The following is a 57,293-nucleotide window of genomic DNA, read 5'->3' as shown; positions in this document are numbered from 1 at the left end:
CGGTCCTGACGACCGCGTCTCGGGGCGGGGCGAGTGGGGTGGGCGCGGCCGGTGCGAACATCACCCGCTGCCCGTTCCGCCGACGATGTTCTCCCCACCCGCGGTCCACGTCGCTGGAATGCCGCGCGGGCGGAATGTTCGTAACGTTCGCTTCCCGGGTGAACTGCACTCCCTCGAGTGGTGCCGAGACATGTTTTCCGAAATTGGTGAGGGCACGGCGAACCGGTTCCACTTGGTTTCTCCGATCCAATCCCTGCGTTTGGTTGGTACCGGAACCGACGGACGAGGCGGTGTGGGAAAGATCCCGTACGGGGCCGGAACCACCTGGGGCGGTCGGGATTGCCGAGTGGGCTGGTCCTCGGTGGACTTCCGGGTGGGTCCACGATGGCCGCGGCGTGGCGCTTCCGCGGACGATTCCCGGGACGGGGTGGAAATTGGCTGCTCACGAAAGGGACGGCTCGCTGGACAGCCGGAAGGAACAGTTGTTGTCCGGGCTCGCTGGGGCGGGAACGTGGTAGCCGGCGGTCTCCGCCCCGGGCACCCGAAATCGGGAAAGGAGTTGCTGGACGGTCACCCCCTCGCCTTTGACAATAGTCCGTCCGGTGCGGCTCGCGGCTTCAGTTGTGACATTGGAAAGAGTAGTTCGGGAAATAGGGTGCCACAAGGTAGATGACAGAATGAGGACAGCCGATGAACGATCTTGGTTGCATTCGTCGGCAGATCCGCCAGCAGGGGTTTTCCGGGGGAACACGTGGCTGGCCGCGCGGAAACGTGTAACCGGAAGGTTGTAACGTAACGGCGGCGCGGTAGCTCCATTGTATGTTGATTCCTGTCCAGAATCTTTCGGGCGTGGAGTGGGGTGGCGACCGCGACGAGTGAGTGCAATGCCGCGTGCGGTGACGGCCCAAGGGGTTTCGTACTCTCGTCGGTAGAACTCACCAGGGCGTCACGGAGATCGTCCGGCGCGGGTCCTCCTCGATCACGCCGTCCAGGACCTCGTCGACCGCCGCCATCAGGTCCGCCTCCAACCGGACACCGGTGGCCTTGACGTTCTCCGCCACCTGCTCGGGCCGGGAGGCACCGATGATCGCCGACGCCACGTTCGGGTTCTGCAGCACCCACGCGATCGCGAGCTGCGCCAGGGTCAGGCCGGCCTGTTCGGCGAGCGGACGCAGCCGCTGGACCCTGGCCAGCACCTCGTCACGGAACAGTGCGTCGATGAACGGGTTGCGGGCCTCGTAGGTGAGCCGGGAGCCGGCGGGAGGCTGCTGGCCCGGCTGGTACTTGCCGGTCAGCACGCCCTGCGCAAGCGGCGACCACACGATCTGGCCGATGCCCTCGCGCTCGCAGGCCGGAATCACCTGCGGCTCGATCGGTCGCCACAGCATCGAGTACTGCGGCTGGTTGGAGATCAGCGGGACGTGCAGCTCGCGGGCCAGCGCCGCACCGCGGGTGATCTCCTCGGCCGTCCACTCCGAGACGCCGACGTAGAGGACCTTGCCCTGCCGCACCAGGTCGGCGAAGGCCAGCATGGTCTCCTCCAGCGGCACCGTCCGGTCGAACCGGTGCGCCTGGTAGAGATCCATGTAGTCGGTCTGCAGTCGGCGCAGCGAGGCGTGGCAGGACTCCATGATGTGCTTGCGCCCCAGGCCCCGGTCGTTCTCGCCGGGCCCGGTGGGCCAGAACACCTTGGTGAAGATCTCCAGGCCCTCGCGCCGCTGGCCCGCCAACGTGCGGCCGAGCACGGACTCGGCCTCGGTCTCGGCATACATGTCCGCGGTGTCGAAGCTGGTGATCCCGGCATCCAGCGCGGCGAGCACGCAGGCCCTGGCCTGCTCTTCCTCGAGCTGGAAACCGTGGGTGAACCAGTTGCCGTAGGAGATGGTGCTGACGGACAGGCCGCTGCGACCGAGGCGACGGAACTCCATGCCGCGATCGTAGGGACGGATCGACCGGGTCAGGAGGAGTTGCGCAAACCCGGGTCAGCCGACCCGGCCGAGCCTGCTCAGCGGACCTGACCGTAGCCGACCCGCGGCTTGGGCACCCGGAGTCGCCGGATCTGGGTTGCCCGGGTGAACGCGTACCAGCCGAGCGTGAAGCCACGCTCCCTGGCGTCGGGGAACTTCGCCCGTACCCGCTTGGTCACGTAGATGCCCAGGACGACCGCCTCGACGATCATCGCCAGCAGCATGAACATCACGATCAGGCTCGCGTACTGCTGGATCAGCGGCGACGGCGTGAACAACGCCAGGAACACCACGATGGCCAGCGGCATGAACATGCCCATCAGGTTGCGGCGCGAGTCCACCAGGTCCCGCACGTACGCCTTCACCGGCCCGCGGTCCCGCGGCAGCAGGTAGCGCTCGTCGCCGGCCATCATCCGCTCACGGCGCTCGGCCGCGGCCCTGCGGCGCTCCTCCTTGTTGCCGCGCATCCGGCGGTACGCCTCGCGCTGGCTCCGCGGCGGCGGAGGAACCGGACCGCGGCGCCGCCCCTCGGCGTCCCGGCGCTTCGGGGTGGGGCGCCCCTTGCCCTGCGACTTGGTGGTGGGCTTCTTGTTGTTGGTGTGGTTGTCCTTCGCCGCCTCCTCGAGCGACGGTGCCACCTCGGCGGTCGAGGGCTCGGAGGCGTCGGTCTTGCTGCGGCGAAGGAACCTCACGGCAACAGGGTATGACAGGGGCTTTACCCGGTCGGACGTGCCTTACCTCCGCCGGCCGCCCGCCCCGGCACCACCGCGATCCAACCCGGGGGTGACGCCGCCGGCCGCCGAGCTGTGGCCCGCGTCACCGGGTGATCGGGGGATCTGCCGTTGTCGCTGGCCGCGAGGCTACGGGCCCGGTCGGCGGCCCTCCTCGCGGCCGGGCCGGATGTGCCACCATGGGGGACGGGACAGCCCGGTGAGCCCGGGAATAAGCCCGACCGCCGGCGGTGTTGCCGCGAGGAGAACGGGCGCACACTGCAGGGAGAGCTGATGACCGCCGAGAACACCGTCACCCACGGCGAGGCAACCGCGACCGACGCCCCGACCCACGGCGTCGAGCTGAGCGAGGCCGCCGCGTCGAAGGCGAAGGCCCTGCTGGAGCAGGAGGGCCGCGACGACATGTTCCTGCGCATCGCCGTCCAGCCGGGCGGCTGCGCCGGCCTGCGCTACCAGCTGTTCTTCGACGAGCGGACCCTCGACGGCGACGTCTTCCGCGACTTCGGCGGGCTCAGGGTGGTCGTGGACCGGATGAGCGCGCCCTACCTGCAGGGTGCCGTGATCGACTTCGTCGACAGCATCGAGAAGCAGGGCTTCACGATCGACAACCCGAACGCGACCGGCTCCTGCGCCTGCGGCGACTCGTTCAACTGAGCGTCCGGCCCGGGCGTCGCCCGGTCACCGGGCCTGCCTGACATCCTCGTGCCCGCGTGTCATCCGCACGCGGGCACGGAGTTGTTTGGGCTCCAGTCAGTCACCGGCGCGGGCCTTCGGTGCGCAGAATCGATTCAGCCGAGCCGGCCTTCGCCGCCGACCTGCTGGTACAGCACAGGTGACCAGCGCGGCAGAAGGCGAGACCACTGGGATGGTCGTCAGCTGCCGTACTCCTCGAGATCGGCGACCTGGGCCGCGCAGCGGTCGTCCACCCGCCAGGGAGCGGCCGACCGCGGCTCGGGGACCGCCGGCGCGGTGGGCCGCAGGCCGTCCGGCAGCTCGGCACAGTCAGCGATGAGCTCGGCGAGCGAGCTCGGCTCGGGGGTTCCCATGACCCGACGCTAGGAACTCCGCAGCCTTGTGACCAGCTCTACTGGCGGGTAGTGCCCGCTCGGCGCACCCCGCCCGGCCCAGCCCGCGCCTTGCCGCCCAGCAAGCCGGGGGAGCTGCGGCAGAGGCGTGCGTGCTCTGGGGCTGCCCCGCACGTAGCCGTCGCTGCCTGCCCTGGCCGACGCGGCGCGAAGGCGCCCGAAAAGCCGGAGGAGTGCGGCGAACAACTCGTAGCCGGTACCACTACCGCGAACCCTCGCGGGGCCTCCTCGGCCAGGTACCGCCAGCAGGGGCACATTATTGCTCCGAATGGGTGGCCATCACTGTCATACCATCACCCATTCGTAGTCATGGAATTCCTTTCTTCCGTCTTGTTCCGGCACCTGCTCGCTGTTAGCGTCGCTCCGAGGAACGAGGCTGGACGTGACCGTGAGGAAACGATCTCACCTGGCCCGTTCCGCATCATTGGTGTTGCTTTTTCTGGGGGTTATTCGGGTGCGTTTCGCCCTCGTTGGGACGGGATTCGGTCAGGTGCATTTGCAGTGGCTTTCCGAATGCGCCGGAGCCACGGTGGAGGTGCTCTGCTTCCAGCACGACGCCGAGCGCGCCCGCCGGCTGGCCGCCGAGCACGGCATCGCCGGGGTGAGCTCGGACCCCCACCAGGTCCTGTCCGGCGGAGGGCTGGACGGCGCAATCGTGGTCAGCCCGCCCAACACCCACGGCGATCTGCTGAGCGCGGCGTTGTCGGCCGGGCTGGCAGTGGTGACCGACAAGCCACTGGCGGCTGATGCCCGCACCGCGCGGGCACTCGCCGCCCGGGCCGGGGGTGCCCGGGCCGCGGTGACCTTCCAGTGGCGGGAGAACCCGGCGCTGCGTCGGCTCCGCGACCTGGTCAGCCAGGGCGACCTCGGCACGGTGCTCCGCGCCGACCTCGAGTTCCACCACGACTTCCTGGCCGGGCCCGGCACCGAGTGGCCATGGCGGCACCGGCGCGCCGAGGCCGGTGCCGGGGCCCTGGGCGACCAGGGCGTGCACCTGTTCGACCTGCTGCGCTGGCTGGTGCCGGGGGAGTGGGCGGTGCACGCCGCAACGAGCACGATCGCCTTCGGCGAGCGGGCGAGTGCGGCCGGGCCGATTTCGGCCGAGACCGAGGACATCGCCGAGGTTCTGCTCGGCGAGGCCACGACCGGCTGCCCGGCGCGCGTCCTGGTCTCCCGGGTCTCGGCGGGCCTGCACGCGATCCGCGTGCTGGTACAGGGCGAGCGGGCGACCGCCGTGGTCACCGCGAGCCCGGACGACGGCCGGGCCACCCTCACCGAGTACGGCTCGGACGCGCCGCGGGGCACCGAGTTCCCGGCGCACCCGATGAATCCCTACCCCCGAATCCTCGACGCGTGGCAGACCGGCGTCCGCTCACCGGAGGTCGCGACCTTCGGCGACGGCCTCGCCGCGCAGCTTCTCGTCGAGCGGGCGCTGGCCATCGCCGCGCCCCGGACCCCCAAAGCACGCGTGCACTGAGTCCTGGCGGCGGTTCACGGTTCGCCCGTTGTTCCGTCGCGACACTGGGGAATGGAGTCAGCAGTGGCGGAAAAGATCCGGCTCGCGGTAGCTGGTGTCGGAAACAACATCTCCGCTCTCTACCAAGGTGCCCTGCTCTACGAACGAATGATCGCCGAGGGCGCCTCGGAAAAGGAGCTACCGGGGATCAAGCGCCCCCGCATCGGGGGCATCACAGTGTCCGACCTGGCTTTCGTGGCCGCATTCGACGTGCATCCGAACAAGGTCGGCAAGCAACTGCAGGACGCGATTCTGGCCGAGCCCAACAACTACCCCCGCCTGGACGTCGGCCTGCCCACGTCGGGATGCCGGGTCGCCCCCGGCCTGACCGAGGCGGAGGCCGCCGACAGGAGCGGGCCGGGGTTCCGGCGGTTGGTGGACCAGCTGCGGCGCAGCAACGCCGAGGTCCTGCTGTACTCGCTGCCCACCGGGCTGCAGTGGGCCGCCGAGGCGTACGCGTGGGCCGCGCTGGAGGCCGGCGTGGCCGTGGTCAACTGCACCCCGGAGGTGGTGGCGCGCTCCCCGGAGATCATGGCGGCCTTCCGCCGTGGCGGTGTCCCGCTGGTCGGTGACGACCTGGCCAGCCACCTCGGCACCTCGGTGGTGCACCGCGCGTTGCTCGGCCTGCTCAGTGAGCGCGGGTTGACCCTCTCCAGCTCCTACCAGCTCAACTTCGGCGGCAACGAGGACTTCCGCAACCTGCGCGACCGCGGTGACAGCAAGCGGCAGTCCAAGCTCAACGCGCTCGCCCAGGAGGGGCTGGACACCAGCAACGTCGAGATCATCCCCTCCGCCGGCTACGTGCCGCACCTGATGGACCACAAGGTCGCGATGCTCAACATCGAGGGCATGGGCTGGGCGGGCACACCGGTGTCGATCGACCTGAAGCTGAAGGTGCAGGACTCCAGCAACGCCGCCGGCGTGATCATCGACCTGGTGCGGATCGCCGCCGCGAGCCGGCGCCGCGGCCTGTCCGGCTTCCCCGCCGCGGCCACCCGCGTGCTCAAGTCCCCGCCCGAGGGCCACCCCGCGTACAGCGAGGCGGCCGTGCAGGAGAGCTTCCGCCAGCTCGACGGCACCGCCTTCAACGGCGACGGGTCACGGGCGTTGGCCGACACCGCCAGCCACGGCTGAACGGGGAGGCACGACGTCGGCACGGATGGCCTTCGACATGGGAACGAGGACGTGATGACCGCGCGGGTCGTGGTGCTGGCCTACCCCGGCGTCGACGAGCTGGACCTGTTCGGGGCCTTCGCCGTGCTGGCGAAGGCCGCGACGGTCGGCGCGGCCGGCGCCGGGGACGACGGCCCCGCGCTGGCGGTCCGGCTCGCCGCCGCCACGTCGCCGGTGACCGCCTCCGCCGGTACCACCTTCGACGTCGGCATGGGTCTGGACGCGCTCGCGGGTGCCGCGGCGGTCGTGGTGCCGGGCGGGCGGGGCGCGAGCGACGCCTCCGCCGACTCTCGCCTTCTCGCCGCGTTGCGCATGGCGGCCGCCGGCGGAACCCATGTGTACTCGGTCTGCTCCGGTGCCTTCGTCGTGGCCGCGGCCGGACTGGCCGAAGGTCGCCACATCGCGGTGCACCATGCCAAACGGGCGCAGCTGACCGGTGTTGGCGAGGTGGTCGCCGGCCTGGTCCGGGACGGTGACCTCTGCTCGGTGGGAGGCGACCCGGCACCGTCGGTCAAGTCGGTGGACCTGGCCTTCCAGGTCCTGGCCGATCTGGCCCCGGACCTGGTCGAGCCGGTGTCGGCGCGCACCGAGATCCAGCCCGGGCGGACGCCCGCGGAGGTGCCGCGATGACCGGACCGGTCCTGGTCACCGGGGCGAGCCGGGGGATCGGCCGCGCCGTTGCGCAGGCACTGGCCGCCGCCGGCCACGACCTGGTGCTGTGGTCGCGCTCGGCCGGCGAGTTGGCCGGCCTCGCCGAGCAGGTGGCCGCCCACGGTGTCGCGGCGCGGGTGGCCAGCGTGGATGTGGGCGACGCGGACCAGGTTGCCGCGGCCGCCCACGCGACCCTCGATCCCACGGCGGGGTTGGGGGGAGTGGTGCTCAACGCCGGCGGCGGCCGGTGGTCTCCGCTGCCCGAGATCGAACTGGCCGACTGGCGGAACACCATCGCCACCAACCTCGATGGCGCGTTCCACACGCTACGCGCGGCACTGCCCCTGCTGACCGCGCGCCCCGGCGGGCTTCTCGTCGGGTTGCTCTCCGACTCGGTGCTGCACCCGTTCCCCGGGCGTGCCGCCTATTCGGCGGCGAAGTCGGGCATGCGCGCCCTGCTCGAGGTCGCTCGTCGGGAGTTACGGCCGCACGGCGTTCGCGTGAGCCTGTTGCTGCCCAGCCGCGTTGACACCTACTTCCAGGGCGCGCATGACGAGGCCCGCCCGGGCACCCGGGCCGACGCGCTCTCCGCCGAGCAGGTCGCCGATGTCGTCACGTACCTGTTCGGCCTGCCGGTCGCCGTCGAGCTGCGCGAGGTGCAGCTGGCGGCGATGACCACCACGTTCGGACCGTTTCCGGAAAGGGTTTGCCCATGACGGAACAGCAGTCGCAGCAGCCGGTCGCGCTCGTGCCGGCCGGCCACTCCAAACCCATTGGCCGGTACTCCCCGGGAGTCGCGCTTTCCCTGCCGCTGGCCGGAAAGCTCGTCTTCGTCAGCGGGCAAGTGGCCACGGACCAGCATGGCAACGTGCTCTCCCCGGGCGATGCCGGGGGACAGACCAGGGTTGTCTTCGAGCGGATCCGCGGTGTGCTGCGGGCGGCCGGTGGCGACCTCCCGGACATCGTCAACCTCGTGGTCTATGTCGCCGACGTGAAGCGCGACTTCACCGAGATCTCCACCGTACGCAACGAGATGCTCGGCGAGCCCGCCCCCGCGAGCACCCTGGTCGAGGTGTCCCGGCTGGCCGAAGAGGGTTGCCTGGTGGAGATCAGCGCGATCGCCGTGGTGGGCGGCTGAACGTGGTGACGGCGGGGACCAGCGGCCCGAACGTGGCCGAACCGGAGTGGGCACAGGCACTGCGGGACACCGCAGCCGCGGCGCGCGTGCTCGTGGTCGGCTCCCTCAACGTCGACCTGCTGTTGCAGGCCGAGTCTCCGCCGGGCGACGAGGGCGCGGTTGTCGTGCATGAGGTCAGTACCGCGGTGGGTGGGCATGCCGGTAACTGCGCCTCCGCACTGGCCGCGCTGGGCATTGCGGTCCACCTCCTCGGTGCGGTGGGCCGCGACGCCGACGGCGACCTGATACTCAGCGACCTCACCGAACGCGGAATCGACGCCTCGGCGGTGCGACGCCATCCCACCGAGCCGACCGGGCGCGTCATCATCCCGATATTCGGTGCCGAGCACTACATGCTGCTTTGCCGTGGTGCCAACGAAACCCTCACCGCGCGGGACACCACGGCGCTCGAACTGTCCGGTTTCGACGCGGTCGTGCTCTTCGACCCGAGCCTAGAGGCGTTGCGCGGCGTCGTGGAGGCCGTTTCCGCAGCACCGCAACGTCCGCTGCTCTGCTGGAACCCGGGCGGCGTCTACGTGCGGAACCCCGTGGCGACCGAGGTGGTACCGCACTGCGACGTGCTGTTCCTCAACCGGAACGAGTACGAGCACCTCCGGGCAAGAACCCATTTGGAGCAAGGTGGAAATGGCCCCGAGGTCGTGGTGACGCTCGGTGCTGCCGGCTCCCGCCTGTTGGGACGGGCGGACCCCATCACCGTTCCGGGCCATCCCACAACAATGGTCGACCCCGTCGGTGCTGGTGACGCCTTCGCGGCCAGTTATTTGCTTGCGAAATTAGCAAGACTTGAGCCGGAAAACCGACTGTCGATCGGTAACGTAGCCGGCGCGCTGGCCGTCAGCGCGACGGGTGCGCGTGCTCGGTTGGCACGGATCGCCGACCTGGTCGCCGCCCAGGCCCGGAGCATCCGGCACGACCAGGACCCGTCCGGCCCGTCTCGACCGCGTACCGCTGACGATCGAAGTGAGGACAACACATGAGCATGGTGAGGGACCTCTCGCTAGCCGACGAGGGGGCTCTGAAGATCGAGTTCGCCGGGCGGCGGATGCCGGTGCTGCAGGCGCTCACCGAACGGTTCGCCGAGACCAAACCGTTCGTGGGCCACCGGATCGCGGGGTGCCTGCACGTCACCACCGAGACGGCGAACATGTGCAAGGCGCTCGTCGCGGGCGGTGCGGAGATGGCGCTGTGCGCGTCGAACCCGTTGTCCACCAAGGACGACGTCGCCGCCTCCATCCAGCGGGACATCGGGGCGGAGGTGTTCGCCATCTACGGCTGCGATCGCGACACCTTCTACAAGCAGGTTCAGGGAACGTTGGCGGTCAAGCCGACGATCGTCATCGACGACGGTGCCGACCTCACCTCCACCATCCACAACGACTACACCGAGCTGCTCGGCGACATCGTCGGTGGAACCGAGGTCACCTCCACCGGTGTGCTGCGCATCCGCAACATGTCCAACGCCGGCGTGCTCCGGTACCCGGTGTTCCCCACCAACGACGCCGCCACCAAGCACCTGTTCGACAACCGGTACGGCACCGGGCAGAACACCATCGACGGGATCCTGCGCGCCACCAACATGCTGCTGGCCGGCTCGACCTTCGTGGTGGTCGGCTACGGCTGGTGCGGGCGGGGCGTCGCCATGCGGGCGCGCGGCATGGGCGCCCGCGTCATCGTCACCGAGGTCGACCCGGTGCGCGCGCTGGAGGCGGTACTGGACGGCCTGCAGGTGATGCCGATCGCCGAAGCCGCCGAGCTGGGCGACTTCTTCGTGACGGTCACCGGGAACCGGGACGCCGTCACGCTGGAGCACATGCAGCGGATGAAGGACGGCGCGGTCATCGCCAACTCCGGCCACTTCGACGTGGAGATCGCCGTGGAGGCGCTCCGCGGGGCGGCGGTTGGCCGGCGCGAGCTGCGCCCGAACTGCGTGGAGTACAGGCTGCCGAACGGCCGCGCGGTGGTGTTGCTGGCCGAGGGCCGGCTGGTGGGCCAGTCCGCCGCCGAGGCACACCCGGCCGAGGTCATGGACATGACCTTCGCGACGCAGTCCATGGCCGTGCAGTACCTGGTGAGCAACGGCAAGAAGATGGAGCCGGGCGTGCACCCGATCCCGCGGGAGATCGAGAACGAGGTGGCCACGGCCAAGCTCGACGCCTACGGGGTGCGCATCGACGAGCTGAGCGAGGGCCAGCACCAGTACCTCAACGACTGGCGCGTGGGGACCTGAGCCGATGGGTGGCCGTGACCGGGACACCGCGGTTCGGCTCCGGGCCGGCGCGGACGGATGGCGCGGGGTGATCGGTGCGAGCTTCACCCCGCGTTCTGCCGCCATGCTCGCCGGAAGCGTGCTGGCGTCCGTCCAGGCGTCGACCGGAAGGCCACCGACCGTGCTGGTGACGCACGATGGTCGCCGGGACGGTGCGGCGGCTGCCGAAGCCGTGGTGCGCGCGGCCATGGCCGCCGGGGCGAGGCAGGTGCGGTGGTGCCCGCACCTGCCCACCCCCACCGCGACCCACGCCGTCCGTTCCGGTGCCGTGGACCTGGCATTGCTGGTCACCGCCAGCCACAACCCACCGGAGTGGAACGGACTGAAGGTCAAGGCCCCTCCGGGCGCACCGTTGCCCAGCGCCGTGGAGGAACACGCGGACGCGCGCTACCGCGGCGATTCCGGACCTGTCGACGGAGTCGATCTGTCTCCGGCACCGGAGCCCGCCGCGGACCTGGCGACCGACATCCTGGCCGAGCATCTCGACCACGTCTGTGCCGCTGCATCGGCTGGTGGAAGCCGGCTCCGAGTCGTCGTCGACGGGCTGGGCGGGATCGCCGGTGGCCCCGTGGCCGAGTTGTGCACCCGGCTGGGTTGGGACGTCCACCGGGTGGGCTGCACACCGGATCCGGAGTTCGAGGGGCAGCGACCCGACCCGGCGCTGCCGACCTCCCGGCACCGCGCGGCGAACGAGGTCCGGCGCACCGGAGCGGACCTGGGCCTGGTCCTCGACGGCGACGGTGATCGGCTGTTCGTGCTGGATGCGACCGGCGAGGTGGTCGGACCGCACGAGTTGCTGGCCCTGCTACTGGACCACCGGGCACATCGTGGCACCGGCCGGGGCCGCGGGCTGGCGGTCACGGCGTCCACCGGCGTGCTCGCGCGGCGCACGGCCGAGGAACACGGACTCCCGGTCGTCGAGCGGCCGATCGGGTTCAAGCACCTCGCCCCGTTGCTCGTCGAGGAACGGGTGGACGCGGCCGGTGGCAGCGTCGGCGACCTGGCCTTCGCCGAGCACAGCGTGGACCGCGACCCGTTCGCGGCCGTGGTGTTGCTGGCCGATCTCCTCGAGCAGACGGGAGGTCCGATGGCCGGGCTCGTGGCAGACCTGCGCAGGCGACGGGGCCACTACCAATGGTTCGAGTCGCGCGTCGCGCGCGCAGCCGCCGACCTGCCGTTGCGCGAGATCGGCCCACGAGTACTCGACACCGTGGGACTGGCGGTCACCGACGTCACCGCCGTCGACGGCCCGAAGTTCCGCCTCGACAACGACCAGTGGCTGCTGCTCCGGCCGTCGTCGACCGAGTCCGGGGTCCGGGTCTACGGCGAGGTGCTCGCCGCAGCGGGCGCGGCCGAGCTGGCCGCCCGGATCGTCGACACCGCCCACCGGCAGCTGGACCCGAACCGACGAGGGAGGACCGCATGACCGAGGCAGGGCTCGCCATCATTGGCGGCACCGGGTTCTACAAGTTCTTGGACGATGCGAGGCAGGTCCAGGTCGATACGCCGCACGGCACGCCGAGCGCGCCGATCAGCATCGCCGAGGTGTCCGGCCGCAAGGTCGCGTTCCTGCCCAGGCACGGGCTCAACCACGACTACCTACCGTCCGAGGTGCCCTACCGCGCCAACCTGTGGGCACTCAAGGAAATCGGTGTCCGGCAGATCATCGCGTTCAACACCGTCGGCAGCCTGCAACCCGAGTACCGCAAGGGCGACTTCGTACTGGTGGACCAGTTCGTCGACCGCACCTGGGGACGCCCGGACACCTTCTTCTCCGGTAACGCCGCCGCACACATCAGCTCGGCACAGCCCTACTGCGGTCGGATGCGCGAGCTGGCCGCGAAGGCGCTGGCCAACGCCGACGCGACCGTGCACCCCGCCGGCACCGTGGTCGTCATCCAGGGCCCGCGGTTCTCCACCACCGCCGAGAGCCGCTGGTTCCACTCCCAGGGCTGGCATCTGGTGAACATGACCCAGTACCCCGAGGTGGTCCTCGCCCGGGAGCTGGAACTCTGCTACTGCAACCTCTCCTACATCACCGACTACGACGTCGCGGCCAAGGAAGTCGTCGGTGACGAGGAGGCGGAGGCCGTCTCGCACCACGGCGTCCTGCGCGCGTTCAGCGCCGACGCCGGGCGCGTGCTGGACATGGTCCGCCGGCTCGTCGAGGCGATACCGGCCGGCTTCGACTGCCCCTGCCGGCACGCGCTCGAGCAGGCCCGGACGTGAGCTTCCGGGTGACGCGGCCACCGGCCGAGCTGGTCGAGCTCGGCCGGGCGGCACTCGACGTGGCACGGGACCAGATGCCGGTGCTGGCCGGCATCCGGTCCGAGGTGGCCGGAACCCGGCCGCTGCAGGCACAGCGCGTCGCCGGTTGCGTCCACCTCACCAAGGAGACCGGTGTCCTGGTCGAGCTGCTGGTCGCAGCCGGCGCGGAGGTCGCCTGGACGGGCGGGGACGAGGTGTCGACGCAGGACGAGGTGGCGGCGGCACTGGCCGCGGAGGGTGTCGAGGTGTTCGGCCGCCGCGGCATGACCACCGCCGAGGTCGAGCAGGCCGTCACCGAGACATTGGGCGCCTTCCAGGACGGTCCGACCTTGTTGGTGGACAACGGAACACGACTGATCGAGGCGGCGTTGTCCGCGCCCGGCACGGTGCCCCGGCTCGTGGCGGCCACCGAGAAGACGACCGAAGGCTGCCGCCGGGTCCGGGAGTGGGCCGAGCAGGGCCGGCTGCGCTTCCCGGTGGTCAACGTCAACGACCTGGTCACCAAGTGGGAGGTCGACAACACCTACGGCACCGGACAGTCCACAGTGGACGGGATTGTGCGGGCGACCGGGGTGTTGCTGGCCGGCAAGCGGTTCGTCGTCGTCGGTTTCGGGCAAGTGGGGCGCGGGGTCGCACTGCGCGCCCGGGGCATGGGCGCCAGGGTTGTGGTGTGCTGTCGCAGCGCGCGGACCGCGGTGCGGGCCCGGCTCGCCGGTTTCCCGGTGCTCCCACCGCACGAGGCGCTGGTCGGCGCCGACATCGTCTGTACCGCCACCGGCTACCCCGACGTCCTCACCGGTGAGCACCTCGACGCGTTGCCCGGCGGCGCGGTGCTGTGCAACACCGGCCACTCGGTCACCGAGATCAACCTCGCCGACCTGGCGGAACGAACTCGGGAAACCAAGCGGATCCGGCCCCACGTACAACGCCACATCCTGCACGACGGTCGACATGTCGACCTGCTCTCCGGCGGCGGCTTGATCAATCTCGACGCCGCGGAGGGCAACCCGAGCGAGGTCATGGACATCACCTTCGCCAACCAGGCCCTGGCCGTGCTCGATCTTGCAGCCGGCGCCGACCGGCTTGCCCCGGGCGTGCACGAGGTTCCCGCCGAGCGGGACGAGGACGTCGCGCGCCGCAAGCTGGCCGCGATGGCCGTGCGCATCGACGCCCCCACCCCCGAGCAACTCGAGGTGCTGACCTCCGGCGGCCACCCCGGCTCGCTCGGGGAGAGGAGCGGGCCGTGACGGAGCTGATCAACCGCACCCGGCGGGCCGAACCCCGGCTCGAGGTCGCCATGGCGCAGATGCCGGTGCTCGGCGCGATTCGCGAGAAGTTCGCCGCGGACGCCCCGTTGTCCGGTCATCGGCTCGCCCTGTGCGGGCACGTCACCGTGGAGACCGCCGTCCAGGTGCTCACCCTCGTCGCGCTGGGCGCGGAGGTCGCCTGGTGCGCCTCGTCCGCGAGCACCACCGACTCCGACGTCGCCGAGCTGATCCGCGACCGCGGCGTCGGTGTCCACGGCTGGCGCGGGATGAGCGAGGACGACCTGCTCCGGGGTGCCCGCGACGTGCTCGCCACCTGGCCCGAGGGCCCCACGCTCGTCCTCGACGAGGGAGCCGTGCTCATCACCGCCCTGCACCAGGGGCCAGAAGACGCGCCGCGTCCGGTGTTGGCGACCGAGAAGACCCCGGACGGCCTGGCCGCGCTCGACCGGCTGGCCGCCCGGACCCCGCTGCGTTTCCCGATCATCAAGAGCGACGAGTCGTTCGGCAAGGAAGCGGTGGACAACCCGCACGGCACCGCCCAGTCGCTGCTGGAGACGATCCTCGCGGTCAGCGGTCGGCTGCTGGCCGGCAAGGTGTTCGTCATCGCCGGCTACGGCCGCGTCGGGGCCGGACTCGCCGAGCGTGCCCGCGGTCTCGGCGCCCGGGTGATCGTCACCGAGGTGCGGCCCACGCGAGCCCTGCTGGCGGCCCTGGACGGTTACGACGTCGTGCCCATGGCCGAGGCCGCCCCGCTGGGCGACTTCTTCTGCACCGTGACGGGCGCACCGCGGGTCCTGCGCGGTGCGCACCTCGCCCGGATGCGCTCCGGCGCCGTGCTCGCCAACGGAGGCCATCGCCCCTGGGAGATCGACCTCGACGAGCTGGACGCGCTCACGGTGCGGCGCCGGCCGTCGGGCCCCGGAAGCGAATGGCACGTACTCGCCGACGGCCGCCAGCTTCAGCTGATCGGGGGTGGCTCCATCGCGAACCTCTCGGCCGGCCGCGGCAACGCCAGTGAGGTGATGGACGTGACGTTCGCCAGCCAGGTGCTCGCACTGCAACTCGTGCTGCCCCGGGTGGCGGGACTGGTCCCCGGCCTGCACCCGCTGCCGCCCGAGTGCGACGACTTCGTCGCCGCCGCTTTCGCCCGGGCGCTGGGGATCACCCTGCCCGCGGAGACCCCCGACCTGGACGCGTTCACCGCGGTCCCGGTGGGAGGTGCGCGGTGAGCGACCCGCGGGAGGCCGCGTCGGGCCGGCTCGGGCTGTGGTGCGAGCTGGTCCTGGTGCGGCACGGCCAGACCCCCTGCTCGGTGACGGGGCGGTTCTGCGGGACGCACGACACCGGCCTGACCGAGATCGGGCACCGGATGGCCGAGCACCTCGGCCACGGCCCGGCCCTGGACGGCGTCGGCAGGGTCGTCACCAGCCCATCACTGCGGGCACGGCAGACCGCCGAGGCCATCGCGGCGCAACGCGGCCTGCCGTCCGCCGTCGACGACCGGCTACGCGAGCTGTCCTTCGGCGAGTGGGAGGACGTGCTGCCCGCCGACGTCGCGCACAGCGACGAGCACCGGCAGTGGACCGCCGATCCGGCGCTCTTCGCACCGCCCGGTGGCGAAACCGGGCTCGACGTCATGGCTCGGGCGGTTGCCGCCGTGCGGGACGCCGCCGCGGGTGGCGGTGGCATTGCGGTCGTGACCCACAAGGCCGTGATCCGGCTGGTGATGTCTTTCTTCCTGCGCCGGCCGCCGTCCCGCTACCGGGAACTGACCCCGGTGACCGTGGGCTCGGTGACCCGGATCGAGGTGCGGGGTGACCGTGCGGTGCTGCGGTCGATCGGCGACGTCTCGCACCTGCCGCGGCCGTGGCGAGCGGATCCGGACAAGATCACCGGAGACCCCCGCGAACGATCACCGGTTGTGTGAGGGCGCGGGAGTTCGTGGGGGTCGACCGGGTGCGGGTGTCCGCAACAACACTGCGTCGGCCGCCTCGGAGCCGACCGTCGAGGTGCAGGGCATCAGGGAGGACCGGTTGAGCAACGATCGCGCGTCGCGGACCGCGCTGGTCTTGGCGCTGGGGCTGGGGCTGGTGCACATGCCCGGTGTGTTACCGGCGCCGCTCTATCCCGTCTACCAGCAGACGGTCGGTATCAGCGACGCGATGGTGGGAGTGCTGTTCGGCACCTATGTCGGTGGGGTGATGATCGGCCTGCTGGTCATGCCGTGGATCGCCCGCCACCGCTACGTGCTGGTCGCCTCCTGCGTGTTGTCGATCTTCGGCAACGTGCTGTTCCTGGTCGCCGACAGCGGTGACGACCTGCTGGCGGCGCACTTCGTGCACGGGCTTGTCCTCGGCGTGTTTACCGGCGTGGTGCCGGTGGTGCTGGCCGACTTCGACGTGTCCCGGATGAGCAAGCTGGTCGGCCGGGCCACCACCTCGGGCAACGCGATCGGGCTCGCGGTCGGTCCGGTGTGGAGCGGGCTGCTGCTGCAGTACGCGCCGCTACCCGGGCGCCTGGTCTGGATCATCCAGATCGTGCTCACCGCGGCGATCCTGCCGCTCGTCCGCCTACCAGCGGGAACCCGGTCACGTGCGGAGCTGGCCGGGAGCGCGGTACCGCTGCGCACCACGCTGCGATCCCTGCTGCTCGGTGCCGCGGCCTACGCCTCGTTCCTGGCCGGGTTCTGCACCTTCGCCACGGGTGGCCTGCTCGGCTCGGTCGGTTCGGTGGCGATCCACTCCCTCATCGGGGTGGAGAACGGCTTCGTGACCGGGATCATCGTGTCCCTGTGTTTCGGTGCCTCGGCGGTCACGGGCGCCATCCGGGCCCGGGGGAGCGACATGGCGGTGGTGCGCAAGGGCGCGCTGTGGATGGCCGTCGGGTCGCTGTTGATGTTCGGGGCGATCGTGTGGGCCAGCGTGATCCTGATGGTGGTGGCGACCCTCGTGATCGGCTGCGGTCAGGGGCTCGCCATGCAGGGCGCCACCCAGGCCGTCGCGTTGCGGCACGGGCCGGCGAGCACCGGCGCGGCCATCTCGGTCTTCTTCATCCTGTGCTACCTCGGCACGACGCTGGCGAGCCTCGGTGTCGGCTCCGTCATCGCGGTGACCAGCCTCGCGGTGACCTTCAACGGCTTCGCCATCCTCATGGTGCTGCTGTGCGGGCTGGCGATGGTGTTGTCCCGGACGGCCGTGCGACCCACCACGAGGTCAGCCGTGGCGGGTGGGTGAGTTCGGCCGTCGGGTCGCCGCGGCACCGGTTGCCGCTCCCCGGGAGCAAGGAAAGCCCGTAGCACCGACAAAAGTGCCGGTACGTCCCGACAATTCGGTGCGTACCGGCACTTCGTGTTCGAGCCCGTCGGTCAGATCTTGACCGGGTAGTGGGGTTCGGGAATGGTCGGCTGGATCCGCTTCTCGACGAAGATGCCGTGCCAGAGCATGAAGGCCAGCAACGCCCAGATACGGCGGCTGTGGTCCGACACCCCGGAGCGGTGCTCCTCCAGCACCTGCAGCACGGCGTTCTTGTCGATCAGATGGTCGGTCTGGGACTGGATGACGATGTCGCGTGCCCAGTCGTACATCTCGCTCTTGAGCCAGTGCCGGATCGGCACCGGGAAGCCCAACTTCCTCCGGTTGAGCACGTGCGGCGGGATGATCTCGCGCAGGGCACGGCGCAGCGCGTACTTGGTGGTCTCCTTGGTGAGCTTGAGCTGGTAGGGGACCTGCGCGGCGATCCTGAACACCTCGGGGTCCAGGAACGGCACCCGCAGCTCCAGCGAGTTGGCCATCGTCATCTTGTCGGCCTTGACCAGGATGTCCCCGCGCAGCCAGGTGAACAGGTCCACGTGCTGCATCCGGGCCACCGGGTCCCAGCCGCGGGACTCCCGGTAGGGGCGGGCCGTGACGTCCTGATGACCCACCCGCGGGTCGTAGGTGCGCAGCACGCGACGCAACTGGTCGTCCAGGAAGATCCGGGCGTTGCCGTAGTAGCGCTCCTCCAGCGTCAACGCACCCCGGCGCAGCAGATCCTTGCCCCGCACACCCTCCGGAATACGGGTGGAGACCTTGCCCATCACGGTGCGTAGCGCGCCCGGCACCTTCTCGAACGGCGCCAGCGACAGCGGCTCCCGGTAGATGGTGTAGCCGCCGAACAACTCGTCGGCACCCTCACCGGACAGCACCACCTTGACGTGCTGGCGGGCCTCGCGGGCGATGTAGTACAGCGGTACCAGCGACGGGTCGGCGACCGGGTCGTCCAGGTACCAGATGATCAGCGGGAACGCCTCCATCATCTCCCGGGGCGACACCGTGCGGACCACATGCTTCACCCCCAGGGCGGCCGCGGTCTCCGCGGCCACGTCCACCTCCGAGTAACCCGGGCGCTCGAAACCCGTGGTGAACGTGATCAGGTCCGGATTGTGCTCCTTGGCCAGGCACGCCGTCGCACTGGAGTCGATGCCACCGGAGAGGAAGGCACCCACGGTCACGTCGGCGCGCATGTGCTTGGCCACCGAGTCGCGCAACGCCTCAGCGATCTCGTGGTAGAGCCGGGAGGCGTCGGCCTCACCGTGCACCGGGCGCGGCCGGAAGGTCGGCGCGAAGTACCGCTCGGTCACCACCTGCCCGCCCGGCGACACCGTGAACGACGTACCCGACTCGATCCGCCGGATCCCGGTGTGCAGCGTCTCCGGCTCCGGCACGTACTGCAGCGTCAGGTAGTGCTGCAGCGCGGTGCGGTCCAGCTCCGGGGACAGCACCAACGCCTCGGACAGCTCCAGCAGGCTCTTCTTCTCACTGGAGAAGGCCACCCCGCCCGGTCCGGCCGCATAGAACAGCGGCTTGATGCCGAAGGGATCGCGCGCGCCGAAGATCACGTGCTCCTGGGCGTCCCAGATCAGGAACGCGAACATGCCCCGCAGCCGGCCCACCGCCGACGGGCCCCAGTGGTGGTAGGCAGCGACGATCGTCTCGGTGTCACCGTCGGTGGCGAACTCCGCGCCGTACTGCTCGGTCAGCTCCGCCCGCAACTCCAGGTAGTTGTAGATCTCCCCGTTGAAGATGATCGTGTAACGGCCGTCGGCGTAGCGCAGCGGCTGGTGCGAGCGCTCCAGGTCGATGATCGAGAGCCGGTTGAACCCGAACACCACCTCGTCCTGGTGCCACGTGTCGCTCTCGTCCGGGCCGCGGTGCCGTTGGCAACGCAACGCCCCGGCCACCGCGGACCGAGCCATCGCGGCATCGCTCGTCGAGGGGCTAACCAGTCCTAGTAGGCCGCACACGCGTCTCGCGCACCTTCCCTGTCTCGGCGTCGGCGGAGGGTGGGTCACTCCCGGCCGCCCAGTATGCCGGGTACGCGGGGCGGCGGAGGGTGCATGGCATGGCGTGCCGCCCGAGCGATGTCACCACCGCAACGGGTGACGTACACGGCACGACTTGTGAATCACCCCCGGGCGGTAGCGCCGCCACTCCTGGGCTAGGCTTCCCCGCGACTCCGGCGGTGTGCCGTCACCGCTCGTCCGAAGCGCGTCGCGACCGCGGGCGGCCGTGTCGCCCCGGACGGCGATCGAGCCAGGACGACCGCCGCGAGGAGCGCGGATCAGTCAGCGAGGAGGCGTCGAGCAGTGGGCCTGAAGGTGGGCACCCGGGCAGCACGGCTGGCCAAGGTCTTGGGCCTCGCCGGCCTGGTTGGTGTAGCGGCGACGGGCTGCTCCACGGACGAGGTCCTGCGCTTCGGTTGGCCGGTGGGCGTGACCCCGCAGGCGGACCGGATGCGCGAGCTGTGGACCTGGTCGGTCGTCGCCGCCCTCGTGGTCGGCGTCATCGTGTGGGCGTTGATTCTCTGGCCGGTGGTGTTCCACCGCAAGAAGTCGGACGAGCTGCCGCGGCAGACGCAGTACAACGTGCCGCTGGAGATCATCTACACGGTCGTCCCGATCGTGATCATCGTCGTGTTGTTCTACTTCACGGTGATCACGCAGAACTACGTCAACGCCAAGGACGAGAAGCCCGCCCTCACCGTCGACGTGGTTTCCTTCCAGTGGAACTGGGAGTTCTCCTACCCGGAGTACGAGACCCCGGACAAGCAGCCGGTGACCACCGTCGGCACCAGCCAGGAGATCCCGCTGCTGGTCGTGCCGGCCAACCAGGTGGTGCGCTACAAGATCAGGTCCAAGGACGTCATCCACTCGTTCTTCGTGCCGGAGTGGCACTTCAAGCGGGACACGCTGCCGAACCCGGAAAAGAACAGCCAGGACAACGTGTTCCAGAACACGATCGACCGGGAGGGCTCGTTCGTCGGGCGTTGCGCCGAGTTGTGCGGCACCTACCACGCGGTGATGAACTTCGAGGTCCGCGCGCTGTCGCCGGACAAGTTCACGACCTACATGGACTACCGGACGCGGACCAACCCGCAGACCGGCAGCCCCTACACGGCGGCCCAGGCGCTGGCCGCGATGAACTGCGGCGAGCTGTGCGCGCCACAGGCGGTCACCACCCATCCGTTCAACACCGATCGCACCGCCCGCGAGGCGTCCGAGCGCGGACGCTGACGGCGGGCGGTATCGGGAACGGACGGCGAGAGCGAGGACTCCATGAAGGTCGAAGCACGGATCTTCGAAATCATCACGGTCTTCTTCTTCCTGTCGGCGATCGTCTACGGGCTGTGGGCGAAGGAGCCGGTGGGGATCACCGCGATCACGTTGACCGGTGGCCTGTCGTTGATCATCGGCACCTACTTCCGGTTCATCGCCCGACGGGTCGAGCCGCGGCCGGAGGACAACGAGGACGCCGAGGTCAGCGACGGCGCGGGTGAGCTGGGCTTCTTCAGCCCGGGCAGCTACTGGCCGGTGGGCCTGGCCGCCTCGGCCGCGCTGGCCGGCCTGGCGCTGGCGTTCTTCCACGTCTGGCTGCTGGTGATCGCGGCGGCGCTGATCATCATCATGGTCGCCGGCCTGGTGTTCGAGTACCACGTCGGCCCCAACCACGAGTGACCCCAGGACTCCGCAACGCTGACTGGCCGGCACACCCCGAACGGGGGTGCCGGCCAGCGGCTTTCGTGCCACTCGATCCAGTGATCCAGGCCAGCCGTCGCGTGGTCGATGATCCCGGTGGTTTTTGCCCGATGTTCGAGGAAGGACCACCCGTGACCGCCGCTGACACAGAGTCCCGTCGCCGCGGAGTGGGATGTCAGCCCCGGCGGTCGCCGGATAGCCTCTCCCCGAGAGCCAGCCCCCGTGGCACGAGGGATCGGGAGGAGGACCGCATGGCAGCGCCCGCCCACCAGCTCGGACCCCACACCGTCGCCGAATGGTTGTCCGCCGACCAGCCGGAGGACGGTCGGCGCCTGGAACTGCTCTGGGGGCACTACATGATGAGCCCGGCTCCGACCAAGACCCACCAGTATGCGATGGGGGAGCTGTACATCATCCTTCGTGATGCGGTCAGGACGAGCGGGCGTCCCGACCTGCACGTACTGCTCGGGGTCGCGGCGTCGATCTCCACCGAGAACCGTCACGGCCTGATTCCCGACATCATGGTCATCAACGAGTGGGGTGAGGAGACCACGACGGAACCGGCCGCGATGCAGCTCGTGGTCGAGCTGTGGTCCTCCGGGAACAAGAAGAAGGAACGCAAGGCCAAGGTCGACGCGTTCGCCGCCGCGGGCATTCCTTTCCTCTGGACCGTGGAATTCGGTGCGTGGGGCGAGTCCCGGATCACCGCGTTCCGCCTCGGCGAGGGTCAGTACGTGGAGGAGATCACGGCCAAGCCGGGCGAGGCTGTCACGATCACCGCCGCGCCGGTGCCGGTCACCTTCGATCCCGCCGACATCGTCCCCTAGGCGCTGTACTCCGCCTTCAGGGACGTGGACAGCTCGGCCCAGCGGGTCAGCAGGGTGGCCGCCGCACCGGAGTCGATCGTGTGCGCGGCGCGCTCCAACCCCGCCCGCAGGTCCGCCACCAGATCCGTGGAGAAACCCTCGTAGGCCGCCAGGGCACCGGCCGCGTTGAGCACCACCGCGTCCCGCACCGGACCCGGCTTGCCCGCAACCAGCTCCCGCACGACCTCGGCATTCACCGCGGCGTCACCACCGGCCAGGTCCTGCGGCCGCGCCAGCTCGATCCCCAGCGCGATCGGATCCACGGTCTCCTGCCGGACCTGCCGGTCGTGCACCACCCACGCCGTCGTGGTGGTGGTCGTTGTGATCTCGTCCAGGCCGTCGTCCCCGCGCGCCAGCAGCACGCTGGCCCCACGCCCGGCGAACACCTCCGCCATCACCGGGGCCAGCCGCGGATCGGCGCACCCGATGAGACCGGCCGTGGTCCCCGCCGGGTTGGTCAGCGGCCCCAGCACGTTGAACGCCGTGGGAATGCCCAGCTCCCGCCGGGGCGCGGCAGCGTGCCGCATCGCCGGGTGGAAGACCGGGGCGAAGCAGAACCCCACCCCCAGCTCGTCGACGCAGCGACGCACCGCCGCCGGCGGCAGCTCGATCGCCACCCCCAGCGCCTCCAGTACGTCCGCCGTGCCGCACTTCGACGACGCGGCCCGGTTCCCGTGCTTGACCACGGGTACGCCGGCCGCGGCGGTGATGATCGCGGCCATCGTGGAGATGTTGACGGTGCCGCTGCGGTCACCGCCGGTCCCCACCACGTCCACCGCGCGCACGTCCAGCTCGACCCGCCGCGCGTGCGCCAGCATGGCCCGCGCCAGCCCGGCGATCTCCGCCGCGGTCTCACCCTTGGCCCGCAACGCCACCACGAACCCGGCCACCTGCGCCGGGCTCGCGTCGCCGGACATCACCTGGTCCATCGCCCACGCGGTGTCCTCGGCCGTCAGGTTGGCGCCGCCGACCAGCCGGGACAGCAGGTTCGGCCAGGTCCGCGCGGTAGCCGTGCGCTCGGCCATGTCGGCTCCTATCCCTGGGCGGCCGGCAGCCGGTGCGACCGCAGCACCTCGGCCACGGTCTCGGCGGCGGCCAGCGGGTCGAGCGGGTGCACGATCACGGCGTCCGCCTGCGACCAGGTCGCCAGCCAGCGGTCGTCCCGGCGCCGCACGGCCACCACGATCGGCGGGCACTGCGCCAGCTCATTCTTCAGCTGCCGGGACAGGCCGAGGCCGCCGGTGGGCTGCGCCTCCCCGTCCAGGATCGCCAGGTCGACACCGGCGTCGGCCAGCGACAACACCTCGGCGATCGTGCCGGCCTCCACGTAACGGACCCGGCCCAGGTCGGGGGCGGGACGGCGGCCGACCGCGGTGATGATCGCCTCCCGCACCTCCGGCCGGTGGCTGAACACCAGGATCGTCATGGGCTGCGCGTTCATGCCGTCCTCCCACATCGTGGCCCGCTCGGGCACCGGCCGCCCGATGCTATCGAGGGATCAGCCCGGCGTCTGCAGCGCGTCCCAGCCGAGCGCCTCGCCACCCAGCCGCTGCGCCAGCCCGGCCATCCGGGACCGCTCCTGGGCACAGTGCAGCGCGTCCAGCATCTGGACCCGCGTCGCGACCAACCGCACGGTCCCGGGCCCACCCGGGACATCCAGCCCACCACCGGACGCGGTAGTGGACTGTTCGGCTCCGGGCTCCGCTGCGCACCCCATCGCTGCGTTGCGATGCTCGCTTCGCCCGTCACCACTCGTGTTGGATTGCTCGGCTCCGGGCTCCGCTGCGCACCTTGTCGCCGAGCTGCGATGCTCGCTTCGCCCGTCACCTCGCGGGAACTCCTGCAGCCGCCACCCGTCCGTCGCCAGCAGTTCCCGTGCCCTCTCCACCGACTCCGGCGGCAGCGCGAGATGGTGGCGCAGCACGGCCGGCGTCGCCGGGCGCCACCCCGTCGCGCGGGCCAACACGGTCGAGTCGGCCTCGGCCGGATCGGCGGCCACCGCGATCACCACCAGGCTCGGATCATCCGGGTCGAGCCCCGTCGCGCGGCGGCGACGGAATCGTTCCCGCAACCGGCCCAGTGGTCCCACGGTGTTCCTCACCCTCTGTGACGCGGGGCACGATACCGCCTGCGCGGTGGACCCGACCGGGCGGCCGGGATTCCTGCACGCCATAATGCGTCGCGTGACAACGGCAGCGCCCACCATCGGCCAGCGCGTGCATTCGCTGAACCGGCCCAACATGGTCAGCGTAGGCACGGTCGTCTGGCTGTCCAGCGAGCTGATGTTCTTCGCTGGGCTGTTCGCCATGTTCTTCACGGTGAAGGCCCAGAACGAGGGCCCGTGGCCGCCGCCGCCGGCAGAGCTGAACGTGGCGTACGCCCTCCCGTTCACGATCATCCTGGTGGCGTCGTCGTTCACCTGCCAGTGGGGTGTGTTCAAGGCGGAGCAGGGCGACGTCTTCGGGCTCCGGCTGTGGTACGCGATCACGCTGGTACTCGGCGCGATCTTCGTCGCCGGCCAGGCCGGTGAGTACTACCAGCTGGTCACGCACGAGGGAGTCACCATCTCCTCCTCGGCCTTCGGCACGGTGTTCTACCTGACCACCGGGTTCCACGGGCTGCACGTGATCGGCGGTCTGATCGCGTTCGTGTACCTGCTCGTGCGGACCAAGCTGAGCAAGTTCACGCCCGCACAGGCCACCGCGGCGATCGTGGTGTCGTACTACTGGCACTTCGTCGACGTCGTGTGGATCGGCCTGTTCGCCACGATCTACCTGATCCCCTGACGACTCGGCCGCGCACGAGCCCCGAACTCGACCAGCAAGGGTTGCCGCACACATGACCACCAAGAAGCAACGGACCCGGCAGCGTTCCAAGCTGCGGCGCCGGGTCGCCGGTCTGCTCGCGCTGAGCATCGCGTTGCTCAGCGTCGGCGGGCTGTACGTCGTGCTCACACCGAAGCCGCAGATGGCGAACGCAGCCGAGGACCCGGCGCTGGTCCGCCAGGGTGAGCAGCTCTACAACACCTCCTGCATCACCTGCCATGGTTCGAACCTGCAGGGCGAGCAGGACCGTGGCCCGAGTTTGATCGGCGTCGGCGAGGCGGCCGTCTACTTCCAGGTCTCCACCGGGCGCATGCCGATGGCGCGGCAGGAGGCCCAGGCGGTGCGCAAGCCGCCGAAGTTCAGCCCCGAGCAGATCGACGCGCTCGCCGCGTTCGTGCAGTCCCGCGGTGGTGGCCCGGTCCGGCCCGAGGAGCGCGGCGAGGCGCTGCGCGGCAGCGACCCCGCCCGTGGTGGCGAGCTGTTCCGGCTCAACTGCGCCTCCTGTCACAACTTCACCGGCCGCGGTGGCGCGCTGTCGTCCGGGAAGTTCGCGCCGGAGCTGGACGGCGTCACCGAGGAGCAGCTCTACACCGCGATGCTCACCGGACCACAGAACATGCCGAAGTTCTCCGACCGGCAGCTCTCGCCGGAGGAGAAGAAGGACATCATCGCCTACGTCAAGTCCGTCACCGAGGGCCGCAACAACCCCGGTGGTAACGCGCTGGGCGGCTACGGGCCGGGCCCCGAGGGCGTCATCGCGTGGATTGTGGGCATCGGCGCGCTGATCGGCGTGACCCTGTGGATCGGGAGCAAGGCATGAGCGAGCAGCGTAGGGAGGACCTGCCCACCGAGGCAGAGCTCGCCGAGATGAGCCGGGACGAGCTGGTCAAGCTCGGGACCAAGCTGGACGACGTCGAGCTGGTGCACTACGCGGACCGGTGGCCGGTCAAGGGCACCCGCGCCGAGAAGCGCGCGCAGCGCGGCGTCACCGCCTGGTTCGTGTTGTCCGGTCTGTCCGGTCTGGCCTTCCTCGCCGTGTACCTGTTCTGGCCGTGGAAGTACGAGTCGCCGTTCGCCGACGGGTACCTGATGTACTCGCTGTACACGCCGCTGCTGGGGGCGACCCTGGGCCTGGCGATCCTGGCGATCGGCTTCGGCATCCTGCTGTACGCGAAGAAGTTCTTCAACGAGGAGATCGCGGTCCAGACCCGGCACGACGGCCCGTCGGACCCGGTGGACCAGAAGAGCATCGGTGCCCTGCTGGGGGACGCCGCGGACACCACCGGCATCCAGCGCCGGTCGATGATCAAGCGGTCGCTGGGCTTCGCCGGCGGCGTGTTCGGGCTCGGTGCCGGTGTCTTCGCCGTCGGTGGCCTGGTCCGCAACCCGTGGAAGAGGAGCGACAGCCCCGACTCGCTGTGGCACACCGGCTGGCAGTCGAAGAACGGCGAGCGGGTGTACCTGCGGCGCGACACCGGTGACCCACACGAGGTCGTGCTGGTGCGTCCGGAGGACCTGGACGCCGGTGGCTTCGAGACGGTCTTCCCGTTCCGTGAGTCCGAGCGCAACGACCCGGAGAAGCTGATCAAGGCGCTGCGCCGGTCGGACAACCCGGTCATGCTGATCCGACTGCGGCCGAACCAGCGCGTGGTGAAGCGCAAGGGCCAGGAGAACTTCAACTACGGCGACTACTACGCCTACTCGAAGATCTGTACCCACCTGGGGTGCCCGACGTCACTGTTCGAGCAGCAGACCGGTCGCCTGCTCTGCCCGTGCCACCAGTCGCAGTTCGATGTGTACACCTACTGTAAGCCGATCTTCGGCCCGGCGACGCGGGCGCTGCCGCAGTTGCCCATCGAAGTTGACGAGGACGGCTACTTCTTCGCCCGCGGTGACTTCATCGAGGCGATCGGTCCTGGGTTCTGGGAGCGCAAGTCATGAGTGCGAACACCACGCCCGCTGCAGCCACGGCCGGCCCGAGCCGGGCGGCCGCCGCCGCCCTGGAGGCCGACGAGCGCTTCCGCATGGCGGCCGGGATGCGCCGGCAGCTCAACAAGGTCTTCCCGACCCACTGGTCGTTCATGCTCGGGGAGATCGCCCTCTACAGCTTCATCGTGCTGTTGCTGTCGGGCGTCTACCTGACGCTGTTCTTCGACCCGTCGATGGCCGAGGTGCAGTACCAGGGCTCGTTCGACAACCTGCGCGGCATCCACATGTCGCGGGCGTTCGAGAGCTCGCTGAACATCTCCTTCGAGGTGCGGGGCGGTCTCTTCGCCCGGCAGCTGCACCACTGGGCGGCACTGCTGTTCATGGCGTCACTGGTGGCGCACATGTTCCGCGTGTTCTTCACCGGCGCCTTCCGCAAGCCGCGTGAGATCAACTGGACCATCGGTGTGACGCTGTTCATCGTCGGCATGTTCGAGGGCTTCACCGGCTACTCGCTGCCCGACGACCTGCTGTCCGGCACCGGCCTGCGGATCATGTCCGGCATCGTGCTGTCGATCCCGGTGATCGGTACCTGGATCCACTGGGCGGTGTTCGGCGGCGAGTTCCCGGGCACCGAGATCATCCCGCGGCTGTACACGATCCACATCCTGTTGCTGCCGGGAATCCTCCTGGCCCTTGTCGCGGCGCACCTGGCGATCGTCTGGTACCAGAAGCACACCCAGTTCCCGGGGGTGGGGCGCAAGGAGAACAACGTCGTCGGCGTGCGGATCATGCCGGTGTTCGCGGCGAAGGCGGGCGCGTTCTTCTTCGTGAACCTCGGTGTGCTGGTCCTGATGGCGGGCCTGTTCCAGATCAACCCGATCTGGAACATCGGTCCGTACAACGCCTCGCAGGTGTCCGCGGCAACCCAGCCGGACTGGTACGTGGCCTGGTCGGACGGCTTCCTGCGGCTGTGGCCGGCGTGGGAGGTCTATCTCGGCAACTACCTGATCCCGGCGACGTTCTTCCCGGCCGTGGGCGGCATGACGTTCGTGTTCGTGCTGGCGCTGGCCTACCCGGCCATCGAGCGCAAGCTCACCAAGGACGACGCGCACCACAACCTGCTGCAGCGGCCGCGTGACGTGCCGGTGCGGACGGGACTGGGCGTCATGGCCATCACGTTCCTGATGGTGGGCATGGTGTCGGCGTTCAACGACATCATCGCCGACAAGTTCCACATCTCGCTGAACGCGATGACCTGGGCCGGCCGCATCGGGCTGCTGTTGCTGCCGCCGCTGGCGTACTACTTCACCTACCGCATCTGCATCGGCCTGCAGCGGTCGGACCGGGAGGTGCTGGAGCACGGCATCGAGACCGGCATCATCAAGCGGCTGCCGCACGGTGAGTTCATCGAGGTCCACCAGCCGCTGGGTGGCGTGGACGAGCACGGGCACGCGGTGCCGCTGGAGTACCAGGGCGCGTCGGTGCCGAAGAAGATGAACAAGCTGGGCACCGCGGGGCACCCGGTGCAGGGCAGCTTCCTGCGCCCGGACCCGGCGGAGGAGACCACCGCCCTGGAGCGGGCCCGGCACGAGCTCGCGGCCGGCAAGGAGCGTCTCGGCGCCGAGCCGATCGAGCCGCCGCAGAGCGACGAGAAGGAGCTGCCGGCGGAGACGCCGCGGCACTGACGAGCACGAGGATGGCCCCCGCACCGACCGGTGCGGGGGCCATCCGTGTTTCTGGGCCCGGTGCCGCTGATTCTGGGTGGGGCCGTCGGTGTTGTCCGGCTCCGGCGGCCGTGGGCCGGCGTGGTCGCGTGGCTCGAGCTGACCGGAAGCTGACCGGAGAAGTCCGGTCAGTCGGCGTCCTCCAGGCCGAGGGCGAAGGTTGCCTCGGTGTCACGCCGTGAGTACGAGCGGAACGCGATGTGCGTGTCCGTCTCCACCACGCCCGGCACCTTGCTGATCCGGCCCGGGATGAGCGCGGCGAGGTCCTCGTGCTCGTGGACCCGCACGGTGGCGATCAGATCGATGTCGCCGGCGCAGGAGTACACCTCCGCGACACCCTCGATGTCGGCGATCGCCTGCGCCGTCTCCGGGATGCGGTCAGCGGCGGCACGGATCAGCACGATCGCGGTGATCACGGGGTTCCTCCCGGGGACAACGACGTCCGAACGACGGTACAGCGATGATAGACGGGGCTTCGCCGTCACCGGGGCCGTCGTCGCCGTCGCCGGACGGCGGCCTGCTCGGCGGCCGGGGCCGCGGCGGGCCAGTGCGGAGGGCGGATGAGTGACGACGGAATTCTCGTCGCCGTATCCCCCTTGGCGGCGTCGAGCTGCGGCTGGGTAAGGAAAATGCTTTCCTCGAGATCGGTCGCGCGCAGATCTGCGGCCCGCAGATCCGCCCCCAGGAGATCTGCTTTTCGCAGGTCGGCGCCCAGGAGGTCGGCCCCGAGGAGATAAGCGCCGCGGAAGCTGGCGCCGCGCAGGTCCGCACGCCGAAGATTCGCCCCGATCAGGTCGGCGCCCCGGTGATCCGGCGCAGATTCACCAACTTCAGCACGCACAACCTCGCTCACCCGCGCCAACAGCACGCCAATCTCCTGCCGATATGCATTGGCATCAAAGCGAACAAGCTTGTCAGGGCCAGCACCCGTAAGGCACTCGGTCCGTTCCCGAACGCTGTCGATTTCGTCCCGCAGTGGTCCGGCCGGCACGAGCGACAAAGCTTCCGCCAGGTACCACAACAGTTCCCGGAGCTGTCGCATCACGGTGAACACAGCGAACATCGACGACGCGCTCTCCGGCTTCCGCCGCCAGTCCTGCCCACCGAAAGTCACCTGTGTGACCTGCTGTCCCGCCCCGAAACAGTCGAACACCGCACAACCCGGAAAGCCCCGGTCACGCAGCCTGTCGTGAATACCACAGCGGAAGTCCGTAAGCAGGTTCGAGCACGGCTGCCCCGCGGGCTTGTTCACGGCAAAGTCGGCTGACACAGCAAAAGCCGGTGCAACACAACACAATCCAGCACAGCGACTACAGTCCGCCCGCAGCTCCTGGCGTCCGTCGACAAGGCGCGCCGAGCCGGCTCGATCAGACATTTGCCCTCCGTAGATCGATATGCGGTCCACAGCCCGCCACGCAGAGCCGGGTACGACGGTCTTCAGAGTAATGCGAAGGCACAACTACGCCGCTTGGTTATCGGCCGGCCCAACATCCCTGGTCAAATCCCTAGTCGGCGGCGGCGTAACCAGCCCTACCAGCCTCAGCCAGCTCCAACCACGAGTGCCAGGACGCCGCGCCGCGCGCCGGCTCGTGCCACGGCTGGGCGCAGCGCACCAAACGGGTCCCCGCCCGGACCAGCCACCGCCGGACCACCGTCACCTCGTCCGCGGGCGCACCACACAACGGACCCGAACCCGGGAGCACCGTCTCGGCGCCGGCGACGAGCGCGTCGACCACCGGCATCGGGGGCACACCCCGCCGGGCCACACCCGCCGCGGCCAACCGCCCGTGGCGCACGACCGCCAGCTCCCAGCCGCCCGCACCGTCCGGATGTGCCGCCACCAGCTCCGGTATCGCGGCCAACGCAGCGAGACGCTGCAACCGGGTCAACGCGCGCACCAGCCCGGCCAGCCGGTCCCGCCGTACCCCGGCCTCCTCGAACCGCTCCGCCTCGGCGAACCGCTCCAGCCGGGCACGCAGTTCGCGCAGCGGCTCATCCCACCTTCCCGCCAGCAGATCCGCCACGGAACGCACGGCCGGCGCGTACTCGTCCACGCCCTGCCTGCCCGCACACGGCGCACCGCAGCGGCCCATTTCCGCCACCACGCACGGCTTACCGCCGGGGTTCCGCGCCGAGATACGCAGTGTGCACGGCCGGATTGGCACCACGTCCTGCAATGCCTCCACGGCCTCGACCGCGGCTCGCTGGGCCGAGAACGGCCCGAGCGCGGCGTCACGCGGTTGCCGCACGACGGACAGCCGGGGAAACGCCTCGTCGGTGAGCACCACCCACCAACCCCGCTGCGGAAACTTCGACCGCCGGTTGTAGCGGGGATGGTGTGCGGCCAGCAGCCGCAGCTCACGCACCTCCGCCTCCAGGGGATGAGCGCATTCGATCGCGTCCACCCGGTCCGCCAGACCCACCATCTCCCGGATGCGGCGGCGGCTCTCACCCGCCGTGAAGTACTGCCGCACCCGGCGACGCAGGTTCGACGCCGTTCCGACGTACAGCACCTCCTCCCGAGGCCCGCGGAAGAGGTAGACGCCCGGCGCAGAGGGCAGGTGTGCGGCCAGCCCCCGCTTGCGCCGCTGCTCGGGGGTGACCTCCGGCAGGAAGGCGAGAAGCTCCTCCAACGAATGCACGCCCAGCGGGCCCACCCGCTCCAGGAGCCCGTGCAGAACGTCAACCGTCGCGCGGGCGTCGGCGAGTGCGCGGTGCACCGGCTCCGTGCGCGCGTGGAACAACCGGGCCAGCGCCGCTAGCCGACAGCTCGGCGCCTCGTCCCTGGTCAACACCCGCCGCGCCAGCCGGGCCGTGCACAACACCGACGGCTTGGGCCAGGGGTGGCCGAGCAGCTCGCAGGCCGCGCGCAGGAACCCGACGTCGAACGGCGCGTTGTGCGCCACCAGCACGGCACCGGAGGCGAACTCGAGGAACGCGGGGAGGACCGCGGACAGCTTCGGCGCGTCGGTGACCATCGCCTGGGTGATTCCGGTCAGCGCGACCACGGTCGGCGGGATACCCCGTTCCGGGTCAACCAGGGTGGCGAACTCGCCCAGCACCTCCCCGTCCCGGACCCTGACCGCACCGATCTCGGTGATGGCGTCCTGTTCCGTGCTACCCCCGGTGGTCTCCAGGTCGACCACGACGAACGTCGTGGTGCGCAGCGGGGACCCCAGCTCGTCGAAGGAGAGCTGGGCTCTCGAGGGTCTCATCGGTCCAGCACCCTAGGGTCGGCCACCGACAGCCCGGACACGTCGCTGACCGGCGCCGGCGTGCCCGCCGGCCCGCCCCGTCGCCGGATCGCTCCGGCCACCACCGGCGCACTAGCCTGGGAGGGTGATGCCCCAGCAGCCGGAACCCGACGCGTCCCCGCCGGACGTCGACACCGGACCGTCCACCGTGGACGGCCCGGACCGCGACGCGGGCGAGACCGCGCCGGAGTCCTCGGTGGACTGGGCGACATTGCCCGATCCGGTGCGCACCAGGCTGGCCGAACTGGCCGCCGAGGCGGTGGGCGGGATGTCCTGGATGGACGTTCCGCCACCGGTGCGTCCGGTGGCGAAGTTCGCCCGCGCCAAGCGGGCCCGTCTCGGTGCCGGAACCCTTGTCGCCGCGCTGCGGGACTTTCCCGGTTTCCGTGCGGCCGTGACCGAGTGGTGCCGGGAACACCGGACCGCGGCATTGGACACCGGAGCGGACGACCCGGTGGTGGCCGCGGCGGCCGGCGTCCTCCTCGGCGACCGGGAAGCCGCCGGGCAGGTCCAGGTGGTCGCGCGGCAGGCCGAGGACGCCCAGCTACGCGCCGAGCGGGACGCCGCCGTCACCCGCGTGGAGAAGCTGACCGCCGAGATCGAGCGGCTGCGCGCCGAGCTGGAGGAGGCCCGGGGCGCCGCCGACCGGGTCCGCGCCGACGGCGATGCCGAGCTGGAGCGGCTCCGCCGGCGCCTGCGCGACCAGGGGGTGCGGCTGCGGCAGGCGCGCGACGAGGCCAAAAAGGCCCGCGACGAGCTGGAGCGGGAACGCACGATGGCCGCCGAGACCCGGCAGGCGCTGGTCGCCGAGCGCGACCGGGAACGGGAGCGGGCCACGGCCGAGCGCGCCAGGGCGGTGCGCGCGCAGGCCGACGCCGAGGTGGCCCGGCAGTCCGCACGAGAGGCGCGGCAGGCCGACGAAGTGCGGCTCGCCCTCCTGGTCGACACCCTCGCCGGCGCGGTCACCGGGCTGCGCCGCGAGCTGGCGCTGGGCGGCAGTGGGCCGCGCCCGGCGGACCTGGTCCGCGGCGCCACGGCGGCACAGGGCGCAGTGGGCCGCGTGGAGGACCCCGCCGCCCTGGACCGCCTGCTCGCGCTGCCGGCCGTACACCTGGTGGTGGACGGCTACAACGTCACCAAGACCGGCTACCCCGAGCTGCCCCTGGCCGACCAGCGGGACCGGCTCGCCAACCAGCTCGCCGCGCTGGCCGCGCGCACCGGCGCCGAGGTCACCGTGGTGTTCGACGGGGCCGGCGTGGTGGCGGTGCCGTCGGCGGGCCCGCGCGGCGTTCGGGTGCTCTTCAGTGACCCCGGGGTGCTCGCCGACGACGTCATCCGCGCGCTGGTGGCGGCGGAACCCGAGGGTCGGCCCGTCGTCGTGGTCACCTCGGATCGGGCAGTGGCGGACTCGGTACGCCGACGCGGGGCGCACCCGGTGCCGTCGGCGGTGCTGCTGGCGCGGCTGTCGCGCGTCTGACCGCCGGTCCCTCCTCGTTGCGGAAGGTGGGCAGCGGGCTGTCGTGCCGGGGCTCGTACAGGCCGAACTCGGCGCCGCCGGGCACCCGGACCCGCGTGAGCAGGCCCCATCCCTCGTCGCTGATCGGCGCCACGACCTCGACGCCCTTGCCCGTCAACACCTCGACGGTGCCGTAGATGTCGTGGCACATCAGGTAGAGCTCGTGCCGTGGGGCGCCCTCGGTGGGGTGCACGGCGAGCTCCGCGGGTGGGAGCGCGAAGATCAGCCACCCCTGGCCCGCGTCGACGGACCCGAGGTCGCAGACGTCGCGGAAGAAGGCGCGGACCGCCTCGGCGTCCTCGGCGAAGACCAGGGCGTGTACGCCGGCGATCCGGCCCGGCTGGTGGTTGCGAGCCACTGCGGCCTCCTCGTGCGGCCCTGGGTCCCGGCCGGTCCGGAACCGGGCGCCGCCGTAGTGGGGATTGTGTGGCGGCACGCTCCCGGAGCGCTTGTGGATCTATTCGAACCTCTGTTCGATTAGGGTGTTCGGTGCGGGGGTGGGTACCCGGTCATCCGCTGCCGGTGTCCACCGCTGGCGCCGCCGCTGCGGGGTCGGGCCGGGCGCCTGCCACCCTCGAGCCGGGGGACCGCCGCAACGACGCCCGGGCAACGGCCAGTGAGGAGAGCCAGTGTGATCGTCGACTGCGACAGCTGCGTGGTGCGCGGGGACGCCTGCCGGGATTGTGTGATCAGCCTGCTGTTGGGTGCACCGCCGGGTGACAGGGGTGCAGACCCGGTCGAGTGGCGAGTCCAGGCACCGGCGGGGGAAGGCGGTTCGGTACCGCAGCTGAGGTTGGTGACAGGTTCGTCGAACCCAGCGTGTCCAGAAGGTGAGTTGATCGCCGAACGGTCACCCACAAGCGACGAACGGTCGCAACAGCAGGTGAGTCGAGGCGCATGACCGAATACCGGGCGTTATCGGGTATCCCCCGAACGAGATCTTGTGCAAGATTTCACGAATTCTGGCACCCGGCTGTGGACGCGGCGGCTCACGTTTCGTAACCTAGCCGAGATCTCGCGGCGGCCAGCCACCCATGGAGGGTGGCTACGCGAGTCACCGCCGAATCGGCTAGTCGGGGAGCCGAACCGGAGGCCCGGACCACGTCCGGGCTGGCCGGGCGGTGGAGTGCGCTCTTCTTGCGCGTCACTCCGCCGAGCCACGGCCCACCGGTAGGCGGTCGGGAGGACGAAGGAGTAGCACGCGACGTGGCGTCGCAACGACTGAAGCGCATCCGCAGGGCGTTGACAGCCACCGCAGTGGCGGCCGCGGCAGTGAGCCTCACTCCGGCCCAGGCCATCGCCGACCCCGAGCCCCCCGCCAACGCCTCCGAGGCCGTCAAGCAGCTCAACGAGCTGAGCAAGCAGGCTGAGGTCGCGGCCGAGCAGTGGCACAAGGCCAAGGACGACCTGTCGGCCCGCAAGGCCGACGAGGACAGGGCCAAGGCCGAGGTCGAGGAGGCCAGGAAGGCGGCCGACCAGGCGCGCGCCCAGGAGGGCGAGTTCCGTGGCCAGGTCGACAAGCTGTCCAACGCGTCGTTCCAGGGCGCGCGGCTCAACCAGCTCTCCGCGTTGCTGGTGAGCGAGTCACCGCAGAACTTCCTGGACCAGATGAGCATGCTGGACGTGCTCGCCACCGACAACAAGCAGGCGCTGGACAAGCTGTCCGGCGTCCGGGAGCAGACCGAGGACGCCGAGCGCCGGGCCAGGGAGGCCGCGGAGCGGGCGCACAAGGCCGCCGAGGACGCGGCCAGGCTGGAGGCCGAGGCGGCCAAGCGCAAGCAGGACCTGGACGCCAAGATTTCCCAGGCCAAGGCGCAGGCCAACCGGCTCACCTCGGCCGAGCGGGCGTCCCGGACCAGCCGCGGCGTGGACGTCCCGGTGCCGACGGGCAGCGGCAAGGCCATCGAGGCGCTGCAGGTCGCGCTGGCCCAGCGGGGCAAGCCGTACGCGTGGGGTGCCACCGGTCCGGGCTCGTTCGACTGTTCCGGGCTGGTCGTCTACTCGTTCCGCCAGGTCGGCGTGCAGCTGAAGAACCGCTCGACCTACGGTCTGGTCAACGAGGGCACCCCGGTGCCGCGCAGCCAGATCCAGGCCGGCGACATGGTGTTCACCAACAACAACAACCACATGGGCATGGCCGTGGACAACAAGTACATGGTCCACGCGCCGACCGAGGGCGATGTGGTGAAGGTGTCGCCGATCGACAGCCAGCAGTTCTACGCCGCCCGCCGGGTCGGCTGATCCGCCGGGCTGGGTCGGGACCCCCAGCCGACCCGGCCGGTAGGACGAACCCCGGCCGAGCGCCTCCGGGCAGATCCTCGTGATCTCCCGGAGGCGCTCTCTGTTTCTGCTGGAGCGGACCCGCAGGTGGGGTACCGGAGCGGACGGGAAGTGCCGTTCGCGTGGCGGAGAGTGAGCTGTCACAGCCTCGCCCAGTGCCAGGCAGCGAAACGCTCTCTCGTTGGTGCGGCCTTCCGCGGTGCCCTGCCCGTGGGCTCGCGTCAACTTGTCGTTGACGACCGGGCTGGTGTCAACCTATCGTTGACGCATGACGAATCCGCTGCCCCCGGTCCGCCTCGATGACCTGATCCAGGCCATCAAGAAGGTGCATGCCGACCCCCTCGACCAGCTCTCCGACGCCGTGATCGCCGCCGACCACCTCGGCGAGGTGGCTGACCACCTGATCGGCCACTTCGTCGACCAGGCCCGACGCTCCGGCGCCTCGTGGACGGACATCGGCAGGTGCATGGGGGTCACGAAGCAGGCCGCGCAGAAGCGCTTCGTGGGCAAGGCTCCCGGCGACGCGTCGGATCTGGACCCCAGCCAGGGATTCCACCGGTTCACCGAGCGGGCGAGGAACGTCGTGATGGCGGCACAGAACGAAGCCCGTGCGGCCGGCAACGACAAGATCCGTCCCGAGCACCTCGTGTTGGGGCTCCTGAGCGAACCGAAGTCACTGGCGGTGTGGGCGCTCGCCGAACTGGGCGTGTCGACGGACACCGTTCGGCAGACCGTAACCGCGTCGCTGCCACCCGCGGCGGATCAGGTGCCCGACCTCGTCCCCTTCGATCCCCAGGCGCGCAAGGCGCTGGAACTGACGTTCCGGGAGGCCCTGCGGCTGGGACACAACTACATCGGCACCGAACACATGCTGCTCGCGCTGCTCGAGCTCGAAGACGGCGTCGGCGTGCTCGCTACCCTCGGCGTCGAGAAGGCGACCACCGAAGCGACCATCAACCGTGCCTTGTCAGAGATGCTTGGCGCTCGCGAGCAGAAGTGACCTTCAGGAACGCCACGGCTCCGAGTCCCGAGCCGCTGCGGGTGTGCGCTGCTGCTGGGAGAACTGTCTGGGTCCTGGTCGCATGATTGTGGATCGTGGTGTGGGTGTTCTGCCTGCGATGTGCTGAAGCTCCTGGCGTCGGTGCGGATGTCCTGTCCGACCCCCAACACCAGGAGCTTCAGCGGCGTTTCACCGCATGCATGTTGGGTGGCGGCCCCGCGCCTCGGTCGGTCTCCCGCGCCGATCGCTGAGCCTGTCTTTCACTCCCACCGCCCGCCCGTCCCTGCACGCTCACTCATCAACCACCGGTGTGCGGAACCTGATCATTGCGGCGACCGCTGGTGGTGACGGGCATCGTCATCCGATCGACGCCTCTTCCTGCCTGCACGCCGGGCGACCTTTACCATGCGCAGCGTGCCCGACGTGACGCGGTACCGCGGCTGGCTGGTGGCGGCGGTCGCCACCGCGGTGACCGTGGGCCTCGTCGCCGTCTCCTTACCCGGCTCCGAAGGACCGACGCCACAGAGCGCCGAGTCCCCGCTCGTGGCCGCCGGCCGTCCCTCGCCGCCCGCCAGCACCACCGAGCCCACCACTTTGGCCGACCGCGCGGCCGACCCCACGACGGACGCCCCGGCCGATCCGAGGGCCGCGGCCGTGCGCGACCTCCTCGACCGGCGCGCCCGTGCCCTCCTCGCACACGACGAGGAGGGGTTCCTGTCCACCGTCGACCCGCAGAGCAGCACCTTCCGCACCACCCAGCGCTCCCTCTTCCGCAACCTGGAGAACCTGAACTTCGACGACTGGGCGTACCAGGTGGACCCCGTCGATGTCGTGCCACCGCCGGCCCTGGGCGCCAGCGTTCCGGCCGCCGACGAGCTGTGGGCACCCAGGGTCGAACTCCGCTACGCCCTGACCGGAGGCGACACCACACCCACCACGCGTTCCCTGGGCTACCTCTTCGCCCGCCGTGGTCACCAGTGGTACCTCACCTCCGACACCGCCCTGGAACCACGGGGCCGCCGCACTTGGCGCGGCCCGTGGGACTTCGGCCCGTGCCTGTCCACCCGCACCGCCCGCGGCCTCGTGGTCGCGCACCCCAGCAACCAGGCGATGGCGGTGAAGGTGGCGCGGGAGCTGGACGCGGCGACCCACGCCGTGTCCGAGGTGTGGGGCACCAACTGGCCCCAGCGCGTGGTCGTGCTCCTGCCGGAGACCCCCGGCGAGCTGCAGGCCCTGGTCGGCCCGAACTTCGCCGTGGACGGCATCGCGGCGGTCGCCGTCGCCGACCGCGTCGACCCGGTCGCCGGCCACGTGGAGGGTGCCCGGGTGGTGCTGAACCCGCGGACCGCGGCGCACCTGTCCACCACCGCGTTGCGTGTGGTGCTGCGGCACGAGATCACGCACGTGGCCGCGCGAGGCGCCACCGTCGACGGTGCCCCGATGTGGATCCTGGAAGGCTTCGCCGACTACGTCGGCTACCGCAACAGCGGGCTCACGGCCGTGCAGGCCGCACCCGAGCTGGCCCGTCTCGTCCAGACCCAGGGGCCGCCGGCGAGCCTGCCCGACAACAGCGAGTTCTCCTTGTCCGGCAAACGGCTCGACATCGCCTACCAGATGTCGTGGTCGCTGGCGTCCTATGTGGCCGAGCGCGGCGGGCAGGACGCCCTGGTCCGGCTCTACCGACGCATCGCGGCGGCCGGCCCGGGCCAACCATCCCTTGTGGACGATGCATTGCGGGAAGCCCTGGGCATCGATCGTCAGGGGCTGCTCGCGGGCTGGCAGGAGTACCTGCGCGCTACCTTCCGCTGATCGCATCACCCGATAGACGGTTACTCTCACCCGGTGCGGCGCACCCTCCTCATCACCAACGACTTCCCGCCCCGCCCCGGCGGCATCCAGGCGTACCTGCACGCACTGGCGAGCCGGCTCCCCGCGGACAGCCTGGTCGTGTACGCGCCGTCGTGGCAGGGGGATGCCGGCGCGCACCCCGAGTTCGACGCGCGGCAGCCGTTCCCGGTCGTGCGGCATCCCGGGTCCCTGATGGTGCCGTCCCCCGATGTCCTTCGCCGGGCCCGTGAGGTGTTGCGCGCGGAGCGCTGTGAAGCTGTCTGGTTCGGTGCGGCGGCCCCGCTGGCGTTGCTGACGTCGTCATTGCGCGAGGCCGGGGCGCAGTGGGTGGTGGCCTGTGCGCACGGCCACGAGGTCGGCTGGTCGATGCTGCCCGGGGCACGGCAGGCACTGCGCCGGATCGGGGAGACGGTGGACGTCGTCACCTTCGTCAGCCGCTACACCCGTTCCCGCTTCGCGTCGGCGTTCGGGCCACTGGCCGCACTGGAGCATCTTCCCTCCGGTGTGGACACCGAGTTGTTCCGCCCGGACCCGGTCGCCAAAACGGAGTTGCGTCGCCGCTACCGGCTCGGCGACCGGCCCGTGGTCGTCTGCGTGTCCCGCCTGGTGCCGCGCAAGGGGCAGGACATGTTGGTCCGGGCGCTGCCGGAGATCCGGCGACGGGTGCGGGACGCCGCACTGGTGTTGGTGGGTGGCGGGCACCACGCGCGCCGGCTCGCCCGGATGGCCGAGAGCGTCGGGGTGGCCGGGCACGTCGTCTTCGCCGGGTCGGTGCCCTGGGCGGAGCTGCCCGCGCACTACGCGATGGGCGACGTGTTCGCGATGCCCTGCCGCACCCGGGGTGGCGGGCTCGACGTGGAGGGCCTGGGCCTGGTGTTCCTGGAGGCCTCCGCCAGCGGGCTGCCGGTGGTGGCTGGCGACTCGGGAGGCGCCCCGGAGACGGTGCGCGACGGCGTGACCGGCCACGTGGTCGACGGCCGCTCCGTGCCCGCGGTGGCCGCGGCCGTCGCCGACCTGCTCGCCGACCCCGAGCGAGCCGGCCGGATGGGCGCGGCCGGCCGGGCCTGGGTGTCGTCCCAGTGGCGCTGGTCCGACCTCGCGGCCCGCCTCGCCGACCTGCTGAGCTGGTGATCCCGGCCCGGATGTGCCACGCCGTTTCGCCCGGTGAACCCACTTGTCCACAGGTCGGCCGACGATCCACAGGCCGCAGGCCACCGCTTGAACCGCCCTCTTCTTGATCGCTAGGCTCGACCCGGGGCTCGCCCCCCGTGGAGGGCGGGGGTGTGTCCCCACGGGGCAGCGCCGGACAGCCCGAAAAGAGGCCGGCACACCGGACCGGAAGGCCACAGCCGGGCCGGGTGTCCTTCGAGCGGGGCAGCCCTGGCCGGGGCGGGCCAAAGCCGGTTTGGCAGACTCGCCACGTGCGCGTCTACCTGGGAGCGGATCACGCGGGCTTCGAGCTGAAGACCCACCTCGTCGAGCACCTGTCCGGCCGCGGCCACGAGGTCGTCGACGTCGGCCCGGCGACCTTCGACCCGCAGGACGACTACCCGCCGTTCTGCATCGAGACCGCCCGCCGCGTGGTGGCCGACCCCGGCAGCCTCGGCATCGTGATCGGCGGCTCCGGCAACGGCGAGCAGATCGCCGCCAACAAGGTGCCCGGCTGCCGCGCCGCCCTGGCCTGGAGCGTGCAGACCGCCCAGCTCGCCCGCGAGCACAACGACGCCCAGGTGATCGGCGTCGGCGCCCGGATGCACTCCACCGACGAGGCCACCGAGATCGTCGAGGCGTTCCTGACCACGCCCTTCTCCGAGGGCGAGCGGCACGCGCGCCGCATCGCCATGCTCACCGAGTACGAGAAGACCGGTCAGCCGCCGGCGCTACCGACGAGCTGAGCCCCGCCGCCGACCATGGCCGAGCCGCGACGCCCACCGATCGGCTGGCTGATCACCCCGCTGGTCGGGGTGATCAGCACGGCGCTCGGCGTGACGGTCCTGTTCCTCGGGCAGGCCCGCCTGGTGCCGTGGCTCGCCGGCGGCGTGGAGAACGTCTGCGGAACCGTCGACTGTGGACTCGGCGTCGGCGTTCTGTTGCTGTTCTTCGGTTTCCTCGTCGTCAGTTGCGCGATGGTCGCGGGCACCGTGGTCGGCCTGCGCCGCCGTGACGACACCGACAACCGGCGCGCGGTGCGCCGCGGCCTCGCGGTCGCGGGCTGGAGCCTGCTCGCCTACGCGGTACTGTCCGTCGTCGCCTGGTGGCCACAGGCGTAGGTTCTGCGCTATGCCCGAGGGACACACGCTGCATCGGCTCGCGCTGCTCCACCAGCGTCGCTACGCCGGCGCCCCGGTCGCGGTGTTGAGCCCCCAGGGACGCTTCGCCACCGAGGCGTCCACACTGGACGGCCGGGTGCTCGAGCGGGCCGAGGCGCACGGCAAGCACCTGCTCCACGTCTACGGCCCCGATCTCGTGGTGCACATCCACCTCGGGCTCTACGGCACTTTCCGCGAGCAGCCGCTGCCGGTCGAACCGCCCCGAGGGCAGGTGCGCATGCGCCTGGTCGGCCCGACCCACTGGACCGACCTGCGCGGCCCCAACGCCTGCCGGCTGCGCACCGAAGCCGAGATCGACGCCCTGCTCGCCCGGCTCGGGCCCGATCCGCTCCGCCCGGACGCCGATCCGGAACGCGCCTGGGCCCGCATCTCCCGCTCCCGCACCGCGATCGCCGCCCTGCTGCTGGACCAGTCGGTCGTCGCGGGCGCCGGCAACGTCTACCGCGCCGAAGTCCTGTTCCGGCACGGCATCCATCCGCTGCTCCCCGGCCGCGACCTGGGCAGGGCACGGTGGCGCGAGCTGTGGGCCGACCTGGTGGACCTCATGCGGGAGGGCGTGCGCACCGGGCGCATCGACACGGTTCTCCCGGAACACGACCCCGCGGTCACCGGACGCCAGCCACGCCAGGACCCCCACGGCGGCGAGGTCTACGTATACCGTCGGGCCGGCATGCCCTGCCTACTGTGCGGCACGCCCGTTGCCATGGCCGAGCTGGTCGGCCGCAAGCTCTACTGGTGCCCCACCTGCCAGCCGGAGGCGTGACACCGGCCGCCCGCTGACACGGGCACGCCACAGGTGGCCAGCTCTCCGGTGAAGGCCACCACGTGAGAGGCCAGCCGCGCCACGTGAGGCCAGCGGGCCGGAGCGAGAGACCCGGAGCCGACCGGAAGCCCACGGGCACAACGAGAAACCTCACCGGGTCACCAGAATCAGCAGGAACAAAGGCAACGGCCGGTGCCCGGAGAACCCGGGCACCGGCCGCACGTCCAACGAAGGCGGCTACCAGTCGAAGCCGCCGTCGAAACCCCCGTCGAAGCCACCGAAGTCGGCGCCGGCGTCACCCCCGGCATCGCCGCCGAAGTCCTGGTCACCCGCGTCCGCACCGGTGTCGCCGCCGTCACCGCCGGCGGGCACGTCGGCGAACGACGCGGCCGCGGCGGCCCCGGCCATCCCGGAGAACAACGCCCCGAACAGCAGCGCCGAGCCCACACCCCAGGCACCGGCCACCAGCGCCGGCTTCCACCACGGCTCGCTGTACCAGCCCTGCGGCACCGGCCGCCCAGAGACCATGCCGCCCGGGTAGTAGTGCGGCGTCGTCGAGGTGGGCTGCGGGGAGGCGGAGTACTGGTGGCCCTGCACCGACACCGTGCGCTCCTCGCTGACCTGGCCGGCCTGCCGCTGGCCCGCGAGCCCGGGCAGCTCCGGCCCGGGATCCATGTCCATCGCGATCCGGGCCGCACGCACGTAGTACAGCCCCTCCATGGCGGTCTGGACGACCAGCTGGCACTGCTGCTTGGTGTTCGCCTGCTCCATCTGGGAGCCGGCCGCGGTGTAACGCTCGGAGGCGTCGGCGAGCGCCTGCTTGGCCGCGTCGGTCGTGCCGACCAGGTTCATCACCTGACCGCCCAGCCGTTCCACCCAGCGTCGTGCCTCGGCCTTGGCGTCGGCGAGTTCCCGCTCCCTGGCCGCGCCCTGGTTGCGCATCCAGAACACCACCCCGGCGGCAACCAGTGCGAGGAGCACCACCACAACGAGGAATTCCACGGACCTGCCCTCCACCGACCGCGTACCGCGGCCGCATTGCCCCTGACGGAGTACCGACTGAACTCCGGCATTATCGACAAATGTCGACCCTGTCCGGACAACGAGTGGGTGGATGAACCGGTTCCCTCACCCCAACGGATCAGAAGATCTCCGGACAGTGCGGCGCGCGCTCGGTCGCGAACGCTCGGTCGACCGCGGCAACCGTACCCGGCGCCCGCTCCCGAACCCGCTGCGCCGCCGCGAGCACCGACAGGCGCGTGCCACCCAGGAAGATTGCCCCCAGATCGGCGACGTCGAGCTCGAGCCGCGGCGCGTCCGCGCATCGAGTGACCGTCGCGGTACCCGCCTCGTCGACCCGTAGCCGCCACCGGCCGCTGTTCCACGGGCAGAACGCGTCCGCGACGCCCAGGACGGTGTCCAGCGTGGCCGAGTACCGCCGGGTCGGCAGCGCCCGGTCGAGGTCCACCAGCCGCACCCACAGGCCGTTCTCGACTCGTGTCTCGACCAGGTCCGGGTTGACCAGCAGGTGTGGCAGCGGGGCGTCCGCGGCAGCGATGTGATGCACCACCTCGATGGCGAGGTCCATGTCGAGCAGGTACCGCCAGAGCGCCGCGCATGCCTGCGGGGTCAGCGCGACGATTTCCCGGACCCGAAGCTCGTATCGCGGACCGCGAACGCCCCAGCCGACCTTTGGCCGGTAGCTCGCGTAGCCCTCCGGATGCATCGCGAAGTGGTACGGGCCCGCCCCGTCCCGTCCGCTCGCCTCGTCGAAGTACAGCCGGTCCCACGTGGCCTCGGAACGGGAAACCCAGCCAACGGCGTCGGCCGCGGCCTTGGCGTGCAGCTCCCGCATGAGCGGCATGGCCTTCCCGCGGGGCAGCTCACGGATCCGGGCGTTGCCCGTCTCCACGCCGGGACGGAACGCCACGCCCCGCGCGACCGAGTGCGTGACGTGGTAGCTGGCGAGGCCGTACCCGAAGCGACCGTAGATCGCGCCCTCCGAGGCGTGCAGCGCCGCGATGGGTTCCCGGCCGTTGTCGTGCAGGCCGTGTAGCTGGGTACGCATCAGGGCGGTCAGCAGGCCCCGCCGTCGCTGGTCGGGCGCCACTCCCACGCCGCTCACGGCGGCGACCGGGACCGGCCCCACGCCGGGCAGCGTCATGTCCTTGCTGATGATCGTCCCGCAGCCCAGTAAGGATCCGTCGGTGTCGAAGATCCCGTGCGTACGGGGGACTTCCCAGAGCGAGCGGATCACCTCGAGATCCGCATCGGTGAACTCGTCGAGGAACGCGTGGTTGAGAAGCCGGATGCAGGGCTCGAGTTCGGAGTCGGTGACGGGGCGGACGATCGGAGTGATCTCGGGCACGCATCCTTGCTACTCCGGCGCAGGCGTCTTCTCGACTGGTTTTCCGGTAGCCCTCGGCCGCATGAACCCCGTCCAGGAGCCGAGACGACGAGCTGCCGGTCAGCTTCGCCCGGCGTGAACGCGCGGGTGGTGCTCGACCGATGCAGGCACCGGCGGAACGACGGAGGCCCAGATCGGGGAGTGATCCCCGATCTGGGCCTCGGCACCGGGAGCGGGTGACGGGAATCGAACCCGCACAACCAGCTTGGAAGGCTGGGGCTCTGCCATTGAGCTACACCCGCTTACGCCCCCATCGGTGTGGGTGCGTTCAACAGCTTAGCGTGTCGCGCTAGGCTACTCGCGCGCACCGGGGTCACTGGTGTGCAAACGGGGTGTGGCGCAGCTTGGTAGCGCACTCGCTTTGGGTGCGAGGGGCCGTGGGTTCAAATCCCGCCACCCCGACGGACCAGCAGGGCCGTCTCCGTCCGCGGAAGACGCGGGCGGGGACGGCCCGTTGGTTCTGTGGCGGCCGGTCCTGTCCCGATCAGTCGGTGAGATGGCGCGCAGCCGCCCCTCGAACAGCGCCGCCCCAGCCAGGACGTGGTGAGTCCCCTGCAACAGAAGTGCGATCCTGCGGCCGGTGTGTCCGTAGCACACGCATGAGCCGCAGTCGCCCGTGCCGCCTGGGGCGACGTCCTCGCCTGCCGAGCCCGCGCGACCGTACCGCGGTGAGGCCGACCCCGAGCCAGGGGCCATCGAGGTGCTGGGCCGAGGTGAGCGACCAGGTCGTGGTCACGGCGGCCCGGACGCTCCCGCCGAGCCGCCGTCCTCCGATACGCTGCGTAGTCATCACGCCGGCCAGCTCCGCGGTGCCCGTCACCGAACGCAGCACTGTCCCACCCGGTCGCGGTGCGCATCACGCCGTCCCGAGCCGGGCGAGGCGGCCGCCACCCGACGGCCTAGACTTGGCCGGACGTGGGTGCGCCGCCGTCGGGCGAGGCGCGCCATCCTGTCCTACCTGCACGCCTGTTCCATCGAGGAGACCCCGTGAAGAGCACCGTCGAGCAGCTGAGCCCGACGCGCGTCCGGATCAACGTCGAGGTGCCGTTCGACGAGCTCAAGCCGAGCTTCGATCGCGCGTACCGGAAGCTCGCCCAGCAGGTCCGCATCCCCGGCTTCCGGCCGGGCAAGGCGCCGGCCCGGGTGCTGGAGAGCCGGATCGGTCGTGCCCCGGTGCTCGACGAGGTGGTCAACGAGGCCATCCCGGCCAAGTACTCCGAGGCCGTGACCGCCGGTGACGTGCGCGCGCTGGGCCGCCCGGAGATCGAGGTCACCAAGCTGGAGGACGGCGAGGTGTTGGCGTTCACCGCCGAGGTGGACGTTCGCCCCGACATCGAGCTCCCGGCCTTCGACGGCATCACGGTCAGCGTGGACGACGTCGAGGTCACCGATGAGGACGTGGCCAAGCAGCTCGACGAGCTGCGCGCCCGGTTCGGCACGCTGACCGGCGTGGAGCGCCCGGTGCAGCAGGGCGACTTCGTCGTGCTCGACCTGTCCGCCACCGTCGACGGCGCCGAGGTCGAGGACGCCCGCACCAACGGCCTGTCCTACGAGGTCGGCTCCGGCCAGCTGGTCGAGGGCATCGACGACGCCCTGCTCGGCGCCTCCGCCGGCGAGACCCGCACCTTCACCACCACCCTGGTCGCCGGCCCGCACGCCGGTAAGGACGCCGAGGTCAGCGCGATCGTCACCAGCGTCAAGGAGCGCCAGCTCCCCGAGGCCGACGACGAGTTCGCCCAGCTGGCCAGCGAGTTCGACACCCTCGAGGAGCTCGTGGCCGACCTGCGCGAGCGGCTGGCCCGGGTCAAGCGCATGCAGCAGGCCATGCAGGCCCGGGACAAGGTCCTGGAGGAGCTCGTGGCCGCGGCCGAGGTGCCGCTGCCCGAGGCCGTGGTCGAGGCCGAGGTGGGCATGCGCAAGCACGACGCCATCCACCCGTTCGACCACGACGAGAAGCGCTTCGCCGAGTGGCTGGAGTCGCAGGGCCAGACCGTCGAGGACTTCGACCGGGAGGCCCGGGAGGACGCCGAGCGGGCGGTCAAGACGCAGCTGCTGCTGGACGCCGTTGCCGACACCGAGGAGCTGGGCGTCTCCGACCAGGAGCTGACCGAGCGCATCGTGTACCAGGCGCAGCGGTTCGGCGTTAGCCCGGACGAGTACGTGCAGCGCGCCCAGCAGTCCGGCCAGCTCGGCGCCATCTTCGCCGACGTGCGCCGCGGCAAGGCGCTGGGCGTGGTCGTGCGGCAGGCCACGGTGACCGACGCCGCCGGTGACCCGATCGACCTGTCCGACCTGTTCGGCGAGGACAGGGCCGGCGAGGCCGAGGCCGGTGCGGAGCCCGCCGAGGCCGGGCAGAAGCAGTGAGCGCCGAGCGTGCCGGGACCATTCCCGACACGCTGTAAGCGAACGCGGGCGGTGTCGGGAAGTCGGCGCCGCCCGCCTTCGTTAGGGTCGGTTGCAACAGGGCCTGTCCGGCAGGCCGCAAGAGCATCGAAGGACCACGGCGAGGAGCCCGCTGGCGTGCGCCGCCGGCCGCTCGTCAGCCGACCACCAGGGAGAAAGCAGGCAGACGTGACGCAGCACCTGACAGTTCCCGAGGGCGGCCCCGCGCTCCCGCAGCTGCGGGGCGGGGCAGGGAGCCTGACGCTCAACGACTCGGTGTACGAGCGGCTGCTCCGCGAGCGGATCATCTTCCTCGGTCAGCAGGTCGACGACGCCATCGCGAACCAGATCTGCGCTCAGCTGCTGCTGCTGGCGGCCGAGGACCCGGAGCGGGACATCTCGCTGTATGTCAACTCGCCGGGCGGCTCGGTCACCGCGGGCATGGCGATCTACGACACGATGCAGTTCGTCGAGTGCGACATCGTGACGGTGGGGATGGGCCTGGCCGCCTCGATGGGCCAGTTCCTGCTGTGCGCCGGTAGCCCGGGCAAGCGCTACGCGCTGCCGCACGCGCGGATCATGATGCACCAGCCCTCGGCCGGGGTGGGCGGCACGGCCTCGGACATCAAGATCCAGGCCGAGGTGTTCTCCAAGCACAAGCGGGAGATGGCCGAGCTGACGGCGCAGCACACCGGCCAGCCGGTCGACCGGATCATCACCGACTCCGACCGGGACCGCTGGTTCACCGCCAACGAGGCCCTGGAGTACGGGTTCGTCGACCACGTCATCAGCCGCGCCGCCCAGCTGCCCGGCGCCGGGACCGGCAGCAACTGAGGTATCCGAGGAGAGACCAGTGAGCCAGCTCTACACACCGCAGTCGCGGTACGTGCTGCCGTCCTTCGTCGAGCGCACCAGCTACGGGATCAAGGAGTCCAACCCGTACAACAAGCTCTTCGAGGAGCGCACCATCTTCCTCGGAGTGCAGATCGACGACGCGTCGGCGAACGACGTGATGGCACAGCTCCTCGTCCTCGAGAGCGAGGACCCGGACCGCGACATCTCGCTGTACATCAACTCGCCGGGCGGTTCGTTCACCGCGCTGATGGCCATTTACGACACCATGCAGCACATCCGGCCGGACATCAGCACCTTCTGCCTGGGCCAGGCGGCCTCGGCGGCGGCGATGCTGCTGGCCGCCGGCACCCCCGGCAAGCGGTTCGCGCTGCCCAACGCGCGGATCCTGATCCACCAGCCGGCCACCGAGGGCACCTACGGCCAGGTTTCGGACCTGGAGATCCAGGCCAACGAGATCCAGCGGGTGCGCCGGGTGATGGAGGAGATCCTGGCGGAGCACACGAACAAGAGCCCGGAGGATATCCGGGCCGACATCGAGCGGGACAAGATCCTGACGGCCGACGAGGCCAAGGCGTACGGGATCATCGACCAGGTGATGCCGAGCAAGAAGCCGGCCCGTTAGTGCACCGATGGGTGAATGTCGCCGCCTCCCGGCCCGGCCACCGGGCCGGGTCGGGAGGGGCGGCCGTCCCGACACGCCGAGCCCGGGGCAACTGCCGGGCGGGTTCACGCGTGTTGGGGCACCCTGGTGCTCCCGCTCACACCCGGTGGGCGGGTACCGTCAAGGCAGAACAGCCAGGCACACCGGACAGGCGTGTGCCGGAGGGGACAGAGGTCATCGGCCATGGCGCGTATCGGTGACGGCGGCGACCTGCTGAAGTGCTCCTTCTGCGGGAAGAGCCAGAAGCAGGTCAAGAAGCTCATCGCCGGTCCCGGTGTCTACATCTGCGACGAGTGCATCGACCTCTGCAACGAGATCATCGAAGAGGAACTCGCCGAGGCCGGGGACGTCAAGCTCGATGAGCTGCCCAAGCCGGCCGAGATCCACGAGTTCCTCGAGCAGTACGTCATCGGCCAGGACGAGGCCAAGCGCATCCTGTCGGTGGCCGTCTACAACCACTACAAGCGCATTCAGGCGGGGGAGAAGACCCGCGGCGACGACGGCATCGAGCTGACCAAGTCCAACATCCTGATGCTCGGCCCGACCGGCTGCGGCAAGACCTACCTGGCGCAGACGCTGGCCAAGATGCTCAACGTCCCCTTCGCCATCGCCGACGCCACCGCGCTCACCGAAGCCGGTTACGTTGGCGAGGACGTCGAGAACATCCTGCTGAAACTGATTCAGGCCGCCGACTACGACGTCAAGCGCGCCGAGACCGGCATCATCTACATCGACGAGGTCGACAAGATCGCGCGCAAGAGCGAGAACCCGTCGATCACCCGGGACGTCTCCGGCGAGGGCGTGCAGCAGGCGTTGCTGAAGATCCTGGAGGGCACCACGGCGAGCGTGCCGCCGCAGGGCGGCCGCAAGCACCCGCACCAGGAGTTCATCCAGATCGACACCACGAACGTGTTGTTCATTGTGGCGGGCGCGTTCGCCGGCCTGGAGCGGATCGTCCAGGAGCGGGTCGGCAAGCGCAGCCTCGGCTTCAACGCCGAGATCCGGTCCAAGCTGGAGGTGGACACCGCCGACGTGTTCGCCGACGTCATGCCGGAGGACCTGATCAAGTTCGGGTTGATCCCGGAGTTCATCGGCCGGCTGCCGGTGGTCGCCAGCGTCACCAACCTGGACAAGCCGTCGCTGGTGAAGATCCTGACCGAGCCGCGTAACGCGTTGGTGAAGCAGTACCAGAAGCTGTTCGAGATGGACGGCGTGGAACTGGAGTTCACCAAGACCGCGCTGGAGGCCGTGGCCGACCAGGCGATCCTGCGGGGCACCGGGGCGCGCGGGCTGCGGGCGATCATGGAGGAGGTGCTGCTGCCGGTCATGTACGACATCCCGAGCCGCAGCGACGTCGCCAAGGTCGTCATCACCGAGCAGACCGTGCGGGAGAACGTCAACCCCACGATCGTCGCCCGCCAGCCCACCCGACGCGAGCGGCGCGAAAAGTCCGCCTGACGGCGAGCTTCGTGAGCGAGGTCCGCGTGCCGGGAGCGCACGCAGACCTCGCTCACCGTTTGGTGGGAGCGCCGCCCCCTTCTTCTGCGGGGTGCAACCCCCACACCCCCGACCGGGGCATGCCCCCGACCGCCGTTGTGGCCGCGTTTCGTTGTCGTGTGGGGTGAGTTCCCGGACTCCCGCCTCAGGTCACGTTGAGCGGGTCCGGGTTCGGTCGCGGGAGGTCCTGCCGCTCGGCGACACCACACCACCGTGGCGGCCCGGATCGTTCCCGGGCGTGCCGTCCTTTCGCGACACTGGCTTGGCGTCGGTGCGGGAGGAGAGCGCCTTGGGTGGGAAGCACGTTCTGCTGATCCACGGGTTCACCGGATCGGGTCCGGCGCACTGGCAGCGGTGGCTGGCCGGCCAGTTCGCCGGGCAGGCCGGCGTGACCGTCGACTTTCCGACCCTGCCGGAGCCGGATCGCCCGGTGGTGGGGGAGTGGCTGCGCGTACTGCGGGAGCGGCTCGCCGCGGCGGACCCCGCCGCCGAGCTGATCGTCTTGACCCATTCGTGTGGTTCCACGTTGTGGCTGCACCACGCGGCAACGGTGAACGGGCGGGCGCGGCGTGCGGACCGGGTGTTGCTGGTGTCGCCGCCGAGCCTGGGCTGGCGGCATCCGGACGTGCGGGGGTTCCAGCCGGCGCCGCTGGAGGCGCGTGGCCTGCGCCGGGCCGCCGGGGTGACGCGGATGGTGGTGGGCAGCGACGACCCGCACTGCACGCTGGTGGAGTCGCGGGCGGTGGCCGCCCGGCTCGGGGTCGAGCTGGACGTGGTGCCGGACGGGCAGCATCTCAACACCGACGCCGGCTTCGGGCCCTGGCCGGCGGTGCTGGGCTGGGTCGTCGACCCGCGGGTCCGCCTGACCAGCCGCATGTCGCTCTCCCACCGCTGAACCCGCCGGATGACCCCGGCGGGTTGCTCACAGACCCCGGAGTTGTCCACAGCTCGCGATCAATCCGTTGCTTCCAGATTCTTTCGCTCGATAGGCTCGCCGGCTCGCCGTGGGCTGCGCAGACCCGGGCGGGCGGGGGCGTGTACCGGGCAGGGACGAGCGGCATCCCCTGCGGGTGCGAATCTGCTGACAGCACAAGTGTCTTTCGTCCACTCTGCTCGTGATTGATGGCACGGTCGTACTCCCTCCATTGGTCCTACAACACCGCCGGCCCGGCGAGGACGATCAGGGGCCGGGCGAGACCCGCTCCGCCGATCCCTGGGAGGAACCGATCGTGTCGAATGTCCGCCGCAACGTGGTCCTGCTGCTCGCCGTCCTGCTCGGGTTCACCACCCTGACCGCGACGGCTTCCGCCACCCCGCCCACCACCCAGGTCGGGGTGCGAGAGGTGGTTCTGGAGGTCACCGGGGGCATCGCCGGCATCCACGAGACGTTCGAGGTGACGCCGGACAGTGCCCACCCCAACAAGGACCGGATCTTCACCCTGGTGCGGCAGCGTGAGTTTCGCACGCTGAAGGACCAGTACCTGCCGGAGAACCAGTGCTGCGACTTCTTCCACTACACGCTCACGGTCGCCTACACCAACGGCAGGACCAAGACGGTGGAGACGATGGACGGCGCGGACGCGCCCGAGATCCTCTTCGGGGTGATCCGGCTGATTCGCTTCAAGGGCTGACCCCCGCGCAACAGCCAGCTGTCGTGGTGCCGCAGCACGCCGAAACGTGCTGTGGCACCACGCATTCCTACTTCTCCCGCGGCACGTGCTTGCCGATGAACGTCACCATCTGCGGGTAGATGCGCTGAAAGTACTCCCCGGTGTGCCCGCCGGGCGTGATCGAGGCGAGTTTCGGCTTGGCGGCACGGATAAACCGGCGGTTGCCGGCAATGAACCAGTCCTCGCTGCCACACCACACGCCGAGCGGTACATTGCCGAGCTTGTCGATGTTCCGCAGCGGATCCATCGCCGCCCAGTCGGTGGCGTCGTGGAAGGCGTCCCGCTTCTTCATCTCCTTCCACGACAACATCAGCGCCGGCGACACCGCGGCCACCGCCTGCAGCGGCCGACCCTGCTCCCGGCGGCGTCGCGCGTACAACAGGGCACCGAACCCGCCCATCGACACCCCGGCCACGGCAAAGGGCATCCGGTCCCGGCCGCCGAGCCCACGTTCGGCCAGCCAGCGCGGGACCTCCTCCAGCAGCATCGCCATCGGATCGTCTTTCGACCGGTTGCGGTGCCAGTAACTGTTGCCGCCGTCGACCGCGACGAAGGCGAACCGTCTCGCCCCCGGCCTGCGCATCGCACGCGCCAGCGCCGACGGGATGTTCGCCAGCTCCCGCGCGGTTCCGAACCGGCCGTGCAGCATCAGGCAGACCGGAAGATCCTTGGCGCGCAGCTGATCCGGGTACACCGTCACCAGGTTGATCTCCCGGTTCCGGGCGGCCGACCGCACCTGCTCCACCCGCACGACCGGGCGCGGCTGCGGAACGGGCGCCCCCGCCACGCCGGCCGCGTGCCGCACGATCTTGCGCGGGACCTCCCGCACCGACGCACTCGTCAGTGCCGCTCCGGCGACAACGGCGCCGAGCACCCCCGAAGCCCCCAACACGACCCGCCGGCTCACCCGTGACGGACCGCGATCTTCCCCTTCACTCATTCGACCCCTCCGACTCCCTGCGCACAATCGTCCCTACGGCATTCGTGGGACGCCAGCCGAATCGGCAGTGACCGGCAACATGTGGCCGAACGGGTAACAGCTGCTGGTCCAACGGGTAAGGGGAACCGGTCAGATGGCCGATGCGACACGCAGTTCAGCAATGTCGTCAGGGGAGTATCCGAGCCAAGTAAGAACTGTCTCCGTGTGTTCACCCAGTGCAGGCACGCTCCCCGGGGTCCATTCCCCACCATCCACGGGTGGGACGAGCATGGGCACGGAACCACCCTCGGGCACCGGCACGTCGCGCCACCGCTTGCGGGCGGCGAGCTGGGGATGTTCGAGCAGCCCCAGGACGTCCCGCGTCCGGGACGCGGGCACGTCGGCGGCGTCGAGTGCCGCGAGGAGATCGCCAGCGGTCACGGTGTCGAAGTATCGACGAAGCTCGTCGTGCAGCGCGGGACGGTGGCTCACCCGGTCTGCCACTGTGCGGAACCGTGGGTCATCGGCCAGTTCCGGCCGCCCCATCACATCCGCACACAGCCGCCGCCACTGCGGATCGTTCTGCACCGCAAGATGCACGGTCCCACCATCGGCACACCGGAACGGGCCGTACGGCGCGATGCTGGCGTGATGCGCGCCGCTACGCGGCGGAATCCGCCCGGTACCAACGGCATAGAGCAGCGGCTGCTGCATCCACTCCGCCAATGCCTCCAACAAGGACAGGCGCAGCGTCGCCCCCTCGCCGATACGTTCGCGATGCAGCAGCGCGGCCAGCACCGCCGACTGAAGCTGCACCCCGGCCGCGATATCGGCCACCGAGATCCCGGTCCGGGCCGTCACCTCACCCTCGCCGGTCAGCTCGATCAATCCGGCTTCGGACTGGACCAACGCGTCGAACGCCTTCCGCTCGTCGTAGGGACCACCCTCGCCGTACCCGGACAGCTCGCCCACCACCAGCTCGGGCCGACGGGCCCGCAACGTTTCGGCGTCCACCCCCAGCCGCCGCGCCGCCGCGGGGGAGAAGTTGCACAGCACCACGTCGGCGCGCGCCACCAACCGGTCCAGCACCTCGCGCGCCGCCGGGTGCTTGACGTCCAGGGTGACCGACTCCTTGCCCACGTTGATCCAGGCGAAGTACGAGGACACCGCGCCACAGGCGCGGTCGTAGTGACGGGCGAAGTCCCCGGTCTCCCGCCGCTCGATCTTGATCACGCGCGCGCCGAGGTCGGCCAGCAACCGGGACGCGTACGGCACCGCCACCGCGTGCTCGAGGCTGACCACGACCATCCCGTCCAAGGGCTTCAAGCAATCACCTCCCCGGAGCCGTCGCGGACGCGCCCGGCCCCGGCGTAGACGTTCATCCGACTGCCGCGCAGGAAGCCCACCAGGGTGATGCCCTGTTCCTCGGCCAGCTCCACCGCCAGCGACGATGGGGCGGAGACCGCCGCCAGTACCGGCACCCCCGCCATCGCGGCCTTCTGCACCAGCTCGAACGAGGCCCGCCCGGACACCATGAGCACATGCCCGGCCACCGGCACCGAGCCGGCCAGCAGAGCCCAGCCCAGCACCTTGTCGACCGCGTTGTGCCGCCCGACGTCCTCCCGGGCCGCCACCAGGGCACCGTCGGCCCGGAACAGGGCCGCGGCGTGCAGTCCGCCGGTGCTGGCGAAGACCCGCTGCGCCTCGGCCATCGCCGCGGGCAGCGCGCTCAACGTCGGCACCGCGACCGTGGTGGCATCGCCGGCGGGCGGGAAGGACGTGCGCAGCCGCACCGCGTCCAGCGCCGCCTTCCCACACACCCCGCACGAGGAGGTCGTGTAGAAGTTGCGCTCCACACCGGTCTCCGGCGCGGCGACGTGCGGGGCCAGTGTGACGTCGAGCACGTTGTAGGTGTTCCGGCCGTCCGGTCCCTCGCCCGCGCAGTAGCGGGCGAGCGCGACGTCACCGGGCGAGGTGATGACTCCCTCGGTCAAGAGGAACCCGTGCGCGAGCTCGACGTCGTGGCCGGGCGTGCGCATGGTGACGGCGAGCGCGCGCCCGTTGACGCGCAGCTCCAGCGGCTCCTCGACGGCCAGCGCGTCCGGACGGCGGGCGATCCGCCCACCGTCGACCCGCAGTACGGGCCACCGGGTCGTCACGCGTCCCATCGGCCGTCCCTCCTCTACCGCGGGTCCTGCCCACGCCTGCCGCCGCTGCCCGGATCGTACGGGCCGTGACCTGCTGCTTTCCGCGTGTTCGAGCACACGTGACAACAACCAACCATTAACCAACCATTGTCGTGATCGTTTGGTGGACGGGGAGCGCGCAGGCCCCCCGACGCGCTCCCCACAACCGGCGCTGTCCGGCGACAGCCAGCCGCCGGGCGGAGCCCGCTACGGCGTCGTGGCGGGCTCCAGCCGGACGACGAGCGACTTCGAGGTGGGGGTGTTCGACACCTCGGCGGTGGCGTCCAACGGCACCAGCGCGTTGGCCTCCGGGAAGTAGGTCGCGGCGCAACCCCGCGCGGTGGGGTAGGCGACCACCCGGAACCGCTCGGCCCGCCGCTCCACGGGCGCGTCGCCCGCCTCCCACTCGCTGACCAGGTCCACGGTGCTGCCGTCGGCGATGCCCAGCTCGACCAGGTCGTCCGGGTTGACCAGGACGACCCGCCGGCCGCCGGAGACGCCGCGGTACCGGTCGGCCAGCCCGTAGATCGTGGTGTTGTACTGGTCGTGGCTGCGCAGCGACTGCAGCAGCAGTCGCCCGGCCGGCACCCGCGGCACGTGCAGCGGGTTCACGGTGAACCGGGCCTTGCCGCTCTCGGTGGGGAACTGCCGTGCGTCGCGCGGTGGGTGCGGGAGCACGAATCCGTCCGGCTGCCGCACTTTGTGGTTGTAGTCCTCGCATCCGGGCACCACCCGTGCGATCCGCTCCCGGACCCGGTCGTAGTCCCGCTCGAACTCCTCCCACGGCACCGGGTGATCGGCGCCGAGCACCGTGCGGGCGAGCCGGCAGGTGATCGCGACCTCCGACAGCAGGTCCGGGCTGGCCGGCGGCAGCGTGCCACGGGAGGTGTGCACGATGGACATCGAGTCCTCGACGGTGACGAACTGCTCCCCGCCGGCCCGCTCGTCCCGCTCGGTCCGGCCCAGGGTCGGCAGGATCAGGGCGGTGCGGCCGTGCACCACGTGCGAGCGGTTGAGCTTGGTGGAAACCTGTACGGTCAGCGAACACGAGCGCAGGGCCCGTTCCACCACCTCGGTGTCCGGGGTGGCGGCGGCGAAGTTCCCGCCCATACCAACGAAGACCCCGACCTCGCCGTCCCGCATCGCCCGCAACGCCTCGACCGTGTCGTAGCCGATCCGCCGCGGCACGTCGATGCCGAACTCGGTCTCCAGGGCGGACAGGAACGACTCCGGCATCCGCTCCCAGATCCCCATGGTGCGGTCGCCCTGCACGTTGGAGTGGCCGCGCACGGGGCACACGCCGGCGCCCGGCTTCCCGATCATGCCGCGCACCAGCAGCAGGTTCACCACCTCGCGGATGGTGGGCACCGCGTGCTTGTGCTGGGTGAGGCCCATCGCCCAGCAGACCACCGTGCGGCGCGAGTCGGCGAGCATCCGCCCGACCCGGGCGATCTGCTCCCGGGGCAGCCCGGTGGCCGCGTCGACCTCGGCCCAGTCCAGCGCCCCCACGTGCTCGGCCCACTCCTGGTAGCCCTCGGTGTGCCGGTCGATGAAGTCGCGGTCGGCCACCGTGCCCGGGGCCGCCTCCTCCGCGGCGACCAGCAGGTGCCCCAGAGCCTGGAAGAACGCCTGGTCCCCGCCGAGCCGGATCTGGCAGAACTCGTCGGCCAGCGGGGTGCCCCCGCCGATCACCCCCCGCGGTGTCTTGGGGTTCTTGAACCGCATCAGGCCCGCCTCCGGCAGCGGGTTCACCGCCACGATGCGGGCGCCGTGCCGCTTGGCCTGCTCCAGGGTGGCCAGCATCCGCGGGTGGTTGGTGCCCGGGTTCTGCCCCACCACCATGATCAGGTCCGCGGCCAGCAGGTCGTCGACGCTCACCGAGCCCTTGCCGACGCCGATCGTCTCGGTCAGCGCCGCGCCCGAGGACTCGTGGCACATGTTCGAGCAGTCGGGCAGGTTGTTCGTGCCCAGCGCGCGGGCGAAGAGCTGGTAGAGGAACGCGGCCTCGTTGCTGGTGCGGCCCGAGGTGTAGAAGACGGCCTGGTCGGGGCTGGTGAGCGCACCCAGCTCGGCGGCGATCAGGCCGAACGCCTCGGACCAGGCGATGGGCTCGTAGTGGGTCGCCCCGGGCCGCAGCACCATGGGGTGGGTGAGCCGGCCCTGCTGGCCCAGCCAGTAGTCGGTCCGTTCGGCCAGTTCGGCCACCGGATGCGTGGCGAAGAACTCCGGGTCGACCCGCCGCCGGGTGGCCTCCTCGGCCACCGCCTTGACCCCGTTCTCGCAGAACTCGACCACCTTGCGGTGCCCGGGGTGCTCCGGCCACGCGCAGCCCGGGCAGTCGAGGCCCGCGCGCTGGTTGAGCACCCGCAGGGCGCGCACCGCCCGGGTCGGGCCCATCTGCTCGACCCCGCGCCGCGCCGAGACCAGCACCCCGGTCACCCCGGCCGCCCAGTCCTTGGGCCGGCCGACCTCCAGCGCGGCCTCGTCGATGTCGTCCTGCGGGGGCTTACGCGTCATGGCGCCCATCCTCCGCCCGCGGCCCACCCGGGCACCAGCCGGCACCGGGTGGGCCTTCCGTTCACGCGAACGGGTGGTGTTACCCAAAGTTACTGTTACTTGTTGACACGGTTTCTAACATGACTCCATGTCTCACAAGCCGGTGACGGACACCACAGAACTGACGCGCTTCCGGGCGCTGCAGCGCCTCGCCTACGAGGGAGCCCAAGCCGTCGCCGCCACCTTGGAGCCCGGGGTCACCGAGCGCCAGGCGGCTGGCCGGCTCCGCGACTGGCTCGTGCAGCAGGGAGTGCAGGACTGGTTCCACACCCCCTTCGCCTGGTTCGGCGACCGCACGGCCTTCCGCCACTTCCGCACCCCGCTGCAGTTCTTTCCCACCCGGCGGCGCCTCACCGAGAACATGCCGTTCATCCTCGACTGCGCCCCCGTGCGGGACGGGTATGTCGCCGACATCGGCTACGCCGGGGTGCTGGGGGAGAACCGGATCTTCGACCGCCTGATCTCGGACCTGCGGGAGTATCGGGAACTGATCGTCGACCGGGTCCGTGCCGGGCACACGCTCCGGCAGATCTACGACGAGGTCGACGCGCTGATCGCCCGGCACGGCTACGACAGCCGGCACCGCGTCTACCCGGGCCGGGTCATCGCGCACCAGGTGGGCAAGGTGAGGTCCCGGCTGCCGAAGTTCATCGTCGCCGGCTTCGGTGTCCGCTCGTTGCGCACCCTTGT

At 70.6% G+C, this 57,293-nt stretch carries 54 protein-coding genes and 2 tRNA genes (2 of these 56 cut by a window edge); 37 read left to right on the top strand and 19 right to left on the bottom strand.

What is annotated here, in order from left to right:
- From IEY55_RS12925 to IEY55_RS12915, 3 genes are all read right to left on the bottom strand, one after another.
- Positions 1–61, bottom strand: the start of a protein-coding gene (locus IEY55_RS12925; RefSeq protein ID WP_189057405.1) for an adenosylhomocysteinase. Its footprint begins 1,271 nt before the window's first position; only the first 61 of its 1,332 coding nucleotides appear in the window; its start codon is at positions 59–61; its stop codon lies beyond the left edge, outside the window.
- A gap of 874 nt (positions 62–935) precedes the next feature.
- A complete protein-coding gene (locus IEY55_RS12920; RefSeq protein WP_189057404.1) occupies positions 936–1,928 on the bottom strand; it encodes an aldo/keto reductase family protein in 993 nt (330 codons plus the stop codon).
- A 77-nt stretch (positions 1,929–2,005) separates the two neighbouring features.
- Positions 2,006–2,659 carry a DUF3043 domain-containing protein gene (locus IEY55_RS12915; RefSeq protein ID WP_189057402.1) on the bottom strand — a complete coding sequence of 218 codons (654 nt, stop codon included), beginning with the start codon at positions 2,657–2,659 and terminating at the stop codon, positions 2,006–2,008.
- A gap of 312 nt (positions 2,660–2,971) precedes the next feature.
- On the opposite strand from IEY55_RS12915, the gene IEY55_RS12910 reads away from it, so the two are divergent.
- Complete coding sequence (locus IEY55_RS12910) at positions 2,972–3,352, top strand: HesB/IscA family protein (protein WP_189057400.1); 381 nt, start codon at positions 2,972–2,974, stop codon at positions 3,350–3,352.
- A 218-nt stretch (positions 3,353–3,570) separates the two neighbouring features.
- On the opposite strand, the gene IEY55_RS12905 is transcribed toward IEY55_RS12910, so the two are convergent.
- Entirely contained in the window at positions 3,571–3,744 is a 174-nt protein-coding gene (locus tag IEY55_RS12905; RefSeq protein ID WP_189057398.1) for a hypothetical protein, read from the bottom strand.
- Between the two features lie 421 nt (positions 3,745–4,165).
- Between IEY55_RS12905 and IEY55_RS12900 the strand changes: the two genes are divergently transcribed.
- The 13 genes from IEY55_RS12900 to IEY55_RS12840 all read left to right on the top strand — a co-directional run bounded on the left by IEY55_RS12900 (position 4,166) and on the right by IEY55_RS12840 (position 17,356).
- Positions 4,166–5,260 carry a Gfo/Idh/MocA family protein gene (locus IEY55_RS12900; protein ID WP_308424755.1) on the top strand — a complete coding sequence of 365 codons (1,095 nt, stop codon included), beginning with the start codon at positions 4,166–4,168 and terminating at the stop codon, positions 5,258–5,260.
- A gap of 63 nt (positions 5,261–5,323) precedes the next feature.
- Positions 5,324–6,433: a myo-inositol-1-phosphate synthase gene (locus tag IEY55_RS12895; RefSeq protein WP_189057394.1), complete on the top strand. Its 1,110-nt coding sequence runs from the start codon at positions 5,324–5,326 to the stop codon at positions 6,431–6,433.
- Positions 6,434–6,487: 54 nt separating this feature from the next.
- Positions 6,488–7,102, top strand: a complete 615-nt coding sequence (locus IEY55_RS12890) for a DJ-1/PfpI family protein (RefSeq protein WP_189057392.1) — start codon at positions 6,488–6,490, stop codon at positions 7,100–7,102.
- Entirely contained in the window at positions 7,099–7,839 is a 741-nt protein-coding gene (locus IEY55_RS12885; protein ID WP_189057390.1) for an SDR family NAD(P)-dependent oxidoreductase, read from the top strand. The genes IEY55_RS12890 and IEY55_RS12885 overlap by 4 nt, the downstream gene beginning before the upstream one ends.
- Entirely contained in the window at positions 7,836–8,261 is a 426-nt protein-coding gene (locus IEY55_RS12880) for a RidA family protein (protein ID WP_189057388.1), read from the top strand. The genes IEY55_RS12885 and IEY55_RS12880 overlap by 4 nt, the downstream gene beginning before the upstream one ends.
- A 5-nt stretch (positions 8,262–8,266) precedes the next feature.
- A complete protein-coding gene (locus tag IEY55_RS12875; protein ID WP_189057386.1) occupies positions 8,267–9,298 on the top strand; it encodes a carbohydrate kinase family protein in 1,032 nt (343 codons plus the stop codon).
- Positions 9,295–10,548, top strand: coding sequence for an adenosylhomocysteinase (locus tag IEY55_RS12870; RefSeq protein WP_189057384.1), 1,254 nt, complete (start codon positions 9,295–9,297; stop codon positions 10,546–10,548). Before IEY55_RS12875 ends, IEY55_RS12870 begins: the two co-directional genes overlap by 4 nt.
- A gap of 4 nt (positions 10,549–10,552) precedes the next feature.
- Positions 10,553–12,013 carry a phosphohexomutase domain-containing protein gene (locus IEY55_RS12865; protein WP_189057382.1) on the top strand — a complete coding sequence of 487 codons (1,461 nt, stop codon included), beginning with the start codon at positions 10,553–10,555 and terminating at the stop codon, positions 12,011–12,013.
- Complete coding sequence (locus IEY55_RS12860; protein ID WP_189057380.1) at positions 12,010–12,816, top strand: S-methyl-5'-thioadenosine phosphorylase; 807 nt, start codon at positions 12,010–12,012, stop codon at positions 12,814–12,816. Before IEY55_RS12865 ends, IEY55_RS12860 begins: the two co-directional genes overlap by 4 nt.
- Positions 12,813–14,102, top strand: a complete 1,290-nt coding sequence (locus tag IEY55_RS12855; protein ID WP_189057378.1) for an adenosylhomocysteinase — start codon at positions 12,813–12,815, stop codon at positions 14,100–14,102. The genes IEY55_RS12860 and IEY55_RS12855 overlap by 4 nt, the downstream gene beginning before the upstream one ends.
- Entirely contained in the window at positions 14,099–15,352 is a 1,254-nt protein-coding gene (locus IEY55_RS12850; RefSeq protein ID WP_189057377.1) for an adenosylhomocysteinase, read from the top strand. Before IEY55_RS12855 ends, IEY55_RS12850 begins: the two co-directional genes overlap by 4 nt.
- A complete protein-coding gene (locus IEY55_RS12845; protein ID WP_189057375.1) occupies positions 15,349–16,050 on the top strand; it encodes a histidine phosphatase family protein in 702 nt (233 codons plus the stop codon). Before IEY55_RS12850 ends, IEY55_RS12845 begins: the two co-directional genes overlap by 4 nt.
- A 106-nt stretch (positions 16,051–16,156) precedes the next feature.
- Entirely contained in the window at positions 16,157–17,356 is a 1,200-nt protein-coding gene (locus IEY55_RS12840; RefSeq protein ID WP_189057373.1) for an MFS transporter, read from the top strand.
- Positions 17,357–17,487: 131 nt separating this feature from the next.
- On the opposite strand, the gene asnB is transcribed toward IEY55_RS12840, so the two are convergent.
- Positions 17,488–19,404, bottom strand: a complete 1,917-nt coding sequence (gene asnB, locus IEY55_RS12835) for an asparagine synthase (glutamine-hydrolyzing) (RefSeq protein ID WP_189057371.1) — start codon at positions 19,402–19,404, stop codon at positions 17,488–17,490.
- Positions 19,405–19,746: 342 nt separating this feature from the next.
- Here asnB and ctaC point away from each other — a divergent pair, with 342 nt between their 5' ends.
- The 3 genes from ctaC to IEY55_RS12820 all read left to right on the top strand — a co-directional run bounded on the left by ctaC (position 19,747) and on the right by IEY55_RS12820 (position 21,962).
- A complete protein-coding gene (gene ctaC, locus IEY55_RS12830; protein WP_189057369.1) occupies positions 19,747–20,673 on the top strand; it encodes an aa3-type cytochrome oxidase subunit II in 927 nt (308 codons plus the stop codon).
- 42 nt (positions 20,674–20,715) lie between these two features.
- Entirely contained in the window at positions 20,716–21,114 is a 399-nt protein-coding gene (locus tag IEY55_RS12825; protein WP_189057368.1) for a cytochrome c oxidase subunit 4, read from the top strand.
- A 272-nt stretch (positions 21,115–21,386) separates the two neighbouring features.
- On the top strand, positions 21,387–21,962 hold the full coding sequence (locus IEY55_RS12820) for a Uma2 family endonuclease (protein ID WP_189057366.1): 576 nt from the start codon (positions 21,387–21,389) through the stop codon (positions 21,960–21,962).
- Here IEY55_RS12820 and trpD read toward each other — a convergent pair.
- The 3 genes from trpD to IEY55_RS12805 are packed head-to-tail and all read right to left on the bottom strand — an operon-like array spanning position 21,959 to position 24,072.
- Positions 21,959–23,026: an anthranilate phosphoribosyltransferase gene (gene trpD, locus IEY55_RS12815; protein ID WP_189057364.1), complete on the bottom strand. Its 1,068-nt coding sequence runs from the start codon at positions 23,024–23,026 to the stop codon at positions 21,959–21,961. The genes IEY55_RS12820 and trpD overlap by 4 nt on opposite strands.
- Before the next feature lie 8 nt (positions 23,027–23,034).
- Entirely contained in the window at positions 23,035–23,442 is a 408-nt protein-coding gene (locus tag IEY55_RS12810; RefSeq protein WP_189057527.1) for a hypothetical protein, read from the bottom strand.
- Positions 23,443–23,499: 57 nt separating this feature from the next.
- Positions 23,500–24,072, bottom strand: coding sequence for a hypothetical protein (locus tag IEY55_RS12805; RefSeq protein WP_373290006.1), 573 nt, complete (start codon positions 24,070–24,072; stop codon positions 23,500–23,502).
- Between the two features lie 103 nt (positions 24,073–24,175).
- Between IEY55_RS12805 and ctaE the strand changes: the two genes are divergently transcribed.
- Genes ctaE through qcrB form a run of 4 tightly spaced genes read left to right on the top strand, consistent with a single transcriptional unit; the run spans position 24,176 to position 28,440 of the window.
- Positions 24,176–24,787 (top strand): aa3-type cytochrome oxidase subunit III, encoded by a 612-nt coding sequence (ctaE, locus tag IEY55_RS12800; RefSeq protein ID WP_189057526.1) that lies wholly within the window; start codon positions 24,176–24,178, stop codon positions 24,785–24,787.
- Between the two features lie 52 nt (positions 24,788–24,839).
- On the top strand, positions 24,840–25,646 hold the full coding sequence (qcrC, locus tag IEY55_RS12795; RefSeq protein WP_189057362.1) for a cytochrome bc1 complex diheme cytochrome c subunit: 807 nt from the start codon (positions 24,840–24,842) through the stop codon (positions 25,644–25,646).
- The gene (gene qcrA, locus IEY55_RS12790) at positions 25,643–26,767 is read left to right on the top strand and encodes a cytochrome bc1 complex Rieske iron-sulfur subunit (protein WP_189057359.1); all 1,125 of its coding nucleotides are present in this window, start codon (positions 25,643–25,645) and stop codon (positions 26,765–26,767) included. Before qcrC ends, qcrA begins: the two co-directional genes overlap by 4 nt.
- Complete coding sequence (qcrB, locus tag IEY55_RS12785) at positions 26,764–28,440, top strand: cytochrome bc1 complex cytochrome b subunit (RefSeq protein ID WP_189057357.1); 1,677 nt, start codon at positions 26,764–26,766, stop codon at positions 28,438–28,440. Before qcrA ends, qcrB begins: the two co-directional genes overlap by 4 nt.
- A 167-nt stretch (positions 28,441–28,607) precedes the next feature.
- Here qcrB and IEY55_RS12780 read toward each other — a convergent pair whose 3' ends face one another.
- From IEY55_RS12780 to IEY55_RS12770, 3 genes are all read right to left on the bottom strand, one after another.
- Positions 28,608–28,895 (bottom strand): Lrp/AsnC family transcriptional regulator, encoded by a 288-nt coding sequence (locus IEY55_RS12780; protein WP_189057356.1) that lies wholly within the window; start codon positions 28,893–28,895, stop codon positions 28,608–28,610.
- A 65-nt stretch (positions 28,896–28,960) separates the two neighbouring features.
- Entirely contained in the window at positions 28,961–29,542 is a 582-nt protein-coding gene (locus IEY55_RS12775) for a pentapeptide repeat-containing protein (RefSeq protein ID WP_308424754.1), read from the bottom strand.
- 442 nt (positions 29,543–29,984) lie between these two features.
- Entirely contained in the window at positions 29,985–31,694 is a 1,710-nt protein-coding gene (locus tag IEY55_RS12770) for a DEDD exonuclease domain-containing protein (protein ID WP_189057352.1), read from the bottom strand.
- 127 nt (positions 31,695–31,821) lie between these two features.
- Here IEY55_RS12770 and IEY55_RS12765 point away from each other — a divergent pair, with 127 nt between their 5' ends.
- A complete protein-coding gene (locus IEY55_RS12765; RefSeq protein ID WP_189057350.1) occupies positions 31,822–33,210 on the top strand; it encodes an NYN domain-containing protein in 1,389 nt (462 codons plus the stop codon).
- On the opposite strand, the gene IEY55_RS12760 is transcribed toward IEY55_RS12765, so the two are convergent.
- Entirely contained in the window at positions 33,116–33,607 is a 492-nt protein-coding gene (locus IEY55_RS12760; protein ID WP_229686313.1) for a VOC family protein, read from the bottom strand. The two genes, IEY55_RS12765 and IEY55_RS12760, sit on opposite strands and share 95 nt — an antisense overlap.
- Before the next feature lie 848 nt (positions 33,608–34,455).
- Here IEY55_RS12760 and IEY55_RS12755 point away from each other — a divergent pair.
- From IEY55_RS12755 to IEY55_RS12725, 7 genes are all read left to right on the top strand, one after another.
- Positions 34,456–35,490 (top strand): C40 family peptidase, encoded by a 1,035-nt coding sequence (locus IEY55_RS12755; RefSeq protein WP_189057349.1) that lies wholly within the window; start codon positions 34,456–34,458, stop codon positions 35,488–35,490.
- 307 nt (positions 35,491–35,797) lie between these two features.
- Positions 35,798–36,529 carry a Clp protease N-terminal domain-containing protein gene (locus IEY55_RS12750; protein ID WP_189057347.1) on the top strand — a complete coding sequence of 244 codons (732 nt, stop codon included), beginning with the start codon at positions 35,798–35,800 and terminating at the stop codon, positions 36,527–36,529.
- A gap of 414 nt (positions 36,530–36,943) precedes the next feature.
- Positions 36,944–38,338 (top strand): peptidase MA family metallohydrolase, encoded by a 1,395-nt coding sequence (locus IEY55_RS12745; RefSeq protein ID WP_229686312.1) that lies wholly within the window; start codon positions 36,944–36,946, stop codon positions 38,336–38,338.
- Positions 38,339–38,371: 33 nt separating this feature from the next.
- Positions 38,372–39,508, top strand: coding sequence for a glycosyltransferase family 4 protein (locus IEY55_RS12740; protein ID WP_189057345.1), 1,137 nt, complete (start codon positions 38,372–38,374; stop codon positions 39,506–39,508).
- 290 nt (positions 39,509–39,798) lie between these two features.
- Complete coding sequence (locus IEY55_RS12735) at positions 39,799–40,272, top strand: ribose-5-phosphate isomerase (protein WP_189057343.1); 474 nt, start codon at positions 39,799–39,801, stop codon at positions 40,270–40,272.
- Positions 40,273–40,287: 15 nt separating this feature from the next.
- Positions 40,288–40,647, top strand: coding sequence for a hypothetical protein (locus IEY55_RS12730; protein WP_189057341.1), 360 nt, complete (start codon positions 40,288–40,290; stop codon positions 40,645–40,647).
- Between the two features lie 10 nt (positions 40,648–40,657).
- Positions 40,658–41,470 (top strand): Fpg/Nei family DNA glycosylase, encoded by an 813-nt coding sequence (locus IEY55_RS12725; RefSeq protein WP_189057339.1) that lies wholly within the window; start codon positions 40,658–40,660, stop codon positions 41,468–41,470.
- 237 nt (positions 41,471–41,707) lie between these two features.
- Here IEY55_RS12725 and IEY55_RS12720 read toward each other — a convergent pair whose 3' ends face one another.
- The 3 genes from IEY55_RS12720 to IEY55_RS12710 all read right to left on the bottom strand — a co-directional run bounded on the left by IEY55_RS12720 (position 41,708) and on the right by IEY55_RS12710 (position 44,119).
- Complete coding sequence (locus tag IEY55_RS12720) at positions 41,708–42,472, bottom strand: hypothetical protein (RefSeq protein ID WP_189057337.1); 765 nt, start codon at positions 42,470–42,472, stop codon at positions 41,708–41,710.
- A gap of 139 nt (positions 42,473–42,611) precedes the next feature.
- Positions 42,612–43,838: a GNAT family N-acetyltransferase gene (locus IEY55_RS12715; protein ID WP_229686311.1), complete on the bottom strand. Its 1,227-nt coding sequence runs from the start codon at positions 43,836–43,838 to the stop codon at positions 42,612–42,614.
- Positions 43,839–44,048: 210 nt separating this feature from the next.
- Positions 44,049–44,119 (bottom strand) — tRNA-Gly (locus IEY55_RS12710).
- Between the two features lie 86 nt (positions 44,120–44,205).
- Between IEY55_RS12710 and IEY55_RS12705 the strand changes: the two genes are divergently transcribed.
- The 7 genes from IEY55_RS12705 (at position 44,206) to IEY55_RS12675 (ending at position 50,903) form a co-directional block, all read left to right on the top strand.
- Positions 44,206–44,279 (top strand) — tRNA-Pro (locus IEY55_RS12705).
- Between the two features lie 585 nt (positions 44,280–44,864).
- Positions 44,865–46,241 carry a trigger factor gene (tig, locus tag IEY55_RS12700; RefSeq protein WP_189057336.1) on the top strand — a complete coding sequence of 459 codons (1,377 nt, stop codon included), beginning with the start codon at positions 44,865–44,867 and terminating at the stop codon, positions 46,239–46,241.
- Positions 46,242–46,496: 255 nt separating this feature from the next.
- Positions 46,497–47,093 carry an ATP-dependent Clp protease proteolytic subunit gene (locus IEY55_RS12695; RefSeq protein WP_189057520.1) on the top strand — a complete coding sequence of 199 codons (597 nt, stop codon included), beginning with the start codon at positions 46,497–46,499 and terminating at the stop codon, positions 47,091–47,093.
- 19 nt (positions 47,094–47,112) lie between these two features.
- Positions 47,113–47,736 carry an ATP-dependent Clp protease proteolytic subunit gene (locus tag IEY55_RS12690; protein WP_189057334.1) on the top strand — a complete coding sequence of 208 codons (624 nt, stop codon included), beginning with the start codon at positions 47,113–47,115 and terminating at the stop codon, positions 47,734–47,736.
- Positions 47,737–47,958: 222 nt separating this feature from the next.
- On the top strand, positions 47,959–49,233 hold the full coding sequence (clpX, locus tag IEY55_RS12685) for an ATP-dependent Clp protease ATP-binding subunit ClpX (RefSeq protein ID WP_189057332.1): 1,275 nt from the start codon (positions 47,959–47,961) through the stop codon (positions 49,231–49,233).
- Between the two features lie 328 nt (positions 49,234–49,561).
- Complete coding sequence (locus IEY55_RS12680) at positions 49,562–50,167, top strand: RBBP9/YdeN family alpha/beta hydrolase (RefSeq protein ID WP_189057330.1); 606 nt, start codon at positions 49,562–49,564, stop codon at positions 50,165–50,167.
- A gap of 334 nt (positions 50,168–50,501) precedes the next feature.
- The gene (locus IEY55_RS12675) at positions 50,502–50,903 is read left to right on the top strand and encodes a protealysin inhibitor emfourin (RefSeq protein ID WP_189057328.1); all 402 of its coding nucleotides are present in this window, start codon (positions 50,502–50,504) and stop codon (positions 50,901–50,903) included.
- A 67-nt stretch (positions 50,904–50,970) separates the two neighbouring features.
- Here IEY55_RS12675 and IEY55_RS12670 read toward each other — a convergent pair whose 3' ends face one another.
- The 4 genes from IEY55_RS12670 to IEY55_RS12655 form a co-directional block, all read right to left on the bottom strand.
- Positions 50,971–51,849, bottom strand: a complete 879-nt coding sequence (locus IEY55_RS12670; RefSeq protein ID WP_308424753.1) for an alpha/beta hydrolase — start codon at positions 51,847–51,849, stop codon at positions 50,971–50,973.
- Positions 51,850–52,011: 162 nt separating this feature from the next.
- The gene (locus IEY55_RS12665; RefSeq protein ID WP_308424752.1) at positions 52,012–53,187 is read right to left on the bottom strand and encodes a CaiB/BaiF CoA transferase family protein; all 1,176 of its coding nucleotides are present in this window, start codon (positions 53,185–53,187) and stop codon (positions 52,012–52,014) included.
- Positions 53,184–54,029, bottom strand: coding sequence for a formate dehydrogenase accessory sulfurtransferase FdhD (gene fdhD / locus IEY55_RS12660; RefSeq protein ID WP_189057324.1), 846 nt, complete (start codon positions 54,027–54,029; stop codon positions 53,184–53,186). Before fdhD ends, IEY55_RS12665 begins: the two co-directional genes overlap by 4 nt.
- Positions 54,030–54,254: 225 nt before the next feature.
- A complete protein-coding gene (locus IEY55_RS12655) occupies positions 54,255–56,564 on the bottom strand; it encodes an FdhF/YdeP family oxidoreductase (protein WP_189057322.1) in 2,310 nt (769 codons plus the stop codon).
- 127 nt (positions 56,565–56,691) lie between these two features.
- Here IEY55_RS12655 and IEY55_RS12650 point away from each other — a divergent pair, with 127 nt between their 5' ends.
- Positions 56,692–57,293, top strand: the 5' portion of a protein-coding gene (locus tag IEY55_RS12650) for a M24 family metallopeptidase (RefSeq protein WP_189057320.1). It continues 229 nt past the right edge of the window; only the first 602 of its 831 coding nucleotides appear in the window; the start codon lies at positions 56,692–56,694; its stop codon lies beyond the right edge, outside the window.

Source organism: Longimycelium tulufanense, from assembly GCF_014645795.1.
Classification (GTDB): domain Bacteria; phylum Actinomycetota; class Actinomycetes; order Mycobacteriales; family Pseudonocardiaceae; genus Longimycelium; species Longimycelium tulufanense.
The sequence above is the reverse complement of the archived record's forward strand: the minus strand, read 5'-3'. Positions and strand labels throughout refer to the sequence as shown.

Bases quoted from the DNA above. Each gene is read 5' to 3' on its own strand.
- IEY55_RS12920 (WP_189057404.1), bottom strand. From the start codon at position 1,928: ATGGAGTTCCGTCGCCTCGGTCGCAGCGGCCTGTCCGTCAGCACCATC.
- IEY55_RS12910 (WP_189057400.1), top strand. From the start codon at position 2,972: ATGACCGCCGAGAACACCGTCACCCACGGCGAGGCAACCGCGACCGAC.
- IEY55_RS12905 (WP_189057398.1), bottom strand. From the start codon at position 3,744: ATGGGAACCCCCGAGCCGAGCTCGCTCGCCGAGCTCATCGCTGACTGT.
- IEY55_RS12890 (WP_189057392.1), top strand. From the start codon at position 6,488: ATGACCGCGCGGGTCGTGGTGCTGGCCTACCCCGGCGTCGACGAGCTG.
- IEY55_RS12885 (WP_189057390.1), top strand. From the start codon at position 7,099: ATGACCGGACCGGTCCTGGTCACCGGGGCGAGCCGGGGGATCGGCCGC.
- IEY55_RS12880 (WP_189057388.1), top strand. From the start codon at position 7,836: ATGACGGAACAGCAGTCGCAGCAGCCGGTCGCGCTCGTGCCGGCCGGC.
- IEY55_RS12870 (WP_189057384.1), top strand. From the start codon at position 9,295: ATGAGCATGGTGAGGGACCTCTCGCTAGCCGACGAGGGGGCTCTGAAG.
- IEY55_RS12865 (WP_189057382.1), top strand. From the start codon at position 10,553: ATGGGTGGCCGTGACCGGGACACCGCGGTTCGGCTCCGGGCCGGCGCG.
- IEY55_RS12860 (WP_189057380.1), top strand. From the start codon at position 12,010: ATGACCGAGGCAGGGCTCGCCATCATTGGCGGCACCGGGTTCTACAAG.
- IEY55_RS12825 (WP_189057368.1), top strand. From the start codon at position 20,716: ATGAAGGTCGAAGCACGGATCTTCGAAATCATCACGGTCTTCTTCTTC.
- IEY55_RS12820 (WP_189057366.1), top strand. From the start codon at position 21,387: ATGGCAGCGCCCGCCCACCAGCTCGGACCCCACACCGTCGCCGAATGG.
- trpD (WP_189057364.1), bottom strand. From the start codon at position 23,026: ATGGCCGAGCGCACGGCTACCGCGCGGACCTGGCCGAACCTGCTGTCC.
- IEY55_RS12810 (WP_189057527.1), bottom strand. From the start codon at position 23,442: ATGAACGCGCAGCCCATGACGATCCTGGTGTTCAGCCACCGGCCGGAG.
- ctaE (WP_189057526.1), top strand. From the start codon at position 24,176: ATGCGTCGCGTGACAACGGCAGCGCCCACCATCGGCCAGCGCGTGCAT.
- qcrC (WP_189057362.1), top strand. From the start codon at position 24,840: ATGACCACCAAGAAGCAACGGACCCGGCAGCGTTCCAAGCTGCGGCGC.
- qcrA (WP_189057359.1), top strand. From the start codon at position 25,643: ATGAGCGAGCAGCGTAGGGAGGACCTGCCCACCGAGGCAGAGCTCGCC.
- qcrB (WP_189057357.1), top strand. From the start codon at position 26,764: ATGAGTGCGAACACCACGCCCGCTGCAGCCACGGCCGGCCCGAGCCGG.
- IEY55_RS12775 (WP_308424754.1), bottom strand. From the start codon at position 29,542: ATGTTCGCTGTGTTCACCGTGATGCGACAGCTCCGGGAACTGTTGTGG.
- IEY55_RS12770 (WP_189057352.1), bottom strand. From the start codon at position 31,694: ATGAGACCCTCGAGAGCCCAGCTCTCCTTCGACGAGCTGGGGTCCCCG.
- IEY55_RS12765 (WP_189057350.1), top strand. From the start codon at position 31,822: ATGCCCCAGCAGCCGGAACCCGACGCGTCCCCGCCGGACGTCGACACC.
- IEY55_RS12750 (WP_189057347.1), top strand. From the start codon at position 35,798: ATGACGAATCCGCTGCCCCCGGTCCGCCTCGATGACCTGATCCAGGCC.
- IEY55_RS12730 (WP_189057341.1), top strand. From the start codon at position 40,288: ATGGCCGAGCCGCGACGCCCACCGATCGGCTGGCTGATCACCCCGCTG.
- IEY55_RS12725 (WP_189057339.1), top strand. From the start codon at position 40,658: ATGCCCGAGGGACACACGCTGCATCGGCTCGCGCTGCTCCACCAGCGT.
- clpX (WP_189057332.1), top strand. From the start codon at position 47,959: ATGGCGCGTATCGGTGACGGCGGCGACCTGCTGAAGTGCTCCTTCTGC.
- fdhD (WP_189057324.1), bottom strand. From the start codon at position 54,029: ATGGGACGCGTGACGACCCGGTGGCCCGTACTGCGGGTCGACGGTGGG.
- IEY55_RS12655 (WP_189057322.1), bottom strand. From the start codon at position 56,564: ATGACGCGTAAGCCCCCGCAGGACGACATCGACGAGGCCGCGCTGGAG.